At 64.9% G+C, this 54,843-nt stretch carries 53 protein-coding genes and 1 tRNA gene (1 of these 54 only partly in view); 37 read left to right on the top strand and 17 right to left on the bottom strand.

What is annotated here, in order from left to right; translation table 11 throughout:
- The 13 genes from P24_RS10420 to P24_RS10360 all read left to right on the top strand — a co-directional run.
- On the top strand, positions 1-859 hold an 859-nt coding region (locus P24_RS10420; protein ID WP_008944679.1), incomplete at its 5' end, for an SPOR domain-containing protein.
- Positions 860-877: 18 nt separating this feature from the next.
- Positions 878-1,891, top strand: coding sequence for a beta-N-acetylhexosaminidase (gene nagZ, locus P24_RS10415; protein ID WP_008944678.1), 1,014 nt, complete (start codon positions 878-880; stop codon positions 1,889-1,891).
- A complete protein-coding gene (locus P24_RS10410; protein WP_008944677.1) occupies positions 1,888-2,592 on the top strand; it encodes a site-2 protease family protein in 705 nt (234 codons plus the stop codon). The genes nagZ and P24_RS10410 overlap by 4 nt, the downstream gene beginning before the upstream one ends.
- A 2-nt stretch (positions 2,593-2,594) precedes the next feature.
- The gene (locus P24_RS10405) at positions 2,595-3,389 is read left to right on the top strand and encodes a segregation and condensation protein A (RefSeq protein WP_008944676.1); all 795 of its coding nucleotides are present in this window, start codon (positions 2,595-2,597) and stop codon (positions 3,387-3,389) included.
- Entirely contained in the window at positions 3,386-4,048 is a 663-nt protein-coding gene (gene scpB / locus P24_RS10400; RefSeq protein WP_008944675.1) for an SMC-Scp complex subunit ScpB, read from the top strand. The genes P24_RS10405 and scpB overlap by 4 nt, the downstream gene beginning before the upstream one ends.
- A gap of 1 nt (position 4,049) precedes the next feature.
- On the top strand, positions 4,050-5,183 hold the full coding sequence (locus P24_RS10395) for an ABC transporter ATP-binding protein (RefSeq protein WP_008944674.1): 1,134 nt from the start codon (positions 4,050-4,052) through the stop codon (positions 5,181-5,183).
- 146 nt (positions 5,184-5,329) lie between these two features.
- The gene (gene tatA, locus P24_RS10390; RefSeq protein WP_008944673.1) at positions 5,330-5,587 is read left to right on the top strand and encodes a twin-arginine translocase TatA/TatE family subunit; all 258 of its coding nucleotides are present in this window, start codon (positions 5,330-5,332) and stop codon (positions 5,585-5,587) included.
- A 64-nt stretch (positions 5,588-5,651) separates the two neighbouring features.
- Entirely contained in the window at positions 5,652-6,119 is a 468-nt protein-coding gene (tatB, locus tag P24_RS19235) for a Sec-independent protein translocase protein TatB (RefSeq protein WP_008944672.1), read from the top strand.
- A 13-nt stretch (positions 6,120-6,132) separates the two neighbouring features.
- Entirely contained in the window at positions 6,133-6,945 is an 813-nt protein-coding gene (tatC, locus tag P24_RS10380) for a twin-arginine translocase subunit TatC (protein ID WP_008944671.1), read from the top strand.
- Between the two features lie 91 nt (positions 6,946-7,036).
- Entirely contained in the window at positions 7,037-8,314 is a 1,278-nt protein-coding gene (gene serS / locus P24_RS10375) for a serine--tRNA ligase (RefSeq protein ID WP_008944670.1), read from the top strand.
- Positions 8,307-9,089 (top strand): 5'/3'-nucleotidase SurE, encoded by a 783-nt coding sequence (gene surE, locus P24_RS10370; protein ID WP_008944669.1) that lies wholly within the window; start codon positions 8,307-8,309, stop codon positions 9,087-9,089. Before serS ends, surE begins: the two co-directional genes overlap by 8 nt.
- 21 nt (positions 9,090-9,110) lie before the next feature.
- Complete coding sequence (locus tag P24_RS10365; protein WP_008944668.1) at positions 9,111-9,767, top strand: protein-L-isoaspartate(D-aspartate) O-methyltransferase; 657 nt, start codon at positions 9,111-9,113, stop codon at positions 9,765-9,767.
- Positions 9,768-9,823: 56 nt separating this feature from the next.
- The gene (locus tag P24_RS10360; RefSeq protein ID WP_008944667.1) at positions 9,824-10,906 is read left to right on the top strand and encodes a LysM peptidoglycan-binding domain-containing M23 family metallopeptidase; all 1,083 of its coding nucleotides are present in this window, start codon (positions 9,824-9,826) and stop codon (positions 10,904-10,906) included.
- On the opposite strand, the gene P24_RS10355 is transcribed toward P24_RS10360, so the two are convergent.
- Positions 10,903-11,763, bottom strand: a complete 861-nt coding sequence (locus P24_RS10355) for an ATP-binding protein (protein ID WP_008944666.1) — start codon at positions 11,761-11,763, stop codon at positions 10,903-10,905. The genes P24_RS10360 and P24_RS10355 overlap by 4 nt on opposite strands.
- A gap of 233 nt (positions 11,764-11,996) precedes the next feature.
- Between P24_RS10355 and yajC the strand changes: the two genes are divergently transcribed.
- The 4 genes from yajC (at position 11,997) to P24_RS10335 (ending at position 15,388) form a co-directional block, all read left to right on the top strand.
- On the top strand, positions 11,997-12,401 hold the full coding sequence (gene yajC / locus P24_RS10350; protein ID WP_322095727.1) for a preprotein translocase subunit YajC: 405 nt from the start codon (positions 11,997-11,999) through the stop codon (positions 12,399-12,401).
- 72 nt (positions 12,402-12,473) lie between these two features.
- Positions 12,474-14,048 carry a protein translocase subunit SecD gene (gene secD / locus P24_RS10345; protein WP_008944664.1) on the top strand — a complete coding sequence of 525 codons (1,575 nt, stop codon included), beginning with the start codon at positions 12,474-12,476 and terminating at the stop codon, positions 14,046-14,048.
- Positions 14,049-14,061: 13 nt separating this feature from the next.
- Entirely contained in the window at positions 14,062-15,000 is a 939-nt protein-coding gene (gene secF, locus P24_RS10340; RefSeq protein ID WP_040707282.1) for a protein translocase subunit SecF, read from the top strand.
- Positions 15,001-15,007: 7 nt separating this feature from the next.
- Complete coding sequence (locus P24_RS10335) at positions 15,008-15,388, top strand: Mth938-like domain-containing protein (protein WP_008944662.1); 381 nt, start codon at positions 15,008-15,010, stop codon at positions 15,386-15,388.
- Between the two features lie 54 nt (positions 15,389-15,442).
- Here P24_RS10335 and P24_RS10330 read toward each other — a convergent pair whose 3' ends face one another.
- The 4 genes from P24_RS10330 to P24_RS10315 all read right to left on the bottom strand — a co-directional run bounded on the left by P24_RS10330 (position 15,443) and on the right by P24_RS10315 (position 19,054).
- Entirely contained in the window at positions 15,443-16,039 is a 597-nt protein-coding gene (locus tag P24_RS10330) for a superoxide dismutase (protein WP_008944661.1), read from the bottom strand.
- Positions 16,040-16,185: 146 nt separating this feature from the next.
- Positions 16,186-17,415: a hydroxysqualene dehydroxylase HpnE gene (hpnE, locus tag P24_RS10325; protein WP_008944660.1), complete on the bottom strand. Its 1,230-nt coding sequence runs from the start codon at positions 17,413-17,415 to the stop codon at positions 16,186-16,188.
- Positions 17,412-18,263, bottom strand: coding sequence for a presqualene diphosphate synthase HpnD (gene hpnD / locus P24_RS10320; protein ID WP_008944659.1), 852 nt, complete (start codon positions 18,261-18,263; stop codon positions 17,412-17,414). The genes hpnE and hpnD overlap by 4 nt, the downstream gene beginning before the upstream one ends.
- Positions 18,260-19,054, bottom strand: coding sequence for a squalene/phytoene synthase family protein (locus tag P24_RS10315; protein WP_008944658.1), 795 nt, complete (start codon positions 19,052-19,054; stop codon positions 18,260-18,262). Before P24_RS10315 ends, hpnD begins: the two co-directional genes overlap by 4 nt.
- A 93-nt stretch (positions 19,055-19,147) precedes the next feature.
- Here P24_RS10315 and P24_RS10310 point away from each other — a divergent pair, with 93 nt between their 5' ends.
- Positions 19,148-19,990 carry a phytoene/squalene synthase family protein gene (locus P24_RS10310; protein WP_008944657.1) on the top strand — a complete coding sequence of 281 codons (843 nt, stop codon included), beginning with the start codon at positions 19,148-19,150 and terminating at the stop codon, positions 19,988-19,990.
- 136 nt (positions 19,991-20,126) lie between these two features.
- Here P24_RS10310 and trmFO read toward each other — a convergent pair whose 3' ends face one another.
- Complete coding sequence (gene trmFO, locus P24_RS10305; protein WP_008944656.1) at positions 20,127-21,494, bottom strand: methylenetetrahydrofolate--tRNA-(uracil(54)-C(5))-methyltransferase (FADH(2)-oxidizing) TrmFO; 1,368 nt, start codon at positions 21,492-21,494, stop codon at positions 20,127-20,129.
- Positions 21,495-21,689: 195 nt separating this feature from the next.
- On the opposite strand from trmFO, the gene P24_RS10300 reads away from it, so the two are divergent.
- Positions 21,690-22,970 carry a hypothetical protein gene (locus tag P24_RS10300; RefSeq protein WP_008944655.1) on the top strand — a complete coding sequence of 427 codons (1,281 nt, stop codon included), beginning with the start codon at positions 21,690-21,692 and terminating at the stop codon, positions 22,968-22,970.
- A 15-nt stretch (positions 22,971-22,985) separates the two neighbouring features.
- Here P24_RS10300 and P24_RS10295 read toward each other — a convergent pair whose 3' ends face one another.
- The 3 genes from P24_RS10295 to P24_RS10285 all read right to left on the bottom strand — a co-directional run bounded on the left by P24_RS10295 (position 22,986) and on the right by P24_RS10285 (position 25,774).
- Complete coding sequence (locus P24_RS10295; RefSeq protein ID WP_008944654.1) at positions 22,986-24,275, bottom strand: O-acetylhomoserine aminocarboxypropyltransferase; 1,290 nt, start codon at positions 24,273-24,275, stop codon at positions 22,986-22,988.
- Between the two features lie 134 nt (positions 24,276-24,409).
- A complete protein-coding gene (locus P24_RS10290) occupies positions 24,410-24,937 on the bottom strand; it encodes a CoA-binding protein (protein WP_008944653.1) in 528 nt (175 codons plus the stop codon).
- 33 nt (positions 24,938-24,970) lie between these two features.
- Complete coding sequence (locus tag P24_RS10285; protein ID WP_008944652.1) at positions 24,971-25,774, bottom strand: enoyl-CoA hydratase; 804 nt, start codon at positions 25,772-25,774, stop codon at positions 24,971-24,973.
- A gap of 93 nt (positions 25,775-25,867) precedes the next feature.
- On the opposite strand from P24_RS10285, the gene P24_RS10280 reads away from it, so the two are divergent.
- The 5 genes from P24_RS10280 (at position 25,868) to P24_RS10260 (ending at position 29,139) form a co-directional block, all read left to right on the top strand.
- Positions 25,868-26,296 (top strand): PaaI family thioesterase, encoded by a 429-nt coding sequence (locus P24_RS10280; RefSeq protein WP_008944651.1) that lies wholly within the window; start codon positions 25,868-25,870, stop codon positions 26,294-26,296.
- Positions 26,297-26,458: 162 nt separating this feature from the next.
- The gene (rplM, locus tag P24_RS10275) at positions 26,459-26,923 is read left to right on the top strand and encodes a 50S ribosomal protein L13 (protein WP_008944650.1); all 465 of its coding nucleotides are present in this window, start codon (positions 26,459-26,461) and stop codon (positions 26,921-26,923) included.
- Between the two features lie 3 nt (positions 26,924-26,926).
- A complete protein-coding gene (rpsI, locus tag P24_RS10270) occupies positions 26,927-27,406 on the top strand; it encodes a 30S ribosomal protein S9 (protein ID WP_008944649.1) in 480 nt (159 codons plus the stop codon).
- Between the two features lie 136 nt (positions 27,407-27,542).
- Positions 27,543-28,595 carry an N-acetyl-gamma-glutamyl-phosphate reductase gene (gene argC, locus P24_RS10265; protein WP_008944648.1) on the top strand — a complete coding sequence of 351 codons (1,053 nt, stop codon included), beginning with the start codon at positions 27,543-27,545 and terminating at the stop codon, positions 28,593-28,595.
- Between the two features lie 16 nt (positions 28,596-28,611).
- The gene (locus tag P24_RS10260; protein ID WP_051013125.1) at positions 28,612-29,139 is read left to right on the top strand and encodes a gamma carbonic anhydrase family protein; all 528 of its coding nucleotides are present in this window, start codon (positions 28,612-28,614) and stop codon (positions 29,137-29,139) included.
- Between the two features lie 6 nt (positions 29,140-29,145).
- On the opposite strand, the gene P24_RS10255 is transcribed toward P24_RS10260, so the two are convergent.
- The gene (locus P24_RS10255; RefSeq protein ID WP_008944646.1) at positions 29,146-30,888 is read right to left on the bottom strand and encodes a PHA/PHB synthase family protein; all 1,743 of its coding nucleotides are present in this window, start codon (positions 30,886-30,888) and stop codon (positions 29,146-29,148) included.
- Between the two features lie 349 nt (positions 30,889-31,237).
- Here P24_RS10255 and P24_RS10250 point away from each other — a divergent pair, with 349 nt between their 5' ends.
- From P24_RS10250 to P24_RS10230, 5 genes are all read left to right on the top strand, one after another.
- Complete coding sequence (locus tag P24_RS10250) at positions 31,238-32,440, top strand: OmpA family protein (RefSeq protein ID WP_008944645.1); 1,203 nt, start codon at positions 31,238-31,240, stop codon at positions 32,438-32,440.
- A gap of 171 nt (positions 32,441-32,611) precedes the next feature.
- Positions 32,612-33,904, top strand: a complete 1,293-nt coding sequence (locus P24_RS10245) for a homoserine dehydrogenase (RefSeq protein WP_008944644.1) — start codon at positions 32,612-32,614, stop codon at positions 33,902-33,904.
- 68 nt (positions 33,905-33,972) lie between these two features.
- The gene (glpX, locus tag P24_RS10240) at positions 33,973-34,935 is read left to right on the top strand and encodes a class II fructose-bisphosphatase (protein ID WP_008944643.1); all 963 of its coding nucleotides are present in this window, start codon (positions 33,973-33,975) and stop codon (positions 34,933-34,935) included.
- 5 nt (positions 34,936-34,940) lie between these two features.
- Positions 34,941-36,743, top strand: a complete 1,803-nt coding sequence (gene recJ / locus P24_RS10235; protein WP_008944642.1) for a single-stranded-DNA-specific exonuclease RecJ — start codon at positions 34,941-34,943, stop codon at positions 36,741-36,743.
- 115 nt (positions 36,744-36,858) lie between these two features.
- Positions 36,859-36,934 (top strand) — tRNA-Glu (locus P24_RS10230).
- A gap of 199 nt (positions 36,935-37,133) precedes the next feature.
- Here P24_RS10230 and P24_RS10225 read toward each other — a convergent pair.
- From P24_RS10225 to P24_RS10210, 4 genes are all read right to left on the bottom strand, one after another.
- Entirely contained in the window at positions 37,134-37,889 is a 756-nt protein-coding gene (locus P24_RS10225; protein ID WP_008944641.1) for a phosphatase PAP2 family protein, read from the bottom strand.
- Complete coding sequence (locus P24_RS10220; RefSeq protein ID WP_008944640.1) at positions 37,886-39,595, bottom strand: phosphoethanolamine transferase; 1,710 nt, start codon at positions 39,593-39,595, stop codon at positions 37,886-37,888. Before P24_RS10220 ends, P24_RS10225 begins: the two co-directional genes overlap by 4 nt.
- Positions 39,596-39,683: 88 nt before the next feature.
- Positions 39,684-40,247, bottom strand: coding sequence for a cytochrome b/b6 domain-containing protein (locus tag P24_RS10215; RefSeq protein WP_008944639.1), 564 nt, complete (start codon positions 40,245-40,247; stop codon positions 39,684-39,686).
- 4 nt (positions 40,248-40,251) lie between these two features.
- A complete protein-coding gene (locus tag P24_RS10210) occupies positions 40,252-40,527 on the bottom strand; it encodes a PepSY domain-containing protein (RefSeq protein WP_008944638.1) in 276 nt (91 codons plus the stop codon).
- A 129-nt stretch (positions 40,528-40,656) separates the two neighbouring features.
- On the opposite strand from P24_RS10210, the gene P24_RS10205 reads away from it, so the two are divergent.
- From P24_RS10205 to P24_RS10190, 4 genes are all read left to right on the top strand, one after another.
- Positions 40,657-41,313, top strand: coding sequence for a response regulator (locus tag P24_RS10205; protein WP_008944637.1), 657 nt, complete (start codon positions 40,657-40,659; stop codon positions 41,311-41,313).
- A complete protein-coding gene (locus tag P24_RS10200) occupies positions 41,310-42,653 on the top strand; it encodes a sensor histidine kinase (protein ID WP_040707276.1) in 1,344 nt (447 codons plus the stop codon). Before P24_RS10205 ends, P24_RS10200 begins: the two co-directional genes overlap by 4 nt.
- A 196-nt stretch (positions 42,654-42,849) precedes the next feature.
- Complete coding sequence (locus tag P24_RS10195; protein ID WP_008944635.1) at positions 42,850-44,310, top strand: NAD-dependent succinate-semialdehyde dehydrogenase; 1,461 nt, start codon at positions 42,850-42,852, stop codon at positions 44,308-44,310.
- 30 nt (positions 44,311-44,340) lie between these two features.
- Positions 44,341-44,661 (top strand): hypothetical protein, encoded by a 321-nt coding sequence (locus P24_RS10190; protein WP_008944634.1) that lies wholly within the window; start codon positions 44,341-44,343, stop codon positions 44,659-44,661.
- 3 nt (positions 44,662-44,664) lie between these two features.
- Here P24_RS10190 and P24_RS10185 read toward each other — a convergent pair whose 3' ends face one another.
- Positions 44,665-45,609 carry a LysR family transcriptional regulator gene (locus P24_RS10185; protein WP_008944633.1) on the bottom strand — a complete coding sequence of 315 codons (945 nt, stop codon included), beginning with the start codon at positions 45,607-45,609 and terminating at the stop codon, positions 44,665-44,667.
- Positions 45,610-45,677: 68 nt separating this feature from the next.
- Between P24_RS10185 and P24_RS10180 the strand changes: the two genes are divergently transcribed.
- The 4 genes from P24_RS10180 (at position 45,678) to P24_RS10165 (ending at position 51,432) form a co-directional block, all read left to right on the top strand.
- A complete protein-coding gene (locus tag P24_RS10180) occupies positions 45,678-46,343 on the top strand; it encodes a 2-hydroxychromene-2-carboxylate isomerase (protein WP_008944632.1) in 666 nt (221 codons plus the stop codon).
- A 400-nt stretch (positions 46,344-46,743) separates the two neighbouring features.
- The gene (locus tag P24_RS10175) at positions 46,744-48,654 is read left to right on the top strand and encodes a TRAP transporter permease (protein ID WP_008944631.1); all 1,911 of its coding nucleotides are present in this window, start codon (positions 46,744-46,746) and stop codon (positions 48,652-48,654) included.
- 62 nt (positions 48,655-48,716) lie between these two features.
- Positions 48,717-49,751, top strand: coding sequence for a TAXI family TRAP transporter solute-binding subunit (locus P24_RS10170; protein WP_008944630.1), 1,035 nt, complete (start codon positions 48,717-48,719; stop codon positions 49,749-49,751).
- Positions 49,752-49,896: 145 nt separating this feature from the next.
- A complete protein-coding gene (locus P24_RS10165) occupies positions 49,897-51,432 on the top strand; it encodes a sulfatase family protein (RefSeq protein ID WP_008944629.1) in 1,536 nt (511 codons plus the stop codon).
- A 331-nt stretch (positions 51,433-51,763) separates the two neighbouring features.
- On the opposite strand, the gene P24_RS10160 is transcribed toward P24_RS10165, so the two are convergent.
- The gene (locus P24_RS10160; protein WP_008944628.1) at positions 51,764-53,626 is read right to left on the bottom strand and encodes a DEAD/DEAH box helicase; all 1,863 of its coding nucleotides are present in this window, start codon (positions 53,624-53,626) and stop codon (positions 51,764-51,766) included.
- A 239-nt stretch (positions 53,627-53,865) separates the two neighbouring features.
- Positions 53,866-54,843, bottom strand: the 3' portion of a protein-coding gene (locus P24_RS10155) for an amino acid ABC transporter substrate-binding protein (protein ID WP_008944627.1). It continues 258 nt past the right edge of the window; only the last 978 of its 1,236 coding nucleotides appear in the window; the start codon falls outside the window, past its right edge; its stop codon occupies positions 53,866-53,868.

Genomic DNA, 54,843 nt, shown 5'->3' with positions numbered 1-54,843 from the left:
AGGCGATGGCGGCGGCAAGCCGCGCAGCCGGGCCCTGCCGATCTTCATCGCGCTGTTCGCGGTCGGCGCCTTTGGCGGCATCGTCTGGTACGCCTACACGCAAGGGGTGCAGAGCGGCGTCTCCACCGTGGCACCGGTGATCAAGGCCGATGACGGGCCGACCAAGGCCCGCCCGGAACAGCCGGGCGGGTTGCAGGTGCCGCATCAGGACAAGCAGGTTTTCCAGCGGCTGCTGCCAGAGGGCCAAGCACCACAGACCGTCGAGCGGCTGCTGCCGCCGCCACCGGAGCCCCTGCAGCCGCCGCCGGCGCCCGAGCCCGCGCCTTCCGCTACTGCGCCGGCCCAGCCCCAGAGTCAGCCGCTGCCGTCGCAGAGCGTGGCCGAACGCCCCGTGGCCACGCCGCAGCCCGCCCCTCAGCCGGTTCCTCAGGGCACACCGCCGGTGCCATCCGCCGCTCCCGCGCCGCAACCGCCCCAGGATGCCCCCGCCAATACGCCGGCCAATCCGCCCGCTCAGGCGCAGCAGGTGGCACAGCCTCCGGCACCCCAGCCAGCTCCAGCCCCGGCGCCGGCTCAGACTCAGCAGGCGAGCATCGCCGCGGTCAGCGGCGGCGGCTTCAAGGTCCAGCTTGCCGCTGTGCGCAGCGATGAGGCCGCAAAGCAGGAGTGGAACCGTCTGAAGAACCGCTACAAGGAGGAGCTTGGCGCTTTGTCACTCACCGTGCAGCGCGTCGATCTTGGCGCCGGGAAGGGGATTTACCACCGCATCCAGGCCGGCCCGCTGGACGAGGCCGCAGCTGAGCGTGCCTGCACCGCGCTGAAGGCGAAGAACCAGGCCTGCCTGGTCGTGCGTCCCTGACCGGCCGGTGACAGTCTGATGAGCGTTCCCAGCGCCGTATTCTTCGGCCTCGCCGGTCTTGATCTGAGCGCCACGGAGCGCGCGTTCTTCCGGGACTGCGATCCGGCGGGCTTCATCCTGTTCCAGCGCAATTGCGGCGATCCGGAGCAGCTGAAGCGGCTGACCGGCGATCTGCGCGACTGCCTCGGGCGCGGCGATATACCGATCCTGATCGACCAGGAGGGCGGCCGCGTCCAACGCATGAAACCGCCGCACTGGCGCCAGACTCCACCGGCAGGCGCCTTTGCCGACCTCTACCAGCGCGACGAGGAGGCGGCGATGGAGGCCGTCTATCTGAACGCCCGCCTGATCGCGGCGGAGCTGGCAGAGCATGGCATCAATGTCGATTGCGCCCCGGTGGTCGATATCCTGCGGCCGGAAACCCACGGCATCATCGGCGACCGCGCCTATGGCAACACGCTGGAGGCTGTGGCCGCCCTCGGCCTGATGGTCGCGAACGGGTTGCTAGCCGGCGGTGTGCGGCCGGTGATCAAGCATATGCCGGGCCATGGCCGCGCCACGGTGGACAGCCATCTCGACCTGCCGGTCGTTGATGCCACCGTCGAGGAAATGGAAAGAAGTGATTTCGGCGCCTTCTCCGCACTGGTCGATGCGCCATTCGCGATGACCGCGCATGTCGTCTACACCGCCATTGATCCTGAGCGGGCAGCCACCATTTCTCCTGTCGTGATTGACCGCATCATCCGCAAGACCATCGGCTATCAGGGCTGCCTCATGTCCGACGATATCGGCATGAAGGCGCTGGGCGGCAGCTATGCTGACCGTACGGTGGCCTGTCTGGATGCTGGCTGCGATCTCGTCCTGCATTGCAGCGGCGATAGGGCGGAGATGGAGGAGGTGGCAGGCGCCATCCGCCCCCTGACGCCAGCCTCGGCGCGACGTCTTGGCCGGGCGATGCGGCTTCCGCCGGAACAGTCCGGCTTCGACAGGACGGAGGCGCTGGCGCGGCTGGACGCGCTGCTCGCGCGATGATGGAGACGTCCCTGGAGTATCTGGGGCAGATCCTCATTGGCGCGTCGGTCTGGGTGCTGCCGGTGCTGCTGGCCGTCACCTTCCATGAGGCGGCACATGGCTATGTCGCCTGGCGCCTGGGCGATCCGACGGCGAAGAGCCTGGGCCGCGTGACCTTCAACCCGCTGAAACATGTCGATCCGGTCGGCACCATCCTGCTGCCAGGCCTGCTGCTGCTGCTGCGCGCGCCCTTCCTGTTCGGTTATGCCAAGCCGGTGCCGGTGAATTTCAGCCGGCTGGGCAATCCGCGCCGCGATATGGTGTTCGTGGCCGCCGCCGGGCCGGGGGCGAACATCATCCTCGCCTTCTTGGCGGCCTTCATGCTGCATCTCGTGCCCGTCCTGCCGGAAACTGTGGCATACTGGACTGCGGAAAACCTGCAGAACGCAATCTGGCTTAATCTGGTGCTTGCCGTCTTCAACATGCTGCCGATTCCGCCGCTCGACGGTGGCCGCGTCGCCGTCGGCATCCTGCCTTACGAGCTTGCGATCCGGCTGGCCCGGCTGGAACGCGCCGGCCTGGTGCTGGTGATCGGCCTGTTGTTCCTGATTCCTTTCGGCTTGGCGCAGTTCGGCATCCATTTCCCGATCACCGAATGGATCATCCTGGCGCCGGTGGAATATCTGGCGCGCGGTATCCTGGCGATCAGCGGCGTGATCTGATCATGAATGAGCGGCCCGACGATTTCGAGGAGGATGTGCCGGTCGCCATGCCGGCGCAGCTGATCCTCGATCTGGAAGGGTTCGAGGGGCCCATCGACCTGCTGCTGACGCTGGCCCGCGACCAGAAGGTCGATCTCGCCCGCATTTCCATCCTGAAGCTGGCCGACCAGTATCTCGCCTTCATCCAACAGGCACGCCGGCTGCATCTGGAAATCGCCGCCGACTATCTGGTCATGGCAGCCTGGCTGGCCTTCCTGAAGTCGCGACTGCTGCTGCCGGCCCCGCCCGGCGAACCGGAGCCGAGTGGTGCCGAGATGGCGGAAGCGCTGGCCTTCCAGCTGCGCCGGCTGGAGGCGATGCAGGAGGCCGGCGTGCGTTTGATGGCACGGCCGCAGCTGGGGCAGGATGTCTTCGCGCGCGGCGCCGAGGAACAGTTTCCGACCGTGATTTCGACACGGTACGAAGCCTCGCTCTACGATCTGCTGAAGGCCTATGCCGATTTCCGCCGCCGTACCGAGCACAAATCGCTGCGGATCGCCCCGACCCAGCTCTATTCGGTCGAGGATGCGCTGGAGCGACTGCGGGTGCTGGTCGGCCGGGTGCCGGACTGGGCGATGCTGCAGAGCTTCCTGCCGCCGGATCTGCGCGACAGCCTGATCGCGCGCTCGGCCATTGCCGCGACCTTTGTTGCCAGCCTGGAGTTGGTGAAGCAGGGCACCGTGGAGCTGCGCCAGGGCGAGACCTTCGGGCCAATCTATCTGCGGGCCAAGACCGGCACCCCGGAGACACCGCAATGAGCGAGACACCGCTTCTGGTCACGGAGCGCGAGCGGGCGCAGGCGCTGCGTCTGCTGGAGGCGATCCTGTTCGCCTCGCGCGAGCCGGTGGCCGAGGCCACCTTGCTGGAGCGGCTGCCGGATGGAATCGATATCAAGGGCTTGCTGGCCGACCTTTCGGCGATCTATGAGAATCGCGGCGTTGTCCTGACCCGTATCGCCGGCAAATGGGCCTTCCGCACCGCTGCCGATCTGGCGCCGAAGATGGCGCATGAGCGCACCCAACTGCGCAAGCTGTCGCGCGCCGCCATCGAGACCATTGCGATCATCGCCTATCACCAGCCAATCACCCGTGCGGAGATTGAGGAGGTGCGCGGTGTCGGCCTGTCCAAGGGCACGCTGGACGTGCTGCTTGAAGCCGGCTGGGTGAAGCCCGGCCGCCGGCGCGAATCGCCGGGCCGCCCGCTGACCTGGGTGACGACCGATGTGTTTCTCGACCAGTTCGGCATCGCCGACCTGAAGGAGCTTCCGGGAGTCGAGGAACTGAAGGCCGCCGGCCTGCTCGACAAGCGCCCGAGCCTCGCAACCATTGCGATGCGCGAGGAGGAGGCCGATATGTCATCCGGACAGGACGATGAAGAGGGCGCCGAGCCCCTTATGCTCGACGATGAGGAATTCTGACGTGCAGCAGGCAGCGATGGCGCAGCGCGCCCCTGAAACAGAGAGCAAAACCGATACCGATACCGCCATCCTCCGGATCGAGAGCATCGTTCATCATTACGGAGTGAACCGGGCGGTTGCCGGGGTTAGCCTGTCGATTGCGCCGGGCGAGGTCGTGGCCTTGGTCGGGCCTTCCGGCTGCGGCAAGACGACGATGCTACGCCTGTGTGCAGGTGTGGAGACGCTGCAGGAAGGCAGCATCTCCATTGCCGGGCGCACGGTGGCGCGCCCCGGTGCCAGTCTGCCGCCGGAACATCGCGGCGTCGGGTTCGTGTTCCAGGATTTCGCGCTTTTTCCGCATCTGCGGGTGATCGACAATGTCGGCTTCGGGCTGGACCGGATGCCGGCCGCGCAACGGCGGCAGCGCGCCCTGGCGGTGCTGGATCAGGTCGGCATGGCTGCGCATGCGCAGAAATACCCGCACCAGCTGTCCGGCGGCCAGCAGCAGCGCGTGGCCCTGGCGCGCGCGCTGGCGCCTGAACCTGGCATCGTGCTGCTTGACGAGCCGTTCTCCGGCCTGGATGCGCAGCTGCGCAGCCAGGTGCGCGACGACACGCTGCATGCGCTGAAGCACAGCGGCGCTGCCACCCTGATGGTCACGCATGATGCGGAGGAGGCGATGTTCATGGCCGACCGCATCGCGGTGATGCGCGCCGGCAGCCTCTTGCAGCTGGGATCGCCAGTGGACATCTACTACCGGCCGGCCAGCGCCTATGTTGCCGGCTTCTTTTCGGACGTGAACCGGATCGCCGGAACGGTGCAGGGCGGCCATGTCGCCACACCGCTCGGCCGGCTGCCGGCGCCGGGCTTTCCCGATGGCGCTGCGGTCGAGGTGATCATGCGCCCCGAAGCACTGAAACTTGGCGCGGAGGCGATGTCGGGCGACGGGCAGGGTGTGGCCCGTGTCCTGACCGCGCGCATGCTCGGCCGCGCCAGCCTGATCCATCTGGAACTCGATACGGTTGGTGTGGAAGGAGAGCCCCTGCACTTGCATTGCCGCGTGCCGGGACTTTTCCTGCCGCAGGAGGGTGAGAAGCTACCGATTTCCCTCGACCCGAGGCAGATATTCATCTTCCCGGCAGGGCAGGATTGCTGACCCGAAATTTCGGGCATGAGGACGCGTTGCCTGCCGTTGGGCTTCGTGCCATTATCCCGGCACAAGTCAGGGCGGTAGCACCAGTTGGAACGAGACAAACAAGCTGATTACCCCCGGAATACGGGAAGCATCGGAGAATTGGTACCATGAGCATCGGTTTTTGGCAGGTTATCCTCATTCTGGTGATCGTCCTGATCATCTTTGGCGCGGGCAAGCTGCCGAAGGTGATGGGCGATGTCGCCAAGGGGGTCAAAAGCTTCAAGTCCGGCATGAAGGACGAGGACGAGACGGCACCCGAACCGGCGAAGACGCTGGACCAGACGCCGTCCCAGCCCGCGAATACCGCCAGCACGAACTCCACGCCCGCTGACGATACCAAGAAGAACGAGCCGGCCAAGAGCTGAGCCTGCCGGCGGCGGCCGGTATATCCGGCCGCAATGGCGTCCCATCAAAGGACGGTAATTCGTAATGTTCGATCTGGGATGGGGCGAGATGGCGGTGATCGCACTTGTGGCGATCATCATCCTCGGTCCCAAGGAACTTCCCCATGCGCTGAAGACCCTCGGACGTGCCATCCGCAAGGTGCGGGAGGTGTCGCGCGAATTTCAGGGCCATGTCGATGAGATGGTCCGGGAAGCCGAGCTTGACGACGTCCGCAAGCAGCTTGAGGACGTGAAGGGCAAGGGCATCACCAAGGCACTGCAGGAGCAGGTGGACCCGAAGGGCGAGTTCGATATCAATATCGCCCCGGACCGGATCGATTCCGGAGAGAGCGCGAAGGCGAAGCCGGCGGAACCGAAGGTCGAAGAAAAGACAAAACCGCTGCCACCACCCGCCGACGCGCCCCTGCCACCCGCCAGCACTGGCGAACAGCAGGCGGAAACCGTTCCGGCGACGGACACAACGAAGTCCGATTCCAAATCCGGTACGTCGTAAGGGGCTTTAAGGAATGGTCTCCGAGAATCCCGACGACAACAAGATGCCGCTGCTCGAGCATCTGGTCGAGCTGCGCAACCGGCTGATGTATTCGGTGGGGGCGCTCTTCATCGCCTTCCTCGGCTGCTACATGGTGTCGGAATATATCTACGCCTTCCTGGTGCAGCCGCTGGCCGACGTGCTGGGCCACGATGCCGGGCGCCGGATGATCTACACCAATCTGACCGAGGCCTTCTTCACCTATGTGAAGGTGTCGCTGTGGGCGGCCTTCTTCATCTCCTTCCCGGTCATCGCCTCGCAGCTGTGGATGTTCGTAGCGCCTGGCCTCTACAAGAATGAGAAGCAGGCCTTCCTGCCCTTTCTGGTGGTGACGCCGATCCTGTTCTTCATGGGCGGTGCGCTGGCCTATTACGTGGTGATGCCGCTGGCCTGGGAATTCTTCCTGGGTTTCGAGACCGGCGGCACCGACGGCTCCCTGCCGATCCAGCTGGAAGCCCGCGTCAGCGAATATCTCGGCCTCGTCATGACGCTGATCTTCGCCTTCGGCCTCGCCTTCGAGCTGCCGGTGCTGCTGACCCTGCTGGGCCGCATCGGCGCGGTGACCGCCGACGGGCTGCGGCAGAAGCGGCGCTATATTATCGTCGTCATGTTCATTGCCGCCGCGCTGCTGACGCCGCCCGACCCGATCAGCCAGATCAGCCTCGCCGTGCCACTGCTCATCCTCTACGAAATCTCGATCTGGTCGGTGCGCATTACCGAGCGCAAGAAGGCCGAGCGCGAGGCGGGAGAGGAAGGAGCCGAAAAGGCCGAGGAAGAGGCTTCCTGAACGTAACAGCCGCGGGCGGTTTCTGGACGGAGTCCGGTGAAGCGGCTATAACCCTTGCCGCCTCCACCCGTCACACCGGACCGATAGCCCCATGATCGATTTGAAGCTGATCCGCGACGATGCCGCCGCCTTCGACGCCGCCCTGGCCCGCCGGGGGATCGCGACGTTGTCCGCCGATATTCTGGCGAAGGATTCGCGGCGGCGTTCCGTGCTGACAGAGCTTCAGACCCTGCAGGCGCGCCGCAACGAGGCCTCCAAGGAAATCGGCCAGTTGAAGCGCCAGGGCGGTGACGCCGAGGCGCTGATGGCGGAGGTCGCCGATATCAAGGACAGGCTGGCCGCTCTCGAAGCCGAGGAAAAGGCGCTGGGCGAGGAACTCGACTCCATCCTCGCCGGCATACCGAACCTGCCGGCGGCCGATGTGCCGGACGGTAAGGACGAAACCCAGAATGTCGAGGTACGGCGCTGGGGTAACCCGCGCAATTTCGCCTTCCAGCCGAAGGAACATTTCGACATCGGCGAAGGCCTCGGCATGATGGATTTCGAGGCTGCCGCCAAGCTGTCGGGCGCGCGCTTCGTCGTGCTGCGCAAGCATCTGGCCCGCCTGGAACGGGCACTGGCCGCCTTCATGCTGGACATCCACACCCTGGAATTCGGCTATACGGAGACGCAAGTGCCCTACATGGTGCGCGACCATGTTCTGTACGGCACCGGCCAGCTGCCGAAATTCGGCGAGGATCTGTTCCGCACCACCAACGATTACTGGCTGATCCCGACCGCCGAGGTGCCGCTGACCAATCTGGCGGCCGATTCCATCCTCGACGAGAGGGAGCTGCCGCTGCGCTTCACTGCCTACAGCCCTTGTTTCCGCTCGGAAGCCGGTGCGGCCGGCAAGGATACGCGCGGCATGATCCGCCAGCACCAGTTCACCAAGGTGGAGCTTGTCTCCATCGCGCATCCCGAGCGTTCCGACGCGGAGCATGAGCGGATGACGCAGGCCGCACAGACCGTGCTGGAACGGCTGGAACTGCCTTACCGCACCGTCGTACTGTGCACCGGCGACATGGGCTTCGGCGCGCGCAAGACCTTTGACATCGAGGTCTGGCTGCCGGGGCAGAACACCTACCGCGAGATTTCCAGCTGCTCCAACTGCGGTGATTTCCAGGCGCGGCGCATGAAGGCGCGCTTCCGTCCTGAGGGGGAGAAGAGCACCCGCTTCGTGCACACGCTTAACGGCTCCGGCCTCGCGGTCGGCCGCACCATGGTCGCCATCCTTGAGAATTACCAGAATGAGGATGGCTCGGTGACCGTGCCGAAGGCGCTGCAGCCCTATCTCGGCGGCATGGAGGTCATTGCCCGCGATGCTTAAGCTCGATAAGCCGCTTGAGAAGTGCCGCATCCTCGTCACCAACGACGATGGCATTAACGCGCCCGGCCTGAAGGTGCTGGAGAAGATCGCCCGGGCGCTGTCGAAGGATGTCTGGGTGGTGGCGCCGGAGCAGAACCAGAGCGGTTCTGCCCATTCGCTGACGCTGCGCAGCCCGTTGCGGCTGCGGGAAGTCTCCAAGCGGCGCTATGCCGTGGATGGCACCCCGACCGACTGTGTGCTGCTGGCGGTGAACGAGCTGCTGAAGGACCAGCGGCCTGACCTCGTGCTGTCCGGCGTGAACCGGGGCGCCAACATGGCCGAGGATGTGACCTATTCCGGCACCATCGCCGCGGCGATGGAGGGGACGCTGCTGGGCCTGCCTTCCATCGCGCTGAGCCAGGCCATCGCCTTCAAGCATGCGCCGAAATGGTCCACCGCCGAGCAGCACGGGCCGGACGTGATCCGCAAGGTGCTGGACGTGGGTTGGCCGAAGGGCGTGCTGATCAATGTGAATTTCCCGGATACCGGCGGGCAGGGGGTGAAGGGCATCCGGCTGGCCCGGCAGGCGCAGCGGCAGATCGGCTCCGCCGTGCAGCCGGGCACCGATCCCTATGGCAATCCCTATTACTGGGTCGGGCTGATCAAGAGCGAGGAACAGGCGAAGGCCGGCACCGACCTGGCGGCGGTGCGCGACGGCTATATCGCGATCACGCCGATCCATATGGATATGACGCATGCCGCGACCCTGAAGGCATTGCATACGGTGCTGGACTAGAATCGGGGGAAGGGGGCCCGCGTGAGCGCCGAAGACGCCCGCAAGATACGGCTGATCATGGAGCTGCGCCGCAATGGCGTGGGCGATACACGTGTGCTCTCCGCCATCGAGCGGGTGCCGCGTGAGATGTTCGTGCCCCGTACCTTCGACGATCAGGCCTACGACAATACCGCGCTGCCCATCGGCTGTGGCCAGACCATCAGCCAGCCGACCATCGTCGGCATGATGACCCAGGCGCTCAATCCCGGCGACCGGCTGAAGGTTCTGGAGATCGGCACCGGCTCCGGCTACCAGACGGCGATCCTCTCGCAGCTGTTCCGCCGGGTCTATACCATCGAGCGGCATCGCGACCTGCTGCGGGATGCGGAACAGCGCCTGGAAGCGCTGGGCTGCAGCAATGTCACCGCCAAGGTCGGAGATGGCACCAAGGGCTGGCCGGAGCAGGCGCCCTTCGACCGCATCCTGGTCACGGCGGCGGCGACAGAAATGCCGGAAACCCTGATGCAGCAACTCGGGGTAGGCGGCATCATGGTGCTGCCGCTCGGGCCGCGCCCGGAAAACCAGCATGTTGTGCGCGTCACCCGGACGGAGGAGGGGTTCCAGACCGAGACCCTGTGGGCCGTGCGGTTCGTGCCGCTGATTGCCGGCATGCCCGAAGAGACCGGAAAGGCGCGGTAGGCGATGGCTTGCTTCGCGCGTTGCCGGAATGCCGAGCGCTTCGTAGAGTGAGGGGCATGATACGCCCCTTTCCGTTCCCCGTTCTGCTTCTGCTGCTGGCAGCGGTGACGCTGGCCTCCTGTGCGCGCAGCGGACCGCCGGCCCCGGTGGTGAACGGCATTACCCCGTCACGCCTGCCGCCCAGCGCCTCCGCGCCATCCGATGGGCTGCGGCAGGGGATGCCGGGCACTGTGACGGTGCGGCGCGGCGATACGCTGTACGGCATTGCCCGCGCCAATGAGGTTCCCCTGCGCGCGATGATCGAGGCGAACAATCTGCAGCCGCCCTATGTGCTGCGGGTCGGCGATGTGCTGCGCCTGCCGAATGCGCGCTTCCATGTCGTGGCTGGCGGCGATACGCTGTATGGCATCGCCCGGCGCTACGATGTGGATGTCAGCAGCCTGGCCCGCGCCAACAGCCTGTCGGCGCCCTTCACCATCCGGCTGGGGCAGAGGCTGGTGCTGCCCTCGGCCGTGCAGGCCTCCCCCGCGACAACCGCTGTTGCCCGTGCCGACGATACGGTTCCACTGGCCAATGCGCGCCCCGCGCCCTCTGCCGAACCTGCTCCCAGCACGTCACCTTCAGAGCCGCCGACGTCAACAGAGGAGACACGTTCTCCGCCCGCCCAGTCACAGACCGCCGCCGCACCGCCGCCGGCAAGCGGTTCCAGCGCCATCCTGAAAGCACCGCCGCCGCGCAGCGGCTCGACCTTCCTGATGCCGGTGAACGGGCGCATCCTGTCCGATTTCGGCCCAAGGGGCGGTGGGCTGCACAATGACGGCATCAATATCGCCGCGCCGCGCGGCACGCCGGTGCTGGCCGCCGAGAATGGCGTTGTGGTCTATGCCGGCAGCGAACTGAAGGGATTCGGCAATCTGCTGCTGATCAACCATGCCGGCGGCTACATGACCGCCTATGCGCATAATGAGGCGCTGCTGGTGCGGCGTGGCGACGAGGTGCGGCGCGGCCAGGCCATCGCGCGGGTTGGCCGGACCGGCAGCGTGGATACACCGCAGCTGCATTTCGAGGTGCGGCGCAATTCCCGCGCGGTCGATCCGAAACCCTACCTGCAGCGCGGCGTCGCGGAACTTCCGCGTTAGAGCAGGGGCTTGCCCAGCCGGCCCGCCAGATCCTGGATGAACTGCCAGGCGACACGGCCAGAGCGGCTGCCGCGCCCGACCGACCATTCCACGGCCTCGGCATGCAGCTGCTCGACCGGCACGCCCAGACCGAACGCCTCGTTATAGCCCTCGATCATCGCGAAATAGGTGTCCTGGTCGCAGGCATGAAAACCCAGCCACAGGCCGAACCGGTCGGACAGCGACACTTTCTCCTCGACCGCCTCCGACGGGTTGATGGCGGTCGAACGTTCATTCTCGATCATGTCCCGCGCCATCAGATGGCGACGGTTCGAGGTGGCGTAGAACAGCACATTCTCGGGCCGACCCTCGATACCGCCTTCCAGCACGGCTTTCAGCGACTTGTAGGCATTGTCCGCCACATCGAAGGACAGGTCGTCGCAGAAGATGATGGAACGCCGCCCGGCCTGCTTCAGCAGTTTCAGAAGCTGGGGCAGGGAACCGATATCCTCGCGATGGATCTCGACCAGCGCCAGCGAGCCCGGAAACTCCTGATTGACGGCGGCATGCACGGCCTTCACCAGCGAGCTTTTGCCCATGCCGCGCGCGCCCCACAGCAGCGTGTTGTTGGCCGGCAGGCCCTGGGCGAACCGCCGCGTATTGTCCAGCAACGTGTCGCGCTGCCGCTTCACGCCCTGCAGCAGCCGCAGCTCGACGCGGGAAATGGATGGCACCGGGTCCATGCTGGCGCTCTCGGCGTTCCAGATGAAGCCATCGGCGGCATTGATATCCACCGCCTTCACAGCCGGGGGGGCCAGCCGCTCCAGCGCGTCGGCGATACGGGTCAGCAAGGGCAGAAGCTCGGGGGTCGTATTCATGGGCGAAGCCACCTACATCAGCGGAGCGGGGAGCCTAGTGGCTGCGCGCGCACGGGGTCAACGGGCTGTGTCTCATGGCAGGGTCGATTCGGTAAGTGCGGCGCTGTTGCAATCGCCGTCCGTCCGGGTATAGTCCGCCCCATGAATTAACCGCCTGCGGGCGGAAAAACAAGGAGCCGCAAATGCTTATCTCCCCGGCTTATGCCCAGGCTGCAGGCGGTGGCGACTTCGTCGTGTCGCTTCTCCCCCTGGTGCTGATCTTCGTCGTGTTCTACTTCCTGCTGATCCGTCCGCAGCAGAAGAAGGTGAAGGCGCACAAGGAAATGCTGTCGAACATCCGTCGCGGCGACCGTGTCGTCACCAATGGCGGCATCATCGGCAGCGTCACCCGCGTCAACGATGACAACGAACTCACGCTGGAGATCGCCGAGGGCGTGCGCGTCCGCGCCGTCCGCGCCATGGTCGCCGATGTGCTGGCCAAGACCGAGCCGGCCAAGGCCGCCAGCGACGATGACGAGGATGAGGAAGCCCCGGCCGAGGCGCCGCGCAAGCGCACCAGCCGCAGCCGCGCGAAGCCTGCCGAGACCAAGCCTGCTGAGACCAAGCCGGCCGAAACCGGCAGCACGGAAGCCCCGTAAGGCCGGTTTCCGCAGTAAGGCGGCTTCACCGTCGCCTGACCCTTTTCCCTTCATCGGAGCGTTCCGGCCACAATGCTGCATTTCCCCAAGTGGAAGATCGCACTGGTCCTGGTGATCTGTCTCCTCGGTGCTGCTTATGCGACACCGAACCTGCTTGACCGTTCGGTTGTCGAGAAGGCGCCCAGCTGGATGAATTTCCAGCAAATCAATCTGGGCCTCGATCTGCGCGGCGGCTCGCACCTGCTGCTGGAGGTCGATCTCGACACGGTGGTCCGGGAACGGCTGGAGTCGGTGGTCGATCTGGCGCGCACCGAACTGCGCAAGGAGCGGATCGGCTATACCGATCTGGGCGTCTCCGGGGAAAATGTGGTCTTCCGGCTGCGGGAAGCGGCGGATGCCGACCGGGCCATGGCGTTGCTGCGCGATGCCGATGGCGATCTGACGATCGAGCAGAGCGACGGGCGCATCGTGGCGACCTTGCGGGAAAGCGCGCTGACGGCGCGCAAGCAGGCGGCCATCGAACAATCCATCGAGATCGTGCGCCGCCGCATCGACGAGACCGGAACGCGCGAGCCGACGATCCAGCGTCAGGGCGAGGACCGCATCCTGGTCCAGCTGCCGGGCGTGGACGATCCGGAACGCATCAAGGCGCTGCTCGGCCAGACCGCCAAGATGGTGTTCCGCCTGGTCGATGACCGCAACTCGCTGGGCGAGGCGATGGCCGGTCGCGTGCCGCCGGGTTCCGCCCTGCTGCCCTCGGACGAGGTCGGCGCCGATGGCCGTCCGGCACAGATGTATCTGATCGAACGCCGGGTGATGGTTAGTGGCGACACGCTGGTCGATGCGCAGCCCAGCTTCAACAATGGCGAGCCGGTCGTCTCCTTCCGCTTCGATTCGGTGGGCGCCAAGCGTTTCGCCGATGCCACGGCAGCCAATGTGAACCGTCCCTTCGCCATCGTGCTGGACGACAAGGTCATCAGCGCCCCGGTGATCCGCGAACCGATCCTCGGCGGCAGCGGCATCATCTCCGGCAATTTCACCGTGCAGGAAGCCCAGGACCTCGCGCTGCTGCTGCGCGCCGGTGCGCTGCCGGCCCCGCTGACGGTGCTGGAGGAACGCACGGTCGGCCCCGGCCTTGGTGCCGATTCGATTGCCGCCGGCGAAGCCGCCGCCCTGCTGGGCCTGGTGCTGGTCATCGTCTTTATGGTCCTGGCCTATGGCCTGTTCGGCGTGATCGCCAACATCGCGCTGCTGGTCAATCTGGTGCTGATCGTTGCCGCGCTGTCGGTCTTGCAGGCGACGCTGACGTTGCCCGGTATCGCCGGCATCGTGTTGACCATCGGTATGGCGGTCGATGCCAATGTGCTGGTGTTCGAGCGCATGCGCGAGGAGGCCAAGAACGGCCGCCCGCCGGTATCGGCCATCGATGCCGGCTACAGCCGGGCGATCTCCACCATCGTTGACGCGAATCTCACGACCTTCATCGCGGCGCTGCTGCTGTTCATCTTCGGGTCCGGCCCGATCCGCGGCTTTGCCGTCACCCTGTCGATTGGCCTCGTCACCTCCATGTTCACGGCGATCATGGTGACGCGCCTCATCGTCGTGCTCTGGCTGCGCCGGTCGCGGCCAAAGACGCTGCCGATCTGAGCGGAGAGAGACGATGCGATTCATGAAATTCCTCGCCGGCACACCGCATGTTCCCTTCCTGCGCTTCAAGGGACTGTGCTTCGCACTATCCGCGTTGCTGATGCTCGGTTCGCTGGTGTCGCTGGCGACCCAGGGGCTGAATTTCGGCATCGATTTCCGCGGCGGCATCCTGATGGAAGTCCGCACGCCACAGCCGGCAAACCTGTCCGAAATGCGCTCCACCCTCGGCCAGCTCGGGCTGGGTGAGGTGTCCTTGCAGGAATTTGGCGCCGAAACGGACGTGCTCATCCGCATCCAGCAGCAGGATGGCGGGGAGGCGGGCCAGCAGGCCGCTATCGAGGCGGTGCGGGGAGCGCTGGGCGACGATGTGAACTACCGGCGTGTCGAGTTTGTCGGCCCCAAGGTTGGCGCCGAGTTGATTCAGGACGGTATCCTGGCGGTGCTGATCGCGCTGGGCGCTATCCTGATGTATATCTGGTTCCGCTTCGAATGGCAGTTCGGCGTCGGCGGCGTGCTGACGCTGATCCATGACGTGCTGATCACCATCGGCCTGTTCTCCGTACTGCAGCTGGAGTTCAACCTGTCCACGGTGGCGGCGATCCTGACCATCGCCGGCTATTCGATCAACGATACCGTCGTGGTCTATGACCGCATCCGCGAGAATCTGCGCAAGTACAAAAAGCTCGATATCAGCGCGCTGTGTGACCTCAGCCTGAACGACACGCTGGCCCGCACGCTGTTGACCAGCGGCACCACGATCCTGGCCCTGGTCGCTCTGTTCTCCTTCGGTGGACCGGTCGTCCGCGATTTCAGCGGCGCGCTGATCTTCGGCATCCTGATCGGTACCTATTCCTCGATCTTCATCGCCACGCCGGTGCTGACCTACATGAATCTCCGCCGCGACAGCGACAATGCGTCGGAGGATGCCGGCAAGGCGACCACGGCCGGCTGATCGGCGGATGGACGTTACCCCCCGCATCGCCGAGGGACGGCAGCTTATCGAGAGCTATGGCGCGGGCCGCTTCAAGATCACCGGCACGGTGCATGAGGGCTCCGTCCTGGTGTTTCCGGATCGTGTTCTCGACTGGCCCGTCACTGACTTCCAGTCCATTGATGAGGCCAGCCTGTCGGCCTTCACCGCCTCTGATACGCCGGAAGTCGATATCCTGCTGATCGGCTGCGGGGCGCAGATGCGCTTCGTCCCGCCCGCCCTGCGGCAGGCACTGCGGGATGCCGGCATCGTCATCGACGCGATGGATACCGGGGCAGCCTGCCGCACCTACAACGTGCTGATGTCGGAAGACCGCCGGGTCGCCGCCGCGCTGATAGCGGTGGAATAGAAACGAAAACGGGGGCCGAAAGGCCCCCGCACTCGTCTTGACTGACCGGAGATATCAGGCGGCCAGGTTCTTTTCCGCGAAGTCCCAGTTCACCAGGTGATCCAGGAAGGCGGCCAGGAAGTCCGGCCGGCGGTTCTGGTAGTCCAGATAGTAGGCATGCTCCCACACGTCGCAGGTCAGCAGCGCCTTCTTGCCCTTGGTCATCGGCAGTTCGGCGTTCGGGGTCTTCATGACCGCCAGCTTACCGCCATCCTCGACCAGCCAGGCCCAGCCGCTGCCGAACTGGCCGGCGCCGGCGGCCTTGAATTCCTCGGCGAACTTCTCGTAGGAGCCGAAGGACTCGTCGATCATCTTGGCAATCTTGCCGGTGGGCTTGCCGCCGCCGCCCGGCTTCATCGAATGCCAGAAGAAGGTGTGGTTCCACACCTGCGCGGCATTGTTGAAGATGCCAGCCTTCGAGGCATCGCCGGCGCTGTCGAGGATGATTTCCTCCAGCGACTTCGAGGCGAGCGGCGTGCCGTCGATCATCTTGTTCAGGTTCACAACGTAGGTGTTGTGGTGCTTGCCATGATGGAAGCTGAAGGTATTGGCGGAGATGTGCGGCTCCAGGGCGTTCTGCGCGTAGGGCAGGGCCGGAAGTTCGAAGGGCATGATATTCCTCGTTGGCTTGTTCCGTTGCGCGGGAAGACGCCGGTAAAAGGCGGCGGCTCGCGAGAAAACGTCCGGCATAGGTGATCGCCGGATGACCTTTCATGTAGGCCAATCCTAAGCGCATGAAAAGGCCAGAAAAACCCTTATTAATCTATGGCCTCTACCGCCAGCCTGCCAGACCGCACCGCGCCTTCGATGGTGCAGGGCAGGCCGGTATCGGTCCAGTCCCCGGCCAGCGCCAGATTGCGCCAGATGGTTGCGGCGCCGGGCCGTGTTCGCGCCATCGCCGGGGTCTGCGCCAGCGTCGCGCGCTTTTCCTTCACGATGCGATGCGGGGGTAGGGGTATGCCGGCGGGCAGGTCGAGGGCTCGCACGATATCGTGCCAGAGCAGGTCGGCGATCTCCCCGGCCGGCTGGTCCGCCAGCATGCTGGCAGCACTGGTGGTAGTGGAGAGGATATCGTTGCGGCGGAACAGCCATTCGGCCGTGCCGCCGACCAGTCCCAGAAACGCCTCGCCAGCCGGCAGCCCGTCCACTTCAAAGCGGAAATGGCCATTCACGATGGGCTGATGCTCCAGCGGCAGGTCCAGCCCCAGCAGCGCCGCAGCCTGTTCCGGCGGCAGGGCGAGAATGACCGCATCCTCCGGCTGAAGGACGACACGCCCATCGCCGAAGGACAGGCTGGCGATGCCTTCCCTCTCATAATCCAGCCCAGTCAGCCTGTGATGATAGCGAACCGAAGCCGCTGCGCGTTCCAGCACCGCCAGCGCCGGATCGATAAAGCTGGCACCCAGACCGTCGCGCGCAACCAGTGGCCGGCAGGCGGAACCGCCCCGTAGCAGCGTTTCCCGCAGCAAGCGCCCCGCCAGCCGCGCCGAAGCCTGTTCCAAAGGCGTGTTGAGGGCGGAGACCAGCAGGGGCCGCCAGACGCGCTCCAGCGTGCTTCCCGCCGGCAGGAAGTCCGCCACAACCTTATCCGGCCCAGCCGTCAGCAGCCGCCAGGGCAGGTAGTCGGCGGCGCTGGTGCCCGGTGCCCGCCGCGATGGCGACCAGGGCAGCAGATAGCCGGGCTTCAACACCCATTGCTCCCCCGTTGCAAGGTCACGGAACGGGAAGCGTGCCCGTTCCGGCCCGGTCAGCGTGTCGCGCGCGCCGATGCGGTCCAGATAGGCCAGCGTCTCGCGGTTGCCGGACAGCAGCAGATGATTGCCATTATCGATTTCCATGCCGAGGCTTGCATCGACATAGGAGCGGCAGCGTCCACCAGCTTGGCCCGCCGCCTCGTACAGCGTCACGGTAAATCCAGCCTCCAGCCCGCGCAGCGCCGCCGACAGGCCGGCCAGCCCGGTGCCGATCACATGCAGGCGGCGGCTCATGGTTTCAGCGTGAGGCCGGCACGCAGGGCGATGACGATCTTTTCCAGCCGTCCCAGCCGGATGCGCTGCGGCGCCGGCAACTCGGCCTGCTTCAGCCGGTCCAGCAGGCGCTTGTAGGTCGCCAGGATGACAATGGCCGGGCGCAGTGCCTGCCGGTCGCAGTCGCGCAGGGCGTCCTCGGCATCGGCATAGCGCTGTTCCGCCCAGTCGATCATCGCCGCACAGACGCGGACAATCGCCGGATGATCGAGCACGGCGTCGGGATCGCGCATATGGATGCCTGCCGCCTCTAGCATGTCCGCCGACAGGTAGAGACGGCCGTCGGCCGCATCCTCGCGCAGATCGCGCAGGATGTTGGTCAGCTGCACCGCGTCACCGAGCGCCAGCGCGAAGCCGGCGGCCGCCTTGCCGGATGCGCCATAGACCGCGATGGACAGCATGCCGACCGCGCCCGCGACCCGGCGGCAATAGAGCTGCAGTTCGAGCAGCGAGGGGGCCAGGATATCGCCAGTGGCATCCATGCGGACACCGGTCAGGATTTCCTCGAACCAGCGCCGGTCGAGCCTGTAGCGGGCAACCGGCCCGGCCAGCGCGATGGCGATGGGGTGCGTGGGCGATCCGGCGTAGAGCGCCGTGATTTCCCGCCGCCAGCCCTCAAGCCGGGCCAACTTCTCCGTACGCGGCAGATCACCGTCGGCGATGTCGTCCAGCTCCCGGCAATAGGCGTAGATGGCATACATGGCGCGCCGCTTCTCGCCCGGCAGCAGCCGCATGCTCCAGTAGAAGGAGCTGCGTGCCCGCCGCACAATGTCCAGCACATGCGCCTCGGCTTCGGCTTGCAGACTCATCGGCTGGCCATCCCGCTGCTGATGCCGCGCAGCAGGCAGAGAAAGCGCATCGGCCAGCCCAGCCGGACATGCCGGGTCAGCGGGTCCTGCTGCCGCAGGCGAGCCAGCAGCGCCTCCGCACCGATCTGTGTGGTCGCCGCCTGGATGCGCAGCCCACGATTCCGGATGTCCGGCAGCAGAGGGCACGATACCGCCAGCAGTGCTGCCGTGGCGTCCAGCACCCGGTCCAGCGTGCGGCGCAGGGCAGGGGAGGTCTGCGAGACGGCAAGCATGTCCGGCGTCGCGCCCTCCGCATCAAGCCAGTCCTTCGGCAAATAGAGCCGGTCGAGCGCGCGGTAATCCCTGCCGCAATCCTGCACATGGTTGAGCACCTGCAGCGCGGCGCACAGCGCGTCGGAGTGCGGCCGCAGCGTGCGATCCTCGCCGAACAGGTCGAGCAGGAAGCGCCCGACCGGCGCTGCGGAATGCCGGCAATAGCCCATCAGTTCGTCCCAGTCGGCATAGCGCGCCTTGCCGGCATCCTGCCGGAAGGCCACCAGTAGCGCGGCGGCATGCTCCGCCCCGGTGGCTGGCAGCCGGCCCTCCATCTGGTTGAGCAGGCGCAGCTTTTCCTCCGGCGGCAGGGCGGGATGATCGGCGATATCGTCTGCCGCCCGGGCAAAGCGGTAGAACGCCATGATCTGCGCCCGCTTCGACGGCGGCAGCAGCCAGGAGGCAACCGGAAAGCTCTCCTGCCCGGCATCCTTTCCGGAGGCATGGACGGTATCGGGCAGGGTCACGGGCTGCGGCATGGGTCCGAAGGTGCTTGGCGATGGGACCGAAACTATATAGGACGGGTGCCGGGAAGCACACCCGGCTAGAACCGAAACTCACCGGAAGGAATCATGCCCGAGGCTGCCCTTTCCTATTGCGCCCTTGAGGTACAGCGGAACGATCCGGAACGGTTCCTCACCTGCCTGTTCGCCCCCGCCGACCGGCGCGAGGCGCTGTTCGCGCTCTATGCCTTCAATCAGGAAGTCGCCAAGACCCGCGCCATCGTCTCCGAACCGCTACTCGGCGAAATACGGCTGACCTGGTGGCGCGAGGCCATCGCGGAGATCTACGGGGGCACGCCGCGCCAGCATGCCGTGGTGCAGGCGCTGGCAGAGGCGGTGCAGGCGCATGACCTGCCGCGCGCACCCTTCGACCGGCTGATCGAGGCGCGGGGGCAGGATCTGCAGCCGGAACCGCCCGCCGATCTGCAGGCCCTGCTGGACTATGCCGATGGCACCGCCGGCACGCTGACCGATCTGTGCCTGAGTGCGCTCGGCGGGGTGGAACGGCAAGCCGGGATCGCCCGCGCCGCTGGCACCGCCGTGGCACTGACCGGCCTGCTGCGGGCCTTGCCGTTCCATGCCCGCGAGCATTGGGTGAACCTGCCCGCCAGCCTGATGGAACAGCACGGCGTTGGCCTGCGCGAACTCTATGATCTGAAGCCGGGCGCGGGGCTGAACCGGGTGGTCGAGAGCGTCGCGTACAGCGCCCGCGCACATCTGGCGGAAGCACGCTCGCTACGCCGGCATGTACCGAAACGGGCGCTGGCGGCACTGCTGCCGCTCACGCTCGCCGAAGGGCATCTGAAGCGGCTGGCGAAAAACGGCCATGACGTGTTCGATACCAGCCTCGGCGAGAAATCCCCGCTGGCCGCCTGGCGGCTCAGCTGGATGGCGCTGCGGGGGAGGTTTTAGCGCTCGCCCCGATACCCTTCGAGACGCCGGCTGTGCCGGCTCCTCAGGGTGAGGTCATCTTGCAATCCCGCCCGTGCCGTTTACACCCTCATGCTGAGGAGCCCGCTTTAGCGGGCGTCTCGAAGCATAAGGCCGCTTACTCCGCCGCCAGACGGGTGCCGCCGAGCCAGCCGTCGAGGTCGGCCAGCGCGCGGCCGGTATAGAGCTTCTTGCGCTCGCGACCCTTGATGCGCTTCTTCGGGTCGGGGTCCTGCTCCGGCTCCGGGAACAGGCCGAAATTCACGTTCATCGGCTGAAACGTCTCGGCATCGGCACCGCCGGTGATATGGCCCAGCAGTGCGCCCAGCGCCGTGGTCGGCGGTGGCGGGGCGATCTCCCGGCCCAGCCGTTCGGCGGCGGCGAAGCGCCCGGCCAGCAACCCGATGGCCGCGCTTTCGACATAGCCCTCGACACCGGTGACCTGCCCGGCGAAGCGCAGGCGCGGCATCGCCTTCAGCCGCAGGCCGCCATCCAGCAGCTTCGGCGAGTTCAGGAAGGTGTTGCGGTGCAGCCCGCCCAGCCGGGCGAATTCCGCATTCTGCAGGCCGGGGATCATGCGGAACACGCGGGTCTGTTCGGCATATTTCAGTTTGGTCTGGAAGCCGACCAGATTATACAGCGTTCCCAGCGCGTTATCCTGGCGGAGCTGAAGCACCGCATAAGGCCGCCGTCCGGTATTGGGGTCCGTAAGGCCCACCGGCTTCATCGGCCCGAAGCGCAGCGTATCGACGCCGCGCGACGCCATGACCTCAATCGGCAGGCAGCCCTCGAAATAGGGAGTGTCCTTCTCCCATTCCTTGAATTCGGTCTTCTCACCGTCCAGTAGCGCCTGGATGAAGGCGATATACTCATCCTTCTCGAACGGGCAGTTGATGTAATCCTTGCCGGTGCCGCCGGGCCCGACCTTGTCGTAGCGCGACTGATACCAGGCGCGGGAGAAGTCGATGCTCTCCTTATAGACGATGGGGGCGATGGCATCGAAGAAGGACAGCGAGCTTTCGTCGGTCAGGTCGCGGATCGCCTCGGCCAGCGCCGGCGAGGTGAGGGGACCGGTCGCCAGGATGACGCTGTCCCAGTCGGTTGGCGGCAGGCCGGCGATCTCCCCGCGCTCGATGGTGATCAGCGGATGCGATTCCAGCGCTTGCGTGACGGCACCGGCAAAGATGTCCCGGTCCACGGCCAGCGCGCCGCCCGCCGGCAGCTTCGCGCCGTCACCGGAGCGCAGGATCAGCGAGCCGCAGCGGCGCATCTCCTCATGCAGCAGGCCGACCGCGTTGTACTCGGCATCGTCGGAGCGGAAGGAGTTGGAGCAGACCAGTTCGGCCATCCGGTCGGTCTGGTGCGCATCCGTGGCGCGCACCGGGCGCATTTCGTGCAATACGACCGGGACACCGGCCTCGGCCAGCTGCCAGGCGGCTTCCGATCCGGCCAGACCGCCGCCGACGACATGCACCGGTTGGATCATGATTCGTTCTCGCTCCGCAAAGGGGGAATAGGTGTTGCGGCAAACAGATAGGCCATCAAGGGCGGATACGCAACCGCACCACATTCGATGTTGCTAATTCACTGGCGGGGCTACCATTAGGAACTTGCTTACTGTTTGTGTGGTTTCCTGCATACTCGATCATTGGGAAAACTGCTGACGCAGACAGGCCGCAGAATGCCGAAATCGGAATTCTACCAGACAGTGCCGGAGGTTACGGGAGAGCAGGGCGCCCGCAAGCAGAGCTTCTACGACTCTTATTCCAAGCAGAAGCTCGATCCTTCCGATCCAGCAATCTTTCGCAACAGTCTGCTCGACTTCGTGCGCTCCAACAAGCTGGTAGCCGACGCGCTGATCGCCGGCAATGTCCAGATGCTGGGCTTTTCGGAAGTGCGCAAGAGCTTCGGCGAGCGCTGGCCATCGATCAAGGACAAGATCCTGCTGCTGGCCGAGACGGTCATCAAGAAACATACCGGTCCTGCCGACGCCTTCCTTATGGTTAACGAAGAACAGATCGTGATTCTGTTCGGTGGCGGCGACAAGGAGAAGGCGACCAGAAGTTCGGAAAAGATCGCCCGCGAGATCAACGAAAAGCTGAGCGGCGTTTCCGGGATCAAGGAAGGGCTGGTGACCTGTCGCGCGCTGGTCCTGGAGCTGGACCCGAAGACCCCCATCGAGGCGCTGACGACGCCGGAGGGCCTGTCGCAGACGGTCGATGCCGCGCAGAAGAAGGAAGAGGATGTCGAGAGGCAGCACTTCGAGGCGCTGCGCAGCGAGCTGCACGTCTCCTACTGGCCGATGGCGAATATCCGCAAGAAGCTGATCTCGGCCTACAGCGCCAGTGTCATCCTGCCGATCTGGAAGGCCTCGGGCGAGGAGCAGACCCATACCGGCGTGTTCAACTGCGAACTTGATTGCTACATGCTGACACAGGCCGGCGAAGCGCTGATGCGTGTCGGCCGCCAGCGCCGGGCCCTGCTAATCGTGCCGGTACATTTCGATACGCTGGCGACGAAGCCGCTGCGCCAGCAATTCATCGCGGCGTGCCAGCTGCTGCCCCGGCTTTCCTCCAAGCGTATCCTGCTGGAGATTGTCGATCTGGCCGAAGGCGTGCCGCAGGGAAGGCTGCACACGCTGCTGTCCTTTGTCGGCCCGTTCTTCGCCGGTTTCGTCGCGCGCCAGCCGCTCAGCTTCCGCACGCCGGAGCGGTTCGTCGGTCTGAAGATGATGGCAGTTGCCGCCGATGGCAGCCATGTCGGCACGCCGGCCCGCGACGATGTGGAGCGCATGCAGGGCTTCGCCAAGGCCTGCGGCAAGGCACGGATGCGCAGCATCTTCTATGGTGCCAGCACCTTCGAGGCGGCGACAGCGGCGCGGCGCTGCAACTACGATTATCTGCAGGGCGCCGCTGTCGCGCCTGCCGTCGCCGATCCCGGGCGGGTCTATCTGCTGAAATAGCCCGCCCGCAGGTCCTTAGGCCTTGGTTTTGGCCAGGGCCTGGTCGAGATCCGCCATGATGTCCTCCGCCGTCTCGATGCCGATGGACAGTCGCACCACGTCCGGTCCGGCGCCGGCGGCGATCTGCTGCGGCTCCGTCAGCTGCCGGTGCGTGGTCGAGGCCGGATGGATGATGAGCGAGCGTGTATCGCCGATATTCGCCAGATGCGACAGCAACTCGCAGCCCTCGACCAGTTTCACGCCGGCCTCGTACCCGCCGCGTACGCCGAAGGTGAACACCGAGCCGGCGCCCTTCGGCAGGTACTTGCGGGCCAGCGCATGGTGCTTGCTGCTGGGCAGGCCGGCATAGGACACCCAGGCAACCTGCGGGTGGTCCTCCAGGAACTCCGCCACCTTCTGCGCATTCTCGACATGGCGCTGCATGCGCAGCGGCAGGGTCTCGATGCCGGTGATGGTGAGATAGGCGTTCATCGGCGCCATGGTCGGCCCGAGGTCGCGCAGCCCCATCGCATGGCCATAGATGGTGAAGGCGAGATCGCCGAAGGTCTCGTAGAAATTCAGCCCGTGATAGGCCGGCTCCGGCGTGGTCAGCGATTTGAACTTGTCGTTCTGCGCCCAGTCGAATTTGCCGGAATCGACGACGGCGCCGCCCATCGCATTGCCATGGCCGGACAGGAACTTGGTGGTGGAGTGCACAACGATGTCGGCGCCATACTCGATGGGCCGGCACAGATAGGGCGTCGCCATCGTGTTGTCGACAATCAGCGGCACGCCGGCCTCGTGCGCGATGTTCGCCACCGCCTCGATATCGACGATTACGCCGCCCGGATTGGCCAGGCATTCGACGAAGATCGCCTTCACCTTGGGCGTCATCGCCTTGCGGAAATTCTCCGGATCGTCCGCATCCACGAAGATCGCGTTCCAGCCGAACTTCTTGAAGCTGCGGGAAAACTGCGTAATCGACCCGCCATAGAGCTTGCTTGCGGCCAGGAATTCGTCGCCCGGCTCCATGAAGGAGAAGAAGGCCAGCAGCTGCGCGGCATGGCCGGAGGCGACGCAGGTGGCGCCACGGCCGCCTTCCAGGCTGGCGATGCGTTCCTCCAGCACCGCCACGGTCGGGTTGGTCAGGCGCGAATAGATGTTGCCGAAGGCCTGCAGGTTGAACAGCGAGGCGGCGTGATCGACATCGTCGAACACATAGGCCGTGGTCTGGTAGATCGGCGTGGAGCGCGCGCCCGTCGCAGGATCGGGAGCGGCGCCGGCATGCACCGCGAGCGTATCGAAACCGGGCTTGGTGTTGGTCATGGCGGATTCCTGAATCTGCTTGGTGTTTCAGTTTTTATTTCGTCACCCTCGGGCTTGACCCAAGGGTCCAACTGTCTGTGCGGTTCGCTCGGTCAATGGATGGTCGGATCAAGTCCGACCATGACGAAGGAAAATTACTTCTTCTCCGGCAGTTTGCGGCGTTTCGAGGAGATGACGCCGGAATTGAAACCGTGCCAGCCCAGCTCGCCGTTCAGCCTGCCATATTCGATCTTCGGGCAGCGGTTCATGATGACGGTCAGGCCGGCGGCCTCGGCCCGTTCGGCGGCCTCGTCATTGCGCACGCCCAGCTGCATCCACACCACTTTCGCACCGATGGCGATCGCCTCATCGGTGATCGGCCCGGCGGCGGCAGAATTGCGGAACACATCCACCATGTCGATCTTTTCGGGGATGTCGGCGAGGCTGGCATAGACCGTCTCACCCAGAATCTCGTCGCCCGCGACCTTCGGGTTCACCGGAATGACGCGGTAGCCCTTGGACTGCAGATACTTCATCGCGAAGTAGGAGGGGCGGTTCCAGTCCGGGCTGGCACCGACCATGGCGATTACCTTCACCTCGCGCAGGATCCGGCGGATCAGCGCATCGGGGTAAGTCTCATGATTGCCCTTCTCGAAGGACGGCTTCATGGCATTGGCGAACATAATTGCTTCCTGTCCTAACGACCCTGCCAGACCCTACCGTCCTTGCCAGACTGGTCGGCGCTTCTCGATAAAGGCATCGATGCCTTCGCCGGCATCCCGGGCCAGCATGTTCTCGGTCATCACCTTGCTGGCATAGTCGTAGGCATCCGACAGCCCCAGTTCAAGCTGCCTGTAGAAGGCTTCCTTGCCGATCTTCAGCACCAGCGGCGATTTGGCAGCGATTTTGCCGGCCATCTCCGTGATCGCCGCTTCCAGCTCCGCCTCCGGCACCGCCTGGTTGATCAGGCCGAATTCCAGCGCACGGGAGGCCGGCACCATTTCGCCCAGCAGCAGCATCTCCATCGCCTGCTTGCGGCCGATATTGCGCGACAGCGCCACCATCGGCGTCGAACAGAACAGCCCAATATTCACGCCCGGCGTGGCGAAGCGGGCAGTATCGGCGGCGATGGCGAGATCGCAGGAAGCGACAAGCTGGCAGCCCGCCGCCGTGGCGATGCCATGCACCCGCGCGATTACCGGCTGCGGCAGGCGGACGACAGCCTGCATCATCCGGCTGCAGGCGGAAAAGGTCTTCTCGTAGAAGGCACGGCCCGGATTGGCGCGCATCTCCTTCAGGTCATGGCCGGCACAGAAAGCCGGGCCATTGCCGGCGATCACCACCGCCTTGACCGAGGCATCGCCGGCGATCACCTCCAGCTCGTCGATCACCGCGGTCATCAGGGCGAGGGACAGCGCGTTGCGCGCCTGCGGGCGGTTCAGGATCAGCGCCGCGATGCCGCCGCTGTCGCTGCGCAGCAGAATATCCTCGTCGCCGACATTGGGGGCAGGATGGGCCATGACGCGTCTCCCTGATCTTATTCTCCATACCGAGTCTGGCGTCCGGCACCGGATCGCGCAAGTATCGAGAAAACAGGAGAGGAATGCCAAAAGATGAGCAGGGTCACGCCGGAAGAGCTGGACCGCATCGCGCGGGAGGAGGTGCCCTATGTCGGGCAGCTGGGCGTGCGCTTCGAGAATGTTGGCGACGGCGAGGTGACCGCCCGCCTGCCGTTCCGTGACGATCTGCTGCGCCCCGGCGGCACCATCACTGGCCCGGCCATGATGGGGCTGGCCGACATCGTCATGTATGGCTGCGTGCTCAGCCGCATCGGTGTCGTGAAGCTGGCCGTCACCACCAACCTGACCGCCAATTTCCTGAAGCGACCGAAGCCCGGTGACCTGATCGCGAGGGGCCGGCTGCTGAAATGCGGGCGGCGTCTGGCCTATGGCGAGGTGTCGATTTTCTCCGACGGCGATAGCGAACCGGTGTGCCATGTGACCTCCACCTACTCGATTCCACCGGAAAACAAGGCCTCCTGAGCGCGGTATTATAATACCATTTTTCTAACTCATTGAAATTACGCCATTATTTTTGCATCAGCCGCCGCTTTTTCGATTGACCGGAAATCGGCGCTTCTATAGACATGCGTCCTCAAGCGAGGGGTATCCCTCTCATCGCGTTTCCAGCCTATTGGGGCAGATATGAAGACCTACTCCGCCAAGCCGTCGGAGATCGAGAAGAAGTGGGTCCTGATCGACGCTGAAGGCGTCGTTCTGGGCCGGCTCGCCTCGGTCATCGCCATGCGCCTGCGTGGCAAGCACAAGCCGACCTTTACCCCGCATATCGACACCGGTGACAACATCATCGTCGTCAATGCCGAGAAGGTGAAGCTGACCGGCAAGAAGCTGACCGACAAGAAGTTCTACTGGCATACCGGTCATCCGGGCGGCATCAAGGAGCGGACCATGGGTCAGATCCTGGGCGGCCGCTTCCCGGAGCGCGCCATCCAGAAGGCGGTCGAGCGCATGATCTCCAAGGGCCCGCTGCGCAACAAGCTGATGGGCAACCTGAAGGTATATGCCGGCACCGAGCACCCGCACGAGGCGCAGCAGCCGGAGGTTCTGGACCTCGCGGCGATGAATTCGAAGAACAAGAGGAGTGCCTAATCCATGACCACTGTCGAGAATCAGGGCATGGACGCGCTGAAGGACCTGGTGTCCGAGGCGGTCGAGGCCGCTCCGGCCGAGCCGAAGATCGATGCGCAGGGCCGCGCCTACGGCACGGGCCGCCGCAAGAACGCCATCGCCCGCGTCTGGGTGAAGCCGGGCAACGGCCGCGTCGTCGTGAATGGCCGCGACCAGAAGGAATATTTCGCCCGTCCGGTGCTGCAGCTCATCGTGCGCCAGCCCTTCGAGGCCGCTGGCCGCGTTGACCAGTATGACGTGATCTGCACCGTTACCGGTGGCGGCCTGTCCGGCCAGGCCGGCGCCGTGCGTCACGGCATCAGCCGCGCGCTCATCAATTTCGAGCCGGCGCTGCGTGGCGCGCTGAAGCAGGGCGGGTTCCTGACCCGTGACAGCCGCGTCGTCGAGCGTAAGAAGTACGGCCGTGCCAAGGCGCGACGTAGCTTCCAGTTCTCGAAGCGTTAAGTCCCTCAAGGGATACGACTACCGGAAACGGGGCGTCCCAGCAGGGGCGCCCCGTTTTTCGTTGTGTCATCACGGTTTCGCTGTTTTGTTGCACACTGTTCGCCACTAGACCGGCGGCATAGGGAAGGAGAGTAAGATGACGGCATCGTCGAACCACATCCGGGTCGGCATTCTGGGAGCCAGCGGCTACACCGGGGCCGAACTGATCCGCCTGCTGGCGCAGCATCCTTCCACCCGAATCACCCTGCTGACCGGCGACCGCGCCGCCGGCAAGCCGCTGGGCGAGGTGTTCCCGCATCTGGCCTATCTCGACCTGCCGGTGCTGACCAAGATCGAGGATGCCGATTACAGCCAGTGCGACCTGGTATTCTGCGCGCTGCCGCACGGCACCACGCAGGAAGTCATTGCCGCCCTGCCGACGCATTTGAAGGTCGTGGATCTGTCGGCCGACTTCCGGCTGCATGACGTCGATACCTATGCTGAATGGTACGGCCATGCGCATCTGGCGCCGGACCTGCAGAAGGAAGCCGTGTACGGCATCACCGAGCTGGCCCGCGATGCGGTCGCCAAGGCCCGGCTGGTGGCGAACCCCGGCTGCTACCCGACAGCCGCCCAGCTGCCGCTGGTGCCGCTGGTCGAGGCCGACCTGATCGATGCCGACGATATCGTGATTGACGCCAAGTCGGGCGTGTCGGGCGCCGGCCGGGCCGCGAAGGAAGGCTCGCTCTTCACCGAGGTGACCGAGGGCATCCATGCCTACAGCGTTGCCAAGCACCGGCACGCGCCGGAGATCGAGCAGGGGCTGACCAAGGCCGCCGGCCGGCCGATCCTCGTGAACTTCACGCCGCACCTGATGCCGATGAGCCGCGGCATCCTCTCCACCACCTATGTGAAGCTGGCTGGCGGTGCATCGCCCGCCGACCTGCGCGAGGCCATTGCCAGTCGCTATCAGGGCGAGCCCTTTGTGCGGGCGCTGCCGATGGGACAGGTGCCGGCGACCCGGCATGTGCGTGGCTCCAACCACACGCTGATCGGCGTCGTCGCTGACCGGATCAAGGGGCGGGCGATCATCGTCTCCGCCATCGACAATCTGGTGAAGGGCGCGTCCGGCCAGGCGGTGCAGAACATGAACGTTATGGCTGGCTTGCCGGAAACCACGGCGCTGATGCAGCCGCCGATGTTCCCGTAACGGAGAAATGATGCCGATGTCCGCCCTGATCCTGCCCTATAAGGGCGTCACCCCGACGATCGACCCGTCCGCCTTCATCGCCCCGAACGCGGCGATCATCGGCGATGTCGAGATCGGGGCGGAATCGAGCATCTGGTTCTCCTGTACGCTACGCGGCGACATTCAGGTCATCCGCGTCGGCAAACGCACCAACATCCAGGACGGCACGGTCGTGCATGTTCAGGGCCGGGGGCTGGGTTGTTTCGTCGGCGACGAGGTGACGGTCGGCCATACCGCGATCCTGCACGCCTGCACGCTGCATGACCGCAGCTTCGTCGGCATGCAGGCCTGCGCAATGGATGGCAGCGTGATCGAGAGCAATGCCATGCTGGCCGCCGGCGCGCTGCTCACCCCCGGCAAGCGCATTCCCACCGGCCAGCTCTGGGCCGGGCGGCCGGCGCGCTATTTACGTGACCTCACCGAGGCGGATATTGCGGAAATCGCCGATTCGGCGCGGCGCTATGCCGAAACAGCCAAGGCGCACCACGCCTCCTACGGCGAGTAGGACGTACTATTTCAGCGTGACCTTCACGTAGGAACCCGGCGCGTCCTCGATTGCCTTCAGCTTGCCGTCGCCGGGCACGCGGGCGGGAACCTTGCCGCCGCCCTGCTTGCCAACCCAGTCGGCCCAGTCTGTCCACCAGGACCCCGGATGCTGGGTGGCGCTTTCCAGCCACTTGTCCGGGCTCTTCGGCTTGCGGCTGTTGGTCCAGTAGCAATATTTCTGCGCGGCCGGCGGGTTCACCACACCGGCGATGTGGCCGGAGCCGGACAGCACGAACTTCACCGGCCCCTCATAGAGCTGGGTTGCCGCATAAGTCGATTTCCACGGCGCAATATGGTCATCCTTGGCCGACAGGATGTAGGTCGGGGTCTTCACCGTGCGCAGGTCGATCTTCACCCCACCCAGCTTCACGCCGCCCGGCTCCACCAGCTTGTTCTCCTGATAGCATTTGCGCAGGTAGAAGCTGTGCATCTTCGCCGGCAGCCGCGTGGAATCCGAATTCCAGTACAGCAGGTCGAAGGGGAAGGGCTCCTTGCCCAGCAGGTAATTGTTCACGACGAAGGACCAGATCAGGTCATTCGCGCGCAGCATGTTGAAGGTCGTCGCCATGGCCGAACCGTCGAGATAGCCCTTTTCGTCCATCATCGATTCCAGCGTGTGCAGCTGTTCCTCATCGATGAAGACGGACAGCTCCCCGGCCTCGGCGAAATCCACCATGGTCGTGAAGTAGGTGATCGACTTGATGCGCTCATCCTTCTTCGCGGTCATGTAGGCGAGGGTAGCGGCCATCAGCGTACCGCCGATGCAGTAGCCGATGGCGTTCACCTCCTTCTCGCCGGTTGCCTTCTCGATGGCGCCGAGGGCGGCCAGCGGCCCTTCGAGCATGTAATCCTCGAAGCTTTTCTGCGCCATATCCTCGTCCGGATTGACCCAGGAGATGACGAACACCGTCAGCCCCTGCGACACCGCCCAGCGGATGAAGGAATTCTTCTCGCGCAGATCCAGGATGTAATATTTGTTGATCCAGGGCGGCACGATCAGCAGCGGCCGGCGGTGCACTTCCTCGGTTGTCGGGCTGAATTGCAGCAGCTGCATCAGGTCATTCTGGAAGACGACCTTGCCGGGCGCCGTGGCGATGTTCTCGCCAACCTTGAAGGCATCCATGTCGGTCATCTTGATCGCCAGCTTGCCCTTGCCGCGTTCCAGGTCGGACAGCAGGTTCTCCAGGCCCTTCACCAGATTCTCGCCGCCGCTCTCGACGGTCGCGCGCAGCACCTCCGGATTGGTCATCACGAAGTTGGAGGGCGCCATCGCATCGACGAACTGGCGTGTATAGAAATCGACCTTCTGCGCGGTCTTCGCATCCAGCCCCTCGACCTCATGAACCGTGGACTGCATCCAGCGCGCGGTCAGCAGGTAGGACTGCTTGATGAAGTCGAAGACGTAATTCTCTTCCCAGGCCGGGTCCTTGAAGCGGCGGTCGCCCGTGTCGGGCGCGACCATAGGCGGCACTTCCTCCTCGCCCAGGAAGCGCTTGCTGGCATTCTGCCAGAGCTGCATGTAATCCTGCCAGAGGGCCAGCTGCGACTGCATCAGCCGCGTCGGATCGCCCATCATCTTCGCGGTCATTTCCAGGAAGGCCTGGCCGATATTCAGTGGATCGGCGGAGCCGGCTTGCCCGTTCGAGGCCGCCTGCTTTTCCAGATAGGCCGCGATCAGCTTCTGGCTGCGCTCGGCGATACTGCTCATGGATTGGGAGAGCTGTACTGGATCCGGGACTTTTGTCGTCGTGTCCGATTTGTCGTTCATCTCTTGCACCAATGCAGTTCTATTGTAGTTTATAGCATTTATTTTATATATTTATTACGCCGCGCCCGATGGCCTCAGTCTTTGTAATTCTATTATATTATCCTGATCGTGGCGAGGTTAAGGGAATTCGTGGCAAGATTCGTGCGTTCGTATGTGCGATATGGTCTTGAGGCTCCGCCATGCTTGCCGGATGTGATATAAGCCGTTAATCCAATAGAAAAATTGCACTGACCGGGGGATGCAGATGCGGCGGCAACGCAGGCAGGGACGCGGAGCGAAGATCGGATTGATGGCAACGGCCGGCCTTATTCTGCTTGCCGGATGTTCCTCGGTCCCGGATGCGGTCAATCCGGTGGAATGGTACAAGGGTGCTACCGGCCTGTTCGAGGACGATGCTGCCCCGGCAAAGGATCAGGCGGCCAAGGAGCAGACCGCCAGCGACTCCTCATATCCGAACCTCGCCTCGGTTCCCGCGCGTCCGACCGATATCAGCACGCCCAGCGAACGCCGCGCGGCACAGCAGGGGCTCGTTGCTGACCGCGAGCAGGCCCGCTACACCGACCAGCAACCCTCCAACGCGGTGACGACCGGCAGCGGCCAGGTCTCCACCTCGACGACGTCAACCGCCCGGACCGAGGCCAGGCCACCGGCCCCGCCGGCTGTCGCTCCGGCGCCAACGGCACCTGCGGCTGCTCCCGCGGCTGCCGAACCTGCTCCTGCGGCGGCAGCACCATCCGCCCCGCCGGCCGCCCGTATCGCGCCGCGTGCCGAATCGTCGGAAACGGTCTCCGCCGGTGCGGCGATGATGGAACGCCGCCGCCAGGAAGTGCTGGCCGAGCGGGCCGCCGCCAGGAGCACCGACAGCACGCCCCAGCAGTCTTCCGGGCAATCCTCCGGACAGGTTGCTGAGCAGCCCCGCGCCACGACCCCGCAGCCGGAAGCACGGCTGGAAGCGCCTGTCACCAGGACCGAGACGGCCCAGGCGCCAACGGCGTCGGCGCCGGCGGCACCGACAGCGGCCGAGGTGTATCGCGAACAGTTCGCCCGTTCCGCAGCACCTGTGGCCACGCGCAGCACCGAGGCACAGCCGGCGGCAACCGAACTCGCTGCCCCGGCACCCACGGGCAAGGCCGGCATCTCCTATCTCGCGGCGACCATCCTGTTCGGCCATGGCTCGACCACGCTCGACCCGTCGGAGAGCGACAGCCTGCGCAAGGTCGCGGCCGAGCATCGCAAGACCGGCGGCACGCTGCGTATTGTCGGCCATGCCAGCAGCCGGACCACAGACATGCGCCCGCTGCAGCATCAGCTTGCCAATTTCCAGGTTTCCGTGAGCCGCGCCGAAGCGGTGGCTCAGGAACTGCGGCGCCTTGGCGTGCCGGCAAAGTCGATGGAGGTCGTCGGCGTCGGCGACAGCCAGCCGATCTATTACGAGGTCATGCCAGCGGGCGAGGCGGGGAATCGCCGGGTGGAAATCTTCGTCGATTACTGACCGCTTCGCCTTACCTTCGGTAATCGACTTTTGCCGCGTCCGGCGCTAAATAGGGCGCCATCATCGACTGGCCGTTCTTTACCGTTCCATATTCGCCATCTGGGGTTTCATGTCCATTCCATCGCTTACGGCGCCGGCTGTCGCGCCGCACCATGACATAACGAGGCTGGCATGAGCGGTGATCTGCGTATTGGTATTGCCGGCCTCGGCACGGTTGGCGGCGGTGTCGCGAAGCTGCTGCGCGACCAGGCCGACCTGCTCGCCGCACGTTGCGGCCGCACCATCCGGGTCACCGCTGTTGCCGCACGTGACAAGGCGAAGGATCGCGGTGTCGATCTGTCGGCCTGCCGCTGGCATGACGACGCCCGCGCACTCGCCGGCGATCCCGATGTCGATGTCGTGGTCGAGCTGATCGGCGGTTCGGACGGCGTGGCGCGCGAGCTGATCGAGGCTGCCATCGCCGCTGGCAAGCCGGTCGTCACGGCGAACAAGGCGCTGCTGGCGCTGCACGGCACCGTACTCGCCAAAGCTGCCGAAACCGCTGGCGTGCCGCTAGCCTATGAGGCGGCGGTGGCGGGCGGAATCCCGGTCATCAAGGCCCTGCGCGAAGGTCTCGCCGCCAACCGCGTGAAGCGCGTGCACGGCATCCTGAACGGCACCTGCAACTATATCCTGACCACCATGCGCGAGACCGGCCGGGAATTCGCCGACGTGCTGGCCGACGCGCAGAAGCTGGGCTATGCCGAGGCCGATCCCAGCTTCGACGTGGATGGTATCGACGCCGCGCACAAGCTGGCCATCCTCTCCAGCGTGGCGTTCGGGCGGGAACTGGATTTTGCGGGCATCCATGTCGAGGGCATCCGCCATGTCTCGGCGCTGGATCTCGCCTTCGCCGAACAGCTCGGCTACCGCATCAAGCTGCTGGGCATTGCCGGCGTGACGGATCACGGCATCGAACAGCGGGTGCATCCTTGCATGGTGCCGCTGGCCGCCCCCATCGCCCATGTCGAGGGCGTGTTCAACGCCGTCTTCGTAGAGGCGGAACCGGTCGGCAACGTGCTGCTGACCGGGCGCGGGGCCGGCGAGGGGCCGACTGCCTCCGCCGTCGTCGCCGATATCCTGGATATCGCGCGCGGCCACCACGCGCCAGTCCTGGGTTTGCCGCCCTCCCGCCTGGCGCCGGGCGAGACGGCGCCGATGGGCCGGCATTACGGCGCCTATTACATCCGCCTGATGGTGAAGGACCAGCCTGGCGTGATCGCCGATGTGGCCGCCGCCTTCCGCGATAATGCGGTATCGATGGAATCGGTGCTGCAGCAGGCGCGCGACCCGTCCGGACCGGTGCCGGTGGTGATTACCACCCACGAGACCGAGGAAGCGGGTATGATGCGGGCTATCCAGCGGATTGCCGCGCTTGGCAGCGTGGTGGAGCCGCCGCGCCTCATCCGCATCGAAGCGCTCTGATTTTCGTTTAGCGAATAGCAACAAGAAGAAAGCCCAAGGAGCCTAAGACAATGAATGACGGTGCAGCCATGGATCGGAACCTCGCGCTTGAGGTTGTCCGCGTGACCGAGGCCGCCGCGCTGGCCGCATCCCGCCTGATGGGGCGCGGTGACGAAAAGGCTGCCGACCAGGCCGCAGTTACGGCCATGCGGCAGGCGCTGAACGGCCTGTCCATCGACGGCACGGTGGTGATCGGCGAGGGCGAGCGCGACGAGGCGCCGATGCTCTATATCGGGGAGAAGGTGGGCCTTGGCGGCCCGGCCATCGATATCGCGCTCGACCCGCTGGAAGGCACGACCATCACCGCCAAGGGCGGCACCAACGCGATGGCGGTTATCGCCATGGCGGAGAAGGGCGGCTTCCTGCACGCGCCGGACGTCTATATGGACAAGATAGCGGTCGGCGGCGGGCTGCCTGAGGGCGTGGTCGATCTCGACAACAGCCCGGCGGAGAATCTGAAGAACCTGGCCAAGGCGAAGAAGGTCGATGTCGCCGATCTGGTCGCCTGCATCCTGGACCGCCCGCGCCATCAGGAACTGATTGCCAAGGTGCGTGAGGCCGGTGCCCGCATCGTGCTGATCTCCGATGGCGACGTGTCCGGCGTCATGGCGACCTCGCAGTCCGACAGCGGCATCGATATCTATATGGGTCAGGGCGGCTCGCCCGAGGGCGTGCTGGCGGCTGCCGCGCTGCGCTGTATCGGCGGCCAGATGCAGGGCCGGCTTGTGTTCCGCAACGATGACGAGAAGGGACGCGCTGCCAAGGCCGGCATCACCGACCTGAACCGCAAATACTCCATGCTCGACCTCGCCAGCGGCGACGTGATGTTCGCCGCGACCGGCGTCACCGATGGCACGCTGCTGCGCGGCGTGCGCCGCACCCGGAACGGCGGCAGCACCCATTCCATGGTCATGCGCTCGAAGACCGGCACGGTGCGCTTCATCGATGCCCGGCACGACTTCTCCCGCAAGAGCGGCTACGACGGCGACTGACCGGGATGACCGCCCGCGCCGCCTTCCTCGATGTCGAGCGCTCGCTGACCGGGCGACGCTGGACGACCCGAGGGCAGGTGGCGGGTGATACATCGGCACAGCTGGAAGCCGAAAGGGCAGGACTTGCTCTGTCGCAGCGGCTGGGCCTGCCCGAAATACTGGGCCAGGTGCTGGCAGCACGCGGTGTCGGGCTGGATGACGCAGAAGGGTTCCTGAACCCGACCCTGCGGGCCAGCCTGACCGAACCCTATGAGCTGAAGGATATGGCGAAGGCGGCCGACCGGCTGGCCGCCGCCATCCTGCGTGGCGAGAAGATCGCCATCTTCGGCGATTACGATGTCGATGGCGCGACCTCCACGGCGCTGCTGCACCGGTTCCTGACCGCCATCGGCGGCAAGCCGCGCGTCTATATTCCCGACCGCATGGCCGAGGGCTATGGGCCGAACGCCCCGGCACTGCTGGCGCTGAAGCGGGAAGGGGCCGCCGTCTGCATCACTGTCGATTGCGGCATCACCGCCTTCGCCCCGCTGGAAGCGGCCACCGAGGCCGGCCTCGACATGATCGTGGTCGATCATCACGTGGCAGAGCCCTCACTGCCGCGCGCTGTTGCCGTGGTCAATCCCAACCGGCTGGACGAGGACAGTCCACACCGCCAGCTGGCCGCCGTCGGCGTCGCCTTCCTGCTGGTGGTGGCGCTGAACCGCAAGCTGCGGGAGGAGGGCTGGTACCGCACGCGGCCCGAACCCGACCTGCTGCAATGGCTGGATCTGGTCGCCCTGGGCACGGTCTGCGATGTGGTGCCGCTGACCGGCCTGAATCGGGCGCTGGTGGCGCAGGGGCTGAAGGTGCTGGGCTGGCGCAACAATACCGGCCTGCGCGCGTTGTGCGATGTCGCCAAGATCGACGAGCCGGCGGGCACCTATCATCTGGGCTTCCTGCTGGGGCCGCGCGTGAATGCCGGCGGGCGCGTCGGACGCGCCGATCTCGGCACAAGGCTGCTCTCCACCGAGGATGCGGCAGAAGCCGCCGCACTGGCCGCCGAGCTGGACCGCTTCAACACCGAGCGAAAGCTGATCGAGCAGCGGGTACAGGACGAGGCGCTGGCCCAGGTCGAACACCATGCCGACGGGCCGCTGCTGGTGGCGGCGGGCGAGGGCTGGCATTCTGGCGTCATCGGCATCGTCGCCGGCCGGCTGAAGGAACGCTTCCATCGCCCGGCGCTGGTCATCGCCTTCGACGACAAGGGCATCGGCAAGGGGTCCGGCCGCTCGATCGCCGGCTTCGCGCTCGGGCCGGCGGTGATTGCCGCGCATCAGGCCGGCCTGCTGGTGAATGGTGGCGGCCATGCGATGGCTGCCGGCTTCACGCTGGAGCGCGACAAGCTCTCCGCTTTCCGGGATTTCCTGACCGAGCGCGCCGCCGCCTGGCTGGAAGGCGGCGAGGCGACGCCCGTCCTGTCCATCGATGGCGCGCTCAGGCCCGGCGGGGCGACAATAGAGCTGCTGGAAACGCTGGGGCGTGTCGGGCCGTTCGGCGTCGGCAATCCGGAACCGCGCTTCGCCTTCCCGGCAGCACGCATCCTGGGCGCCGATGTGGTGGGGGAGAACCATGTGCGCTGCCAGCTGGGCGATGCCGATGGCCGGCGACTGAAGGCCATCGCCTTCCGGGCTCTGGACAGCGGGCTGGGCGAGGCGCTGCTGAAGGCCGGCTCCATGCCGCTGCATGTGGCCGGGCATCTCCGCATCGACCGCTGGCAGGGCAATGAGAAGGTGCAGCTGCTGATCGATGACGCGGCAAAGGCGCGGTAATCCGGGGCCGAAAGAAGCCGGAAACCGGCGGGCGGAATTTAACCACGGAATTTCGCCTTTCGTTCTTGATTTTCCGCCCCGAGCCAGTATGTTCCTCCGCGCACAGCGTCTCGACGTCCCCATCGTCTAGAGGCCTAGGACACCGCCCTTTCACGGCGGCGACAGGGGTTCGAATCCCCTTGGGGACGCCATCACCTTTTATTTTATATATTTCAATAACTTAACGGCTCGTGCGAGAACCGCTGTGGGAACTCGTGTGGGAACTCACGGGCAGTCATTTTTTTGCGCGTTGAGTGTGTGTTCTCGAAACCTTTTAAGGTGCCACCGGGAACGCATCGGAATATTGCCTTTATTCCCTTTGAGTTTGGTGATCTTTCTAGGACTTCGCGGTTAGCTCGCGGCTTCGGCTTTTGCCGCTGAGAGCGATTTTTCTCGTTGCGACTCGTATAGCCGGCAGGCGCAGGTGGCTATCAGCAGGCCGATCAACATGGAGGCCAGCGTGTGGGTCAGAAAATGCTGGCCGCGCGCCATTTGATAAAAGCCCATGGTCCAGCCCGTCGCCATGCCGGGTGCATAGAACAGCCAGCGCGGCAGGGGGGCTACCCAGCCGGAGGCGCCTGCAAGCAGGGTAAGGCCGAACAGGCCAAAACCGCCTGCAGCATGGCCGGCCGGCCAGCAGCGCAGGTTCGGCTCGAACGGTGCCAGCGCATAGAGCCGGTCCCAGATCGTCACTCCGAACCGGTTGCCGCCGAGCAGCATATCCTGTGCGGGACAGGATACCCCGGTGACCTGTTTCAGCAGGTTGGCGGTGAGCGTAGTCAGCGCCAGAACCAGGATCGCCAGCGCGATGCGGCTGTGATTTTCGCTCCAGCCCCGGCGCCAGCCTGACCAGGCCAGCAGCAGCGCCGCAATGCCGCCACCGATACCGAGCAGGCGCCGGGCACCAGTATAAAGAACGGCGTGTGCCAGCCCGCCTTCTTTCGGCATCAGCCAGTCATTCGCCGTACTGTCATGGAACAGTTCGGCCAGCGCCAGATCGAGCCGGTGCCAGACCGGCACCGCGATCAGGATCAGCAGCAGGCCGAGCAGTAGCTGTATTTCCCAGCCAGAACCGCGCGCAATCCGCCAGCCAGGCACCAGACTCATCGCGGTACCCCGGCCTGTTGGGCGATAAAAGTGTCAGGCAGGCGGCACTCAGCAAGGGCGTCCAGCGGGCGCTTATAGACGTCGGTATCTATATCCAGCAGGCCCAACACCGTATGGAAGATATTGTCATGGCTGAGCGGCCGGTCCCGCGACGCCGCCAGGCAGCCCTGCGCTAGCCGCGTGCGGTGCTGGAAGCCGCCGGAATTCCACCAGATCATCGGTACATGCTTCTGCACCTCCGGCGCGATGGCGTAGGGCAGGCCGTGCAGGAAGGTGCCGCCTTCGCCCAGCGATTCGCCATGATCGGAGACATAGAGCAACGCAGTGTCGATCCGGTCCGAGACGTTGTTCAGCGCGCGGATCGCCTCGGCCAGCACATGGTCCGTGTACAGGATGCTGTTGTCGTAGCTGTTCGTAATCGCCTTGGTTTCGCAGTCCTGGAACTGGCTGGTGTCGCAGGTCGGCGTGAAGCGCCGGAACGCGTCTGTATAGCGCCGGTAATAGGCGGGGCCATGGCTGCCCATCTGGTGCAGCACCACGACCGTATCGCGTTCGAGACTGGCGGCAATGCCGCGCAGCCGTTCGACCAGCAGCATGTCCATGCAGCCTTCCGTATCGCAGTAGGCCTTGTCGGACTCCTGACGGATGGCGAGGGTCTCGGTCGGCACGCGGGCGCACACTCCCTTGCAGCCGGAATTATTCTCCAGCCAGACGACGTCGAGGCCGGCCTTCTGCACAAGGTCGAGCAGGTTCTCCGATGCCTTGGCCTTGGCGGGCGAATAGTCCGCCCGGCCCAGCGGCGAGAAGATGCAGGGCACGGATTCGGCCGTAGAGGTGCCGCAGGAGGCCACCTCGGTAAAACTGACCACCGGCAGTGTGGCCAGCTCCGGATTGGTCATCCGTGCATAGCCGTTCAGCGAGAAATTGGCGGCGCGCGCTGTCTCGCCCAGCACGAAGACGAACAGCAGGGGCTTGCGTTCCGGTGCCTGCCAGCCATTGCCCAGCGAGACCAGCCGGGCGATCGGCGCGGGCGGGCCGCCAGGCGCATGTCGGTCGGTGCCCAGCGCATAGACGGTCGCGGAATAGAGCGCGGTCACCGGGTTCACCATGTGCCGGATCTGCCGGTTGTTGCGCGCCAGCGACGCATAATCCTGAAAGAAGAAGAGGGCGATCAGCCCGATAGCGGCCAGCGAGCCCGCCAGCGCGCCGGCCCGCAGCAGCGCCTCGCGCTTCCAGCCGTGCCGCGTGAGACGCACCCACAGGATGAGGGCCGCCGGCAGCACGCCGGTCAGCAGCATGTGCCAGGCCAGCTGCCAGGACAGCAGGTCGCCAGCCTCGCGCATGTCAGTCTCGACGATGTTCACGATCATCGTCTTCTCGACCAGCACGCCATAGCCATCCATGAAGTAGGAAATGCCGGCGGCGATCAGCACGAGACCGGCCAGGACCGGCTTCAGCAGGCGCGGAAAGGCGACCAGCTGCAACGGCAGGGACAGCAGCACCAGGAAGAACAGCCCCAGCGACCCGAGGAACAGCAAATCATGCAGGGATCGGCCGCTCCAGACCTGGCCGATCTCCTGCCACAGCCGGTGATTATGGACGGCCAGCAGAAAGACCGCGAACAGCAGGACGAGCGTCAGCGGATGCAGGGAAGGGCGGGCCAGAAAAGGGAACGCCAGGGAAGGGAAAGGCAGCTTCGGGCGCATCGGCGGTCCATACGCAGGGGGGAGGCTGGATGAACAACCGATACGCCCGAAAGCTGACGGGAAGCTGAACGCGCCTGAGAGAGGGGAATCAGGCGACGTCCGTTCCCGATGGCGCGCGCTTGCGTCCGGAGATCATTGCGCGCACCAGATTTTCATGGTGTCGCAGGCTGGCCAGGACGATGCCGGCCAGATGCAGGGGCACCAGGATCAGGATGAGGGTGGCGAGGCTCTCATGCACTTCCTCAACCCATTCGACACCCCAGAAGCGGTCGAGCGTTCCCATCCAGCCGGTCAGGGCAGTGCCGGCGATGACGGCGATGAGCGCCAGGATCATCGCCGCACCTGCGGGATTGTGGCCCAGATACCGCCGCTCCCGGCCTGTCAGGATGGCCCGCCCATAGGCAAGGATCGCCGCCGGAGGCCTCAGGAATTGCGAGAACCGCGCATAGCGGCTGCCGATCAGGCCCCAGACCAGCCGGAGCAACAGCAGCCCGCCGATCAGGTAGCCGGTCCACTCATGCAGGGCGTCCCATTCCTCCGCCGACAGCCAGGCGACGGCGATGCTGCCGGCCAGCGTCCAGTGGAACAGGCGCACGAAGCGGTCCCAGACCTTCACACCTGGCTGCCGGATAGGCTCCAGAGCGGGCTGCATAGGCTCAGTCCTTCATCTTCGACTGGATCATCTCCAGCGTCTTCGGGTTGAAATAGGCCTCGATCTTCTTGCCGTTGGCGTCGGTCGCATAGACTTCGTAGCAGCCATCATCGGTCTTCAGGCGCTGGATCTTCCAGCCCTGGGCCTCCAGCTTCGCCTGCAGTTCCTGTGCGGCCTGCCACTCGCCTTTCGGCACGTTGCACTTGTCGCTGGCCAGGGCCGGCAGGGCGGCGGTGCCGATCAGCAGGGCGGCGGCGAGAGCGGTCAGTCGGATACGCATGTCGGTTCTCCTGTAACGGGTGAGGATAATGGCAACCCTGACAGGACTTCCTGACAGCAAGCTGAAGGCCGTTCAGACTGGCGTCAGCCGCCCGGGCTATGCATCCTGCGTAGCTGTAGCGGAGGGCCGATGCGTATCTTGCTGGTGGAAGACGAGCCGGGTCTGGGGGAGGCCGTGCAGGAGCATGTGGCAAGAGCCGGCCATGCGGTGGACTGGATGACGACACTGGCGGATGCGGAGCATGCCGCGCAGACTGTTGCCTACCAGCTCATCCTGCTGGATCTGGCCTTGCCGGATGGCAGCGGGCTTGCCCTGCTGCGCGACCTCCGTGGCCTGGGCGACAAGGTGCCGGTGATCGTGCTGACGGCGCGCGACCGTATCTCCGACCGAATCGAGGGGCTGAACGCCGGCGCCGACGATTATCTGGTGAAGCCCTTCGACCTGGAGGAACTGTCAGCACGCATCATGGCGGTCAGCCGGCGCTATGCCGGCGACCCAAACCCGGTTCTGCGGCTGGGGGATATGGAAATAGACCAGAGCGCGCACCGCGTGACGGTCGCGGGCGTCGTAGCGGAACTGACGGCACGGGAGTGGGCGGTACTGGAACTGCTGATGCGGCGGCCGGGCGCGCTGGTCTCGAAGGGGCGGATAGAGGATGCGCTCTATGCCTTCGGCGCCGAAATCGAGTCCAACGCGGTGGAGGTCTATGTCAGCCGGCTGCGCAAGAAGCTGGGACGGGAGGCGATCCGCACCATGCGCGGCCTTGGCTATAGGCTGGAGGCATGATGGCCCGCCCTGGCAGCATCTCGCGCCGCCTCACCCTCCTGCTGACCGGGGGCATCGTGCTGCTCTGGCTGTTGGGGGCGGCCTTTTCCGTCCTGGTCATGCACGAGGAAATCGACGAAGTGTTCGACAGCGCGCTGGAGGAAACCGCGCAATGGCTGCTGCCGCTGGCGACCGGCGCCCTGGTAGGGAAAGCAACGCCCCCGGGCCTGCTGGGCGAGCAGGATGATGACGACGAGTACCTGACCTTCCAGCTGCGCGGCCGCGACGGCGCCGTGCTGCTGCGGTCCCATGACGCGCCGGCAGAACCCTATACCCAGGCGCTCGATCTCGGATTTTCGGAAACGAATTATCACCGCGTCTATACCATCGCTTCGGGTGGCTATTTCCTGCAGGTCGCGGAACCGCTTGGCCACCGGCAGGAAGCCCTGATGGAAAGCGCCGGCGCCCTGTTGCTGCCGCTGGCCGGGCTGGTGCCGGTCAGCATCCTCATCATCCTGTGGTCGGTCAGGCAGGGACTTGCGCCGATGCGGCGGCTGCAGGGCGCGATCGGTGCGCGCGATGGCGGCAATCTGAATCCCATCGAGGATACCGGCTGGCCGGAGGAGATCGGCGGCACCGTGCAGGCGGTGAACCGGCTGCTGCACCGGCTGCGGGCGGCGCTGGAGGCAGAGCGTGTCTTCGCCGCGACCAGCGCGCATGAGCTGCGCACGCCGGTGGCGACGGCGCTGGCGCAGACCCAGCGTCTGCTGGCGGAGCTGGAAAGCGGCCTCACCCAGGAGGAGGCACAGGCGCGTGGAGGCCGGATCGAGGCGACGCTGCACCGGTTGGGCGCGCTGGTGGAAAAGCTGCTGCACCTGTCGCGCGCGGAAGCCGGCATTGGCCTTTCGGAAACCGAGAACGACCTGCTGCCGGTGTTGCGGCTGGTGATCGAGGAACTGGCAGCGCAGCCAGGGGCGGCGCGACGACTTTCCCTGACGATCACCGAGGGCGCATCGCTGCGCGCCCGCATGGACATCGACGCCTTCAGCATCGTGGTGCGCAATCTGGTCGAGAATGCGCTGGCCTATGGCGATCCCGATACGCCCGTCGAGATCGCCATGCCGGATGATCGGACGATCAGCGTGCGCAATGACTGTGCCGCCATCCCGCCAGAGATACTCTCCCGGCTGACGCAGCGCTTCGTACGCGGCAGCCGCGCCGGGAAAGGGCCGGACGGTTCCGGCCTTGGCCTCGCCATCGCCGACACAATCCTGCGCCAGACCGGTGGACGGCTGGAACTGCGGTCGCCGGTGCCGGGACAGGACGGCGGCTTCGAGGCAAGGATAAGACTTTCCGCGTGAATGCCGGACGATCCCGAAGATGGTGCCGATCGGGACGTTCCTCGGCCGGGTATTGACCCCACACCCCTAGAAGTTTGCGCTATAGCGGCTAGCGCGAAGTGCTATTGGCCTTGCCGTAGCGCGATTGCGTAAATCACTCCCAGACCAATGGAGCGGCCTTCGCCAGCTTCGATTCAATCTTACAGGGAGAGATTTCATGCAGCCGAACGGCGTGGCGGCAGCTGCCGACTATCGGGAGCTTGGGCTGTTCATAGAAGGCGCCTGGACGCAGGGAACGGCCAGTGAGGGCGAGGCGGTCATCAACCCCGCGACAGAGGAAGCGCTGGGCTATCTGCCGCATGCCTCCGCCGCCGACCTCGACCGCGCGGCCAGCGCCGCAGTCCGAGCCTTCGAGATCTGGAGCCGCACCACGCCTCTGGAACGCAAGCGCATCCTGAACAAGGCGGCGAACCTTCTGCGTGAACGCAGCAGTGCCATCGCGGTCTGGGTAACGCTGGAGCAGGGCAAACCACTGGCCGAGGCGAAGGGCGAAATCCTGGCTGCCGCCGACATCTTCGAATGGTATGGCGACGAATGTGTACGGCTCTATGGCCGGATCGTGCCGTCTCGCATGCCTGGCGCCAACCAGATGGTCATCCGTGAGCCCATCGGCCCGGTGGCTGGCTTCTGCCCCTGGAACTTCCCGGCACTGACGCCGGCGCGCAAGATTGCTGGTGCACTGGCCGCCGGCTGCACGCTGGTCATCAAGGCGGCTGAGGAAACCCCGGCCACCTGTTGTGCACTGGTCGATGCCTGCGTCGATGCGGGCGTCCCGGCCGGCGTGCTGAACCTTGTCTTCGGCAAGCCGGCGGAAGTCTCCGCCTTCCTGATCCCGCATCCAGGGATCCGCAAGATTTCCTTCACCGGCTCGATTCCGGTCGGCAAGGAGCTGGCGAAGCTGGCAGCGGACGGTGTGAAGCGCTGTACGCTGGAGCTGGGCGGGCATGCGCCGGTCCTGGTGTTCGACGACACGGAAGTGGAGCCGGCGGTGCAGGCGCTCCTGGCCGCCAAATTCCGCAATGCCGGGCAGGTCTGTGTCTCGCCCTCGCGCTTCTATGTGCAGCGTGGGTCCTACGCGACATTCGTTGAGGCCTTCACCGAAGGGGCGAAGGCGCTGCGTGTCGGCGATGGCCGCGCCGCCGATACCCAAATGGGACCGATGGCGAATGAACGCCGCCTGGCGGCGATGGAGGGGTTCGTCGCCGATGCGCGCGAGCGGGGCCTGAAGATCACCACCGGTGGCAGCCGCATTGGTAACCGCGGCTATTTCTGGAAGCCGACGGTGATCGCCGACGCCACGGATGAGTGCCGCGTGATGCGCGAGGAACCGTTCGGCCCTGTCGTCCCAATCACGCCTTTCGATACGGTCGAGGAGGGGATTGCCCGCGCCAATTCCCTGCCATTCGGCCTTGCCGCCTATGCCTTTACCGGCGTCTCAAAGCGCGCCCAGGCCCTGCGCGAGGGGGTGCGTACCGGCATGCTGGGCATCAACCACCTTGGTATCTCGCTGGCGGAGGTTCCGTTCGGCGGCGTGAAGGAGAGCGGTTACGGCTCCGAAGGCGGCACCGAGGGGCTGGAAAGCTATCTCGACACCAAGCATGTCAGTCAGCTCGACTGACCGGCCGTTCAGAAAGACAGGAAATTCAGCATGATCACCGTCATTACCCGGTTCCCGCAGCCCGTCGGCAAGTCCCAGGACGAGCTGAAAGGGATGTTCCGGCAGTCCGCACCGCGCTTCCAGACGATCGCCGGACTGGTGCGCAAATACTACTACATCGCCGACGACAACACCTGCGGCGGCGTCTATCTGTTCCGCAGCCGGGCCGAGGCGGAAACACTGTTCGACGATGCTTTCGCGGCGTCCATCATGGCGCGTTTCGGCGCGCCGCCGCGCGTCGAGTTCCTGGAGACGCCGGTCATCGTGGATAATGAAGCGGGGACGATACTGGGCGGCGACGAAGGCGTCTGATCGTCAATGCAGCGTACCGGCATAATCGCTGACGGCCTTCTTCACCATGCCGGTACGCTCGATCAGGACTGCTTCAGTCAGGTCCATCGCGGCCTTGCAGGCTGCGTTCGGCCGGGTATGACGGCGAGTTGCCATGGTCCAGGTGCGCACGATCTCCGGCTCGACGATGGGCGCAGCCGACAGGCGACCGGCGACAAGTTCCTCATAAAAGGCGACCGGCGCCAGTACGGTGAAGCCTTTTCCGGCGGCAACGAAGCGCTTCATCTCGTTGATCACGTCGATTTCGAACTTGATCGTGTATTCGACGCCCAGCCGCTGCGCCGTGCTGTGAACCAGCGAGCGCAACCCGTTTTCCGGGTGCGACATGATCAGCGGGTAGCGCGGCAGGTCATGGAACGGAACGACCGCGCCAGGAGCGAAAGCGCCGGGCGGGCCAACGACGTAGAGCGTTTCCTCACAGACCTCATGTGTATCGATATGCGGCAGCTCCTGGTTGCTGAACAGGACGGCCGCGTCGATCCGGCCATCGATCAGCCATTCCGCCAGATACGCGCTCATTGCCTCCCGGATATGCAGGGTCACGCCATCATAGTCACGCTGCATCGTCGTCAGCAGCGGCTGGGTGATCAGCGGGCTGACCGGGATCGGCAGCCCAAGCATCACATCACCCTCCGGCTTGCCGGGGCTGATGGCGTCTACCAATCGGTCCATCTCCTCGACAACGCGACGCGCGTGCGCCAGCAGCTTCCGGCCATCCGCCGTGAGTTCGACGCCGCGTGTGGTCCTGTCGAGCAGCTGGGTTCCGAAGCTCTGCTCCAGATTCCGCACATGCTGGCTGAGCGCCGGCTGGGCGATATGCAGGTGATTTGCCGCACCGGTGAAGCTGCCTGCTTCCGCGATGGCAATGAAATATCGCAGATGCCTGATATCGATCGAGTAACGGCTCATCGTCGGAGTCACAATCGCGAAGCCGGGAAGCCGCTTCGCGCCAACTGGGTGTACAGGAGTATGTATCGATGACAATTCCATTTACTGTATATTGGTCTTTCCGCAGCCCCTACAGCTATCTCGCCACCGCGCGTCTCGTTGCCTTCGCGGCGGAGTACGATGTCGATGCACAGATTCGCATCGTCCGGCCGCTGGCCTTGCGCGAACCGGCCTATTTCGACCGGATGGGGCCGCTTCACCGCCCTTACTTCTTCCTCGACACCAAGCGCCAGGCGGACTTTCTTGGTCTGCCCTTCCGGCGCCCGGTTCCCGATCCCATCCAGCAGGATCCTGTCACACTGAAGATCGCCAAGGACCAGCCGTTCATCCGCAACATCTCGCATCTCGGCGTTGAAGCTTGCAGGCAGGGGCACGGCCTGGCCTATGCGGACAACATCTCGCGCCTGCTGTGGGATGGCAGCGTCGATAACTGGGACAAGGGCGACCACCTGGCGAAGGCAGCCGAAAAGGCGGGGCTCGACCATGAGGAGATGCAGGCGCGCATCGACAGCAATCCCGGTTGGTACGACGAGCAAATGCTGGCGAACGAGGCGGAGCTGACCGAGGCCGGCCACTGGGGTGTCCCCTGTTTCGTGTTCGAGAACGAGCCCTTCTTCGGGCAGGACCGCTTCGACACTTTCATCTGGCGGTTACGGCAGAACGGCCTGCGCAAGCGCGGACAGCCAGGCGCATGATCGCAATTTGCCTCAGATTCTTCCGGCGCTTGCTCGCTAACGCGCGAAAGCGGAACCGTTATCGTCCGGAAAGGCGCTACATGCGCGGGGGAAGGGGATAGATACCCGCCTGCCGCATGGCCGGTCCGCTTCGATGAAGCGCGACTGGCATGCGCGCAAAGCTATAAGTTGGACTTATATCTTGTAGCTGTAATCCATATTGGCGAAGGCCGCGCAGCGCGGCTTAAAAAAGATCAAGCGCCACGCCGCGCAAGAAACCCAGTTGCCCCGTATCAGACACCGGCCAACAGAAGCCGGAAGGTGCCAGGGCCGGGACCCAGGGGGGAATAGTGACACCGTTTAAGCCTGCATCGCGCCGTAGTTCCGCTCATCACACGGAGCATATGCCAGGAGGACTGGCATGATTCCGATGCCCACGCGGATATTCGGTTACGCCGCTGCCGCTCTTGGACTGGCGCTGGCCGTGAATGCCATTATCGTCGCCTATGTCGGCGTTTACGATATAGCCTACACGCGCGCACTGATCGTCTATGCTTCCGTCGTTTCGGTCCTGCTGGGCTGCCCGCTGGCTGCCGCCGTGCCGAAAGAACGGACGCTGCTCCTGGTCTTTGCCTGGCTGGCCGACATAGCGGCGGTCGCCGCTTTCACCGTCGCCATCTGGTACTTCGTGAGCGCGGCGGATGAACTCTCGACCATGCTGGTGTCCTACGACAATACGGACATCTTCATCGCCTTCCTTGGTGTCTGCGTGCTGTTGGAGGCGACGCGCCGGCTGTTCGGTCTACCACTGTTCCTGTTCGTCATCGCGGCCTTTCTATATGGCTTGTTCGGTGGGTATCTGCCTTCCGCCATCGGCCATAGCGGGTTCAGCCTCGCCGTCACAATGGAAATGGTCTGGTACGGGTTCCAGGGCGTCTATGGCACGCCGCTCAGCATCGTCATCCAGGTCGTGCTGATCTTCGTCGTCTTCGGTGTGATGCTGGAAGGGACGGGGGCCAGCAACGCGCTGATCAAGATTGCCTTTGCCCTGACCGGCCGGACTCGCGGCGGCGTCGGGCACGCAGCCATCGTGTCCTCCGCTCTGTTTGGCAGCATGTCGGGCAGCGTGGTGGCCAATGTCGTCGGCACCGGCGCCTTCACCATTCCGATGATCATCCGGCGCGGCTTCAAGCCGGCCAGTGCCGGCGCCATCGAGGCGGCCGCATCGACCGGAGGACAGATCATGCCGCCGGTCATGGGGGCGGCTGCCTTCCTGATGGCTGACCTGATCGGCATGCCCTATCTGATGATCTGCCTGGCGGCATTGCTGCCGGCGCTGTTCTATTACGGCGCCCTATTTGTTGCCGTCTCGCTGGAAGCGGGCAAGGCGGGCATCCAGCCAATACCGCCAGCGCAGCGCGAGCGCATCGACAGTAAGACGGCCCTGGAATCGCTGATGTTCGTGATTCCCATCGCGGTCATCATCGCTGTGCTGGTCGCGGGCCGGTCGCCGGCTATGGCGGGCTTCTGTGCGGTGATCGCCGTTGTGGTGTCGGCGCTGATGTTCAATCCGGACCTGCGACGGAACCCGTCCCTCATCCTGAACGCCATCATCAAGGGGGGAACCGCCGGCGCGTCAATCGTCGTCGCGGTTGCCGCCATTGGCATCATCCTCGGCACGCTGAACCTCACCGGCATCGGACTCAGCTTTGCCTCTACTGTTGCAGCGCTGGGCGAGAACAACCTGCTGCTGGCGTTGGCGCTGACCGCGCTTACCTGTCTGATCCTGGGCATGGGCATGCCGACCCTGCCGGCCTATCTGGTCATCGTTCTGGTGATGGGGCGGTCGCTGCGCGAACTGGGGATAGAGCCACTGGCGATCCATCTGTTTGTCTTCTATTTCGGCGTCCTGTCCGCAATCACGCCGCCGGTGGCGGTGGCAGTCTTCGCGGCGGCTCCGATCGCGAACTCGCATCCCGTCGCCACGGCGCTTGCGGCGCTGCGACTGGCCTTCATCGGCTTCGTCATCCCGTTCGTCTTCGTGATCGAGCCCAGCCTGCTGCTGGTGCTGGACAGCTTCGATCTGGGCCAGTTCCTCATCGCCATTCTGGCCCTGAGCGTCGCCATCCTGGCGCTGTCGACAGCCTTCTATGCCTATGACGGTGCGGCCCTGTCGCGGATGCATTGCCTGTTTCGGGGGGCGCTTGGCCTGGCACCGCTAGCGGCGCTGCTCAGCGACCGTTTCGAGCTGGAGGTTACCGTCGCCTCAGCATTCCTGCTCGGCTTGTCCATGCTGCTCCGGCAACGGCAGCGGCGCTTCGTGCCCGGCTGACGCCTTTGAAGCAACCTGTTCCAAAAACTGAAAAAGTGCCCGTGAAGGGCAGGGAGGATAAAATGAGGAAACTGAAAGCCATCGCACTCTCCGGCGCGATGCTTGCTACCATCGCCGGGGGCAGCGCCGTCGCCAGCGCAAGTGACCAGGTCTATCGCTGGCAGACCATGTCGCAATCCTCGACCGATATGGTGTTCGCCATCGCCGCGACGGAATTGCTGCGCGACAAGCTGGGCCACAAGGCGCAGATCACCACGGGCCGTCCGCTGGTGCGCCAGGCTGTGGATGCCGCCAAGGAGAACCTGGAATTCCTGACCACGGCCTCGTCGGTCAATCACTTCATGCGCAACGGCATCAACATGTACGCGAAGATGCCGGAGGCGCCGGAGCTGTTCAAGAATCTGCGCATGATTTTGAACTACCCGCTTGGTGCCTATCATATGGTGGTCTGGGCCGACAGCGGCATCACCGAGATGAAGGACCTGAAGGGCAAGCGGATCTTCCTCGGCCCGCCGGGCGGTGCTGCGACCGTGACTGCGGTGCAGATGCTGGACGCGGCCACCGGCTTCAAGGCCGGCTCGGACTTCACCCAGCTGAACGTGGACTGGAATTCCGGCATGCAAGCCTTCCAGGACCGTCAGGCTGATGCCCACATGTCACCGAAGGCACTGCCGGATCCCGCCATCGTGCAGCTGGCGACGCTGGGCAAGATCCGGCTGCTGAGCCTGCCCGAAGCCGCCCTTGACGCCGACAGCATCAAGAAGGCCATGCAGATACCCGGGCGCGTCGTCACCGAGATTCCGAAGGACCTCTATGGCGCCAACCAGGTCAACGAGGAGAACATCCGCACATTGCAGACCATGGTCGGGCTTGGCACCCACAAGGGCATGTCCGAGGAAGTGATCTACAACGTGACCAAGACCATTCTGGAGAACAACGCCGCCCTGAAGGCGGAGGCTCAGTGGATGGGCGTCATCAAGGCCGAGAATGCGCTGGCCGAGATGAACGCGCCGCTGCATGTCGGCGCCTATCGCTACTACAAGGAGCGCGGCGTGGCGATCCGCGACGAGCTGGTCCCGCCGGAAGCGAAGATGTAAGCGCGCAAGCACACCAATACGCTACCTGTTTCATACGAGAGACCGGGAGCGAGACCTCTAACCGAATTCATGATCCCGAACCGGGACGGACGGGCCAGCACGGCCGTCTGTCCCGCCGGGAAGGTTCGCGCCGAAAGGACCCCAGATGGGACGCAAGATTCTCTTTATCACCACCGATCAGCAGCGTCATGACGCCCTGGGCTGCAATGGCGGCAAGGTCGCCCGGACACCTGTCGTCGACGGCCTCGCCGCCACCGGCATCAATTACAAGCGCGCGCACAATCAGAATGTGGTCTGCATGCCGGCGCGCTCGACTATGCTGACAGGACAGCATGTGCGCACCCACGGCGTCATCGCGAACGGCATCCCGCTGCCGGAGGATACGCCCGATGTTGTCCGCCTGCTGCGGGAGCAGGGGGGCTACCGCACCGCCCTGATCGGCAAGGCGCATTTCGAACCGTCCTCGGCGCCGGGCGGTCCTTATTTCGAGAATTATGCCGCGTCAAAGGGCCTGCACGGGCCCCATCGCGGCTTTGAATATATGGAGCTGTGCGCCCATACCGGCCGCGCCGGGCGCAGCCTCTACCACTATCCGAAATGGCTGCAGGAGAATCACCCCGACGAGGTGGATTTCTTCCAGGAGTATGTGACGCCGGAGAAGACCATTAGCTGCAAGCGCGGCGGCGATACCGGCGCCATTCAGGTCTGGCACAACCATATCCAGCGCGAGCATTACCACACCGACTGGACGGCCGACCGGGTGATCGACTGGTTGGGCAAGCTGGACGAGGAAGAAGACTGGTTCGTCTGGATGAGCTTCCCCGACCCGCATCATCCGTGGGATCCTCCTTCTTCCGAGCTGAAGCGCGTAAACTGGCGCGATCTTGACCTTCCCGATGGCTATCCGGGCAGCGTCGAGGCGACGATAAAGATGCTGGAAGGCAAGCCGCGGCACTGGCTGGACTGGTATCTCGGCAAGGCGCAGTTCAACTACGAGTTGCCACCCGAATTCGTGCCTGCCGAGATGACGGCGGACCAGATTCGCGAAGTCAACGCCATGTGCCACATCGAGAACGAGCTGATCGACGAGGCCATCGGTCGGGTCCTGTCCTATATCGACACCCGCGGCTGGGGGCAGGAGACGGACATCCTCTATACTGCCGACCATGGCGAATTCCAGGGCGATTTCGGCATGATGTTCAAGGGGCCATACCATGTCGACGCGTTGATGCGGCTGCCGATGGTCTGGCGCCCCGCACCGGTCGCCGCCGTCGCCCCGTCGGTGGTCGAACAGCCGGTTGGCCATGTCGATCTGGCGCGCACCTTCTGTTCGATCGCCGGCATCGCCCCCGATCCGCGCATGCAGGGGGCCGTCATGCCGACCAGCGAGGATGGCACGCGGGAGCGCGTCATTACCGAATGGGATGGCGGCTATAACGGTCACAGCATCCATCTGCGGACGCTATACCGCGACGGGTATGTGCTGACGGTCTGCGAGAAATCCACCGTGCATGACGGCACGGAGGGGGAACTGTATGACCTTAGCGAAGACCCCCGGCAGTGGGTCAATCTTTGGTCCGATCCGAAATATGCCGCTTTGAAGAGCGACCTGATCGCGGACCTCTATGACAATCTGCCGGAGGCGCGGCAACAGCCGCTGCAGCAGGTGGCGCTGGTCTGATCGTGTCGTGGACAGCCCCGTGCCAGGCCGCAATTAGACTGGTACGGGGTAAGCCTTTCATTTCCGCGTTTTAAACGACCTTGCGCTCAGTCCTGCGATTATGTGCAGTTTGTCTTGGCTTGTAGATTTAGGCGGATGAATTGAGAACAAACGAACGGTACGGTTAGCTCCGGCTGACTTTTTGAAGTACTAGCCTGCAAACAACCTTTGCGCTCATCCTTGTGGTATTTACAGGCCACATCTAAAGAATCGCGGGCTGTTCACGTTTGGCCCGCAAAAATCTCCGGATAATTGCTGGAATTCATCCCGTACCAATCAAACGGGAAGGGTTCTAACGCGGATCACGCCCCGGCTTCGGCTTGTAGCTCTTTTTCTTGCCCGGTTTCGCGTTGGGCTTTCCATAGGGCTTGCCCCTTGGCTTTTCGGACGCAGCGACGGCGTCCTCGGCCGGGCGGAAGCCATTGTCTGGCTTGCCATACGGCTTGCGGGACTGCTTCGGCCCTTGGTGGGAATAGTCACGAGCGCGTGGTCCGGGCGAGGCAGGGCGGCCAGGACTTTCGGCGCGGGTAATGGTCACGCCTTTCTCGCCGCTGCCATTGGCGGTGATGGCCGCCTCGAAGCTCTCCAGCATGGCGGGCGATATCTCGAACTCGGTCGTGGTGTCGCCAACCTTGATCGAACCGACAGCGGCCTTGGTGACATGGCCGGCCTTGCAGATCATCGGCAGCAGCCAGCGCGGCTCGGCCCGGTGCTTGCGGCCCAGCGAGATGCGGAACCAGATACCGTTCTGGAAACGGTCGCTGCGTTCCGGCCTTTCGGTAGGCTCGCCGCGCTCCCGCCGCGTACCGCGTTCTGAGCGGCTGATCGCCTGCGATCCCTCCTGGGCCTCCGACAGTTCCTCCGGCGCGGGGCGGGCGGCCATCTGCTGGCGCAGGAAGGCGGCGGCGATCTGGTCGGCGCCATAATTGGCTAGCAGCTTACCGATGAAGTCGGTCTCATCCTCCTGCGGGGCGGCGAACAGGCCTTCATCCGCCAGGATCTGCGCCTGCGCACGCGCGGTGATCTCGGCCGGGCCGGGGGCCGGCTCCATGGTGGCGTCCAGCTTGGCCAGCTGCATCAGCCGGCGGGCAGCGTTGCGACGGAAATAGGGGACGATCAGCGCGCAGACGCCCTTGCGCCCGGCGCGTCCGGTACGGCCACTGCGATGCAGCAGCGTTTCCGGGTTGGTCGGAAGGTCGGCATGGATGACGAGGTCGAGGTTCGGCAGGTCGATGCCGCGCGCCGCAACGTCGGTGGCGACACAGACCCGCGCCCTTCCATCGCGCATCGCCTGCAGGGCGTTGGTGCGCTCGGCCTGGGTCAGCTCGCCGGACAGCGCCACGACACGGAAGCCGCGATTGGCCAGCCGGCTGGTCAGATGCCGCACGGCATCGCGCGTGCCGCAGAACACCAGGGCATTCTGCGAATCATAATAGAGCAGCGCATTGATGATCGCGTTCTCGCGCTCGGTCGGCGCCACCATCAGCAGCCGGTAATCGATATCCTCATGCGGCTGGCTTTCGGCAACCGTGGACAGCCGAACGGCATCGCGCTGGAAGCGCCTGGCCAGCTGCACGATGGGCCTGGCGAAGGTGGCCGAAAACAGGAAGGTGCGGCGTTCCTGCGGGGCGGCGGCGAGGATGAATTCGAGGTCTTCCCGGAATCCCAGATCGAGCATCTCGTCGGCTTCGTCCAGCACCACGACGCGCAGGCCGGAAATATCCAGCGAGCCGCGGGTGATGTGGTCGCGCAGGCGTCCCGGCGTGCCGACGACGATATGCGGCCCGTCGGCCAGCGCCCGGCGTTCCTGGCGCATGTCCATGCCGCCGACACAGGAACCGATGCGGGCACCGGCCTTGGCATAGAGCCACTGCAATTCGCGCTGTACCTGCATCGCCAATTCGCGAGTCGGTGCAATGACCAGCGCCATCGGCACGGAAACCGTATCAAGCACCTCTGCGTCACCCAGCAGGACAGGCGCCATGGCCAGCCCGAAGGCGACGGTCTTGCCGGAGCCGGTCTGGGCCGAGACCAGAAGGTCAGAATCCCGGGCATCCTCGCCCAGCACGGCCATCTGCACGGCGGTCAGCTTATCATAGCCACGTTCGGTAAGAGCGCTGGCAAGGGCCGGCGCCATGGAATCGAAAAAGGTCACGTAAGAATCGTCCAATCAATAAGGCTGCCGACCCTGCCGTGCGGTCCGCCGACAGGGCGGAACCGGACGCAGGGCCCGAATGACGGGGCAGCAATAAGAAGATGACGCACTGCTTAGAGTGCTGTGCCGCTGCCGTCAATCACCAGCCGCGCAATTGACTGCGCCGGACCCGGCCGCAGACAAAGAAAAAGGGGGCGCCGCCACGACGCCCCCCTTGTAGATGCGCTATTCCTTGGCGGTCAGCGCTTGTCCCAGCCCGGCACCGGGAAGATCGGATCGGCGGTCTTCACCGATTCCGGATAGACGGCCGCAAGACCCTTGCCCGGCATGTTCTGCATGATGACGTTCTGCATGCCGACCTGCTTGCCGCTTTCCTCGATCTTGTACGGCCCCGCCATGGTGACGATCTTGCCGCTGAGCGCCAGGGCGGCTTCCTTCATCTTGGCGGCGTCGGTGGTGCCGGCGGTCGCCAGGATCTTCTCGGTCACCACACCGGCGGCATAGGCCAGGGCGGTCTGGAAGTCGGCGTCATAGGCGACATCCGGGAACAGCGCCTTGTAGCGCTTGCCCACTTCCTCGCGGTTCAGCCCGTCGGTCACCTTCCAGTTGATGGCCGGGTGATAGAGCGTGTGGCTATAGATATATTCCGCATCCTTGCCGATGTCCTGGAACTGCGGCTGCGCGGCATAGAGCATGAAGGTGAACGGGAAGTTCACATTCATCTCCTTCATCTGGCGGACCATCGCCATCTGGTCGCCCTCATAGGCCACCGGATAGAAGAAGTCCGCGCCGGACGCCCGGGCCTTCTGGATCAGGATCGAGAAATCCTTGGTGCCGGCCGCGAACTTCTCGTACTGCGTGACCTGCAGGCCCTTTTCCTTCGCCAGCTTCTCGGCACCGGCGGCCATGCCGGCCGGGAAGGGCTCGTCCAGATAGACGATGGCGATCTTCTTGTTGCCGCCCAGCTTCGCCGCCAGCTCGACGCTGGGGATCGCCATCATCGAAGAAGCGATCTGCGAGGCGGAAATCAGGTACTTCGCGCCCTGGTCATAGATCGAATCGGACGCCGCCGACCAGATCACCAGGAACTTGTTGTTGCGTTCCGTCACCGCGGTGGCGGCGCTGGTGAGCGTGGAGCCGAACGGGCCGAACAGCAGATCGACCTTCTGCTCCTGGATCAACGTCTCATAGACGCGCGGTACCATCTGCTTGTCGGA

It is taken from the genome of Oceanibaculum indicum P24 (assembly GCF_000299935.1).
Taxonomy (GTDB): Bacteria; Pseudomonadota; Alphaproteobacteria; order Oceanibaculales; family Oceanibaculaceae; genus Oceanibaculum; species Oceanibaculum indicum.
Note: the sequence above shows the minus strand (reverse complement) of the source record. Positions and strands in the feature narration are given on the sequence as shown.

What these genes read in the sequence shown, in the direction of transcription:
- P24_RS10285 (WP_008944652.1), bottom strand. Translation starts at nt 25,774, where the DNA reads ATGGCCCATCCTGCCCCCAATGTCGGCGACGAGGATATTCTGCTGCGC.
- P24_RS10260 (WP_051013125.1), top strand. Translation starts at nt 28,612, where the DNA reads ATGTCCGCCCTGATCCTGCCCTATAAGGGCGTCACCCCGACGATCGAC.
- P24_RS10300 (WP_008944655.1), top strand. Translation starts at nt 21,690, where the DNA reads ATGCCGAAATCGGAATTCTACCAGACAGTGCCGGAGGTTACGGGAGAG.
- secD (WP_008944664.1), top strand. Translation starts at nt 12,474, where the DNA reads ATGCTGCATTTCCCCAAGTGGAAGATCGCACTGGTCCTGGTGATCTGT.
- hpnD (WP_008944659.1), bottom strand. Translation starts at nt 18,263, where the DNA reads ATGAGTCTGCAAGCCGAAGCCGAGGCGCATGTGCTGGACATTGTGCGG.
- tatA (WP_008944673.1), top strand. Translation starts at nt 5,330, where the DNA reads ATGAGCATCGGTTTTTGGCAGGTTATCCTCATTCTGGTGATCGTCCTG.
- P24_RS10290 (WP_008944653.1), bottom strand. Translation starts at nt 24,937, where the DNA reads ATGTTCGCCAATGCCATGAAGCCGTCCTTCGAGAAGGGCAATCATGAG.
- P24_RS10280 (WP_008944651.1), top strand. Translation starts at nt 25,868, where the DNA reads ATGAGCAGGGTCACGCCGGAAGAGCTGGACCGCATCGCGCGGGAGGAG.
- P24_RS10175 (WP_008944631.1), top strand. Translation starts at nt 46,744, where the DNA reads ATGATTCCGATGCCCACGCGGATATTCGGTTACGCCGCTGCCGCTCTT.
- P24_RS10195 (WP_008944635.1), top strand. Translation starts at nt 42,850, where the DNA reads ATGCAGCCGAACGGCGTGGCGGCAGCTGCCGACTATCGGGAGCTTGGG.
- P24_RS10165 (WP_008944629.1), top strand. Translation starts at nt 49,897, where the DNA reads ATGGGACGCAAGATTCTCTTTATCACCACCGATCAGCAGCGTCATGAC.
- P24_RS10315 (WP_008944658.1), bottom strand. Translation starts at nt 19,054, where the DNA reads ATGCCGCAGCCCGTGACCCTGCCCGATACCGTCCATGCCTCCGGAAAG.
- secF (WP_040707282.1), top strand. Translation starts at nt 14,062, where the DNA reads ATGCGATTCATGAAATTCCTCGCCGGCACACCGCATGTTCCCTTCCTG.
- hpnE (WP_008944660.1), bottom strand. Translation starts at nt 17,415, where the DNA reads ATGAGCCGCCGCCTGCATGTGATCGGCACCGGGCTGGCCGGCCTGTCG.
- P24_RS10185 (WP_008944633.1), bottom strand. Translation starts at nt 45,609, where the DNA reads ATGAGCCGTTACTCGATCGATATCAGGCATCTGCGATATTTCATTGCC.
- P24_RS10190 (WP_008944634.1), top strand. Translation starts at nt 44,341, where the DNA reads ATGATCACCGTCATTACCCGGTTCCCGCAGCCCGTCGGCAAGTCCCAG.
- P24_RS10225 (WP_008944641.1), bottom strand. Translation starts at nt 37,889, where the DNA reads ATGAGTCTGGTGCCTGGCTGGCGGATTGCGCGCGGTTCTGGCTGGGAA.
- P24_RS10295 (WP_008944654.1), bottom strand. Translation starts at nt 24,275, where the DNA reads ATGACCAACACCAAGCCCGGTTTCGATACGCTCGCGGTGCATGCCGGC.
- P24_RS10250 (WP_008944645.1), top strand. Translation starts at nt 31,238, where the DNA reads ATGGCAACGGCCGGCCTTATTCTGCTTGCCGGATGTTCCTCGGTCCCG.
- rpsI (WP_008944649.1), top strand. Translation starts at nt 26,927, where the DNA reads ATGACCACTGTCGAGAATCAGGGCATGGACGCGCTGAAGGACCTGGTG.
- P24_RS10330 (WP_008944661.1), bottom strand. Translation starts at nt 16,039, where the DNA reads ATGCCCTTCGAACTTCCGGCCCTGCCCTACGCGCAGAACGCCCTGGAG.
- argC (WP_008944648.1), top strand. Translation starts at nt 27,543, where the DNA reads ATGACGGCATCGTCGAACCACATCCGGGTCGGCATTCTGGGAGCCAGC.
- P24_RS10245 (WP_008944644.1), top strand. Translation starts at nt 32,612, where the DNA reads ATGAGCGGTGATCTGCGTATTGGTATTGCCGGCCTCGGCACGGTTGGC.
- tatC (WP_008944671.1), top strand. Translation starts at nt 6,133, where the DNA reads ATGGTCTCCGAGAATCCCGACGACAACAAGATGCCGCTGCTCGAGCAT.
- P24_RS10355 (WP_008944666.1), bottom strand. Translation starts at nt 11,763, where the DNA reads ATGAATACGACCCCCGAGCTTCTGCCCTTGCTGACCCGTATCGCCGAC.
- P24_RS10215 (WP_008944639.1), bottom strand. Translation starts at nt 40,247, where the DNA reads ATGCAGCCCGCTCTGGAGCCTATCCGGCAGCCAGGTGTGAAGGTCTGG.
- P24_RS10360 (WP_008944667.1), top strand. Translation starts at nt 9,824, where the DNA reads ATGATACGCCCCTTTCCGTTCCCCGTTCTGCTTCTGCTGCTGGCAGCG.
- tatB (WP_008944672.1), top strand. Translation starts at nt 5,652, where the DNA reads ATGTTCGATCTGGGATGGGGCGAGATGGCGGTGATCGCACTTGTGGCG.
- P24_RS10310 (WP_008944657.1), top strand. Translation starts at nt 19,148, where the DNA reads ATGCCCGAGGCTGCCCTTTCCTATTGCGCCCTTGAGGTACAGCGGAAC.
- P24_RS10220 (WP_008944640.1), bottom strand. Translation starts at nt 39,595, where the DNA reads ATGCGCCCGAAGCTGCCTTTCCCTTCCCTGGCGTTCCCTTTTCTGGCC.
- P24_RS10255 (WP_008944646.1), bottom strand. Translation starts at nt 30,888, where the DNA reads ATGAGCAGTATCGCCGAGCGCAGCCAGAAGCTGATCGCGGCCTATCTG.
- nagZ (WP_008944678.1), top strand. Translation starts at nt 878, where the DNA reads ATGAGCGTTCCCAGCGCCGTATTCTTCGGCCTCGCCGGTCTTGATCTG.
- recJ (WP_008944642.1), top strand. Translation starts at nt 34,941, where the DNA reads ATGACCGCCCGCGCCGCCTTCCTCGATGTCGAGCGCTCGCTGACCGGG.
- serS (WP_008944670.1), top strand. Translation starts at nt 7,037, where the DNA reads ATGATCGATTTGAAGCTGATCCGCGACGATGCCGCCGCCTTCGACGCC.
- glpX (WP_008944643.1), top strand. Translation starts at nt 33,973, where the DNA reads ATGGATCGGAACCTCGCGCTTGAGGTTGTCCGCGTGACCGAGGCCGCC.
- P24_RS10335 (WP_008944662.1), top strand. Translation starts at nt 15,008, where the DNA reads ATGGACGTTACCCCCCGCATCGCCGAGGGACGGCAGCTTATCGAGAGC.
- P24_RS10200 (WP_040707276.1), top strand. Translation starts at nt 41,310, where the DNA reads ATGATGGCCCGCCCTGGCAGCATCTCGCGCCGCCTCACCCTCCTGCTG.
- P24_RS10405 (WP_008944676.1), top strand. Translation starts at nt 2,595, where the DNA reads ATGAATGAGCGGCCCGACGATTTCGAGGAGGATGTGCCGGTCGCCATG.
- P24_RS10180 (WP_008944632.1), top strand. Translation starts at nt 45,678, where the DNA reads ATGACAATTCCATTTACTGTATATTGGTCTTTCCGCAGCCCCTACAGC.
- P24_RS10170 (WP_008944630.1), top strand. Translation starts at nt 48,717, where the DNA reads ATGAGGAAACTGAAAGCCATCGCACTCTCCGGCGCGATGCTTGCTACC.
- surE (WP_008944669.1), top strand. Translation starts at nt 8,307, where the DNA reads ATGCTTAAGCTCGATAAGCCGCTTGAGAAGTGCCGCATCCTCGTCACC.
- scpB (WP_008944675.1), top strand. Translation starts at nt 3,386, where the DNA reads ATGAGCGAGACACCGCTTCTGGTCACGGAGCGCGAGCGGGCGCAGGCG.
- P24_RS10210 (WP_008944638.1), bottom strand. Translation starts at nt 40,527, where the DNA reads ATGCGTATCCGACTGACCGCTCTCGCCGCCGCCCTGCTGATCGGCACC.
- rplM (WP_008944650.1), top strand. Translation starts at nt 26,459, where the DNA reads ATGAAGACCTACTCCGCCAAGCCGTCGGAGATCGAGAAGAAGTGGGTC.
- P24_RS10205 (WP_008944637.1), top strand. Translation starts at nt 40,657, where the DNA reads ATGCGTATCTTGCTGGTGGAAGACGAGCCGGGTCTGGGGGAGGCCGTG.
- trmFO (WP_008944656.1), bottom strand. Translation starts at nt 21,494, where the DNA reads ATGATCCAACCGGTGCATGTCGTCGGCGGCGGTCTGGCCGGATCGGAA.
- P24_RS10410 (WP_008944677.1), top strand. Translation starts at nt 1,888, where the DNA reads ATGATGGAGACGTCCCTGGAGTATCTGGGGCAGATCCTCATTGGCGCG.